The sequence below is a fragment of the Bradyrhizobium tropiciagri genome (assembly GCF_001189845.1).
Lineage (GTDB): Bacteria > Pseudomonadota > Alphaproteobacteria > Rhizobiales > Xanthobacteraceae > Bradyrhizobium > Bradyrhizobium tropiciagri.
In genome coordinates, this window is sequence record NZ_LFLZ01000014.1 from 1 (window position 1) to 57,671 (window position 57,671).

Annotated in this window: 39 protein-coding genes and 1 pseudogene (1 of these 40 running past the window's edge); 22 read left to right on the forward strand and 18 right to left on the reverse strand. The window is 59.2% G+C overall.

Annotation, left to right across the window (positions count from 1 at the left end; translation table 11 throughout):
• The coding region (locus AKN84_RS48945; RefSeq protein ID WP_244485084.1) for a hypothetical protein at positions 1-262 on the reverse strand (262 nt) is incomplete at its 3' end.
• 18 nt (positions 263-280) lie between these two features.
• On the opposite strand from AKN84_RS48945, the gene AKN84_RS13965 reads away from it, so the two are divergent.
• Entirely contained in the window at positions 281-6,175 is a 5,895-nt protein-coding gene (locus AKN84_RS13965; RefSeq protein WP_244485085.1) for a non-ribosomal peptide synthetase, read from the forward strand.
• Between the two features lie 230 nt (positions 6,176-6,405).
• Positions 6,406-7,053 carry a 4'-phosphopantetheinyl transferase family protein gene (locus tag AKN84_RS13970; RefSeq protein WP_050421284.1) on the forward strand — a complete coding sequence of 216 codons (648 nt, stop codon included), beginning with the start codon at positions 6,406-6,408 and terminating at the stop codon, positions 7,051-7,053.
• 1,083 nt (positions 7,054-8,136) lie between these two features.
• Here AKN84_RS13970 and AKN84_RS13980 read toward each other — a convergent pair.
• From AKN84_RS13980 to AKN84_RS49955, 4 genes are all read right to left on the reverse strand, one after another.
• Positions 8,137-8,664, reverse strand: a complete 528-nt coding sequence (locus AKN84_RS13980; protein ID WP_050421286.1) for a GNAT family N-acetyltransferase — start codon at positions 8,662-8,664, stop codon at positions 8,137-8,139.
• Between the two features lie 1,552 nt (positions 8,665-10,216).
• A complete protein-coding gene (locus AKN84_RS48950) occupies positions 10,217-11,032 on the reverse strand; it encodes an NEL domain-containing protein (RefSeq protein ID WP_244485086.1) in 816 nt (271 codons plus the stop codon).
• Entirely contained in the window at positions 10,960-11,649 is a 690-nt protein-coding gene (locus AKN84_RS48955) for a leucine-rich repeat domain-containing protein (RefSeq protein WP_244485087.1), read from the reverse strand. Before AKN84_RS48955 ends, AKN84_RS48950 begins: the two co-directional genes overlap by 73 nt.
• A 759-nt stretch (positions 11,650-12,408) precedes the next feature.
• The gene (locus AKN84_RS49955) at positions 12,409-12,537 is read right to left on the reverse strand and encodes a hypothetical protein (RefSeq protein ID WP_283805513.1); all 129 of its coding nucleotides are present in this window, start codon (positions 12,535-12,537) and stop codon (positions 12,409-12,411) included.
• 681 nt (positions 12,538-13,218) lie between these two features.
• Here AKN84_RS49955 and AKN84_RS14000 point away from each other — a divergent pair.
• The 3 genes from AKN84_RS14000 to AKN84_RS48025 all read left to right on the forward strand — a co-directional run bounded on the left by AKN84_RS14000 (position 13,219) and on the right by AKN84_RS48025 (position 15,314).
• Positions 13,219-14,424 carry a hypothetical protein gene (locus AKN84_RS14000; protein WP_050421288.1) on the forward strand — a complete coding sequence of 402 codons (1,206 nt, stop codon included), beginning with the start codon at positions 13,219-13,221 and terminating at the stop codon, positions 14,422-14,424.
• 306 nt (positions 14,425-14,730) lie between these two features.
• Positions 14,731-14,862, forward strand: coding sequence for a hypothetical protein (locus tag AKN84_RS49960; protein WP_283805514.1), 132 nt, complete (start codon positions 14,731-14,733; stop codon positions 14,860-14,862).
• Between the two features lie 275 nt (positions 14,863-15,137).
• A complete protein-coding gene (locus AKN84_RS48025) occupies positions 15,138-15,314 on the forward strand; it encodes a hypothetical protein (RefSeq protein ID WP_167351849.1) in 177 nt (58 codons plus the stop codon).
• 902 nt (positions 15,315-16,216) lie between these two features.
• Here the strand turns inward: AKN84_RS48025 and AKN84_RS14010 are convergent.
• The gene (locus AKN84_RS14010; RefSeq protein ID WP_050421290.1) at positions 16,217-16,444 is read right to left on the reverse strand and encodes a hypothetical protein; all 228 of its coding nucleotides are present in this window, start codon (positions 16,442-16,444) and stop codon (positions 16,217-16,219) included.
• Between the two features lie 470 nt (positions 16,445-16,914).
• Between AKN84_RS14010 and AKN84_RS14020 the strand changes: the two genes are divergently transcribed.
• The 4 genes from AKN84_RS14020 (at position 16,915) to AKN84_RS14030 (ending at position 18,682) form a co-directional block, all read left to right on the forward strand.
• A complete protein-coding gene (locus AKN84_RS14020) occupies positions 16,915-17,397 on the forward strand; it encodes a hypothetical protein (protein ID WP_050421292.1) in 483 nt (160 codons plus the stop codon).
• Positions 17,394-17,597, forward strand: coding sequence for a hypothetical protein (locus AKN84_RS48965; protein WP_244485088.1), 204 nt, complete (start codon positions 17,394-17,396; stop codon positions 17,595-17,597). Before AKN84_RS14020 ends, AKN84_RS48965 begins: the two co-directional genes overlap by 4 nt.
• On the forward strand, positions 17,594-18,382 hold the full coding sequence (locus AKN84_RS14025) for a nucleotidyl transferase AbiEii/AbiGii toxin family protein (protein WP_244485104.1): 789 nt from the start codon (positions 17,594-17,596) through the stop codon (positions 18,380-18,382). The genes AKN84_RS48965 and AKN84_RS14025 overlap by 4 nt, the downstream gene beginning before the upstream one ends.
• Before the next feature lie 102 nt (positions 18,383-18,484).
• Positions 18,485-18,682, forward strand: coding sequence for a hypothetical protein (locus AKN84_RS14030; RefSeq protein ID WP_050421293.1), 198 nt, complete (start codon positions 18,485-18,487; stop codon positions 18,680-18,682).
• 494 nt (positions 18,683-19,176) lie between these two features.
• On the opposite strand, the gene AKN84_RS14035 is transcribed toward AKN84_RS14030, so the two are convergent.
• The 3 genes from AKN84_RS14035 to AKN84_RS45235 form a co-directional block, all read right to left on the reverse strand.
• A complete protein-coding gene (locus AKN84_RS14035; RefSeq protein WP_128970775.1) occupies positions 19,177-21,348 on the reverse strand; it encodes a hypothetical protein in 2,172 nt (723 codons plus the stop codon).
• An 840-nt stretch (positions 21,349-22,188) separates the two neighbouring features.
• Positions 22,189-23,598, reverse strand: coding sequence for an MATE family efflux transporter (locus AKN84_RS14040; RefSeq protein WP_050421295.1), 1,410 nt, complete (start codon positions 23,596-23,598; stop codon positions 22,189-22,191).
• Positions 23,599-23,943: 345 nt separating this feature from the next.
• Positions 23,944-24,150 (reverse strand): hypothetical protein, encoded by a 207-nt coding sequence (locus tag AKN84_RS45235; RefSeq protein ID WP_128970777.1) that lies wholly within the window; start codon positions 24,148-24,150, stop codon positions 23,944-23,946.
• Positions 24,151-25,102: 952 nt separating this feature from the next.
• Between AKN84_RS45235 and AKN84_RS14050 the strand changes: the two genes are divergently transcribed.
• The 3 genes from AKN84_RS14050 (at position 25,103) to AKN84_RS14060 (ending at position 29,985) form a co-directional block, all read left to right on the forward strand.
• Entirely contained in the window at positions 25,103-26,935 is a 1,833-nt protein-coding gene (locus AKN84_RS14050; RefSeq protein WP_128970778.1) for a hypothetical protein, read from the forward strand.
• A 540-nt stretch (positions 26,936-27,475) separates the two neighbouring features.
• The gene (locus tag AKN84_RS14055; protein ID WP_050421297.1) at positions 27,476-28,774 is read left to right on the forward strand and encodes a glycoside hydrolase family 28 protein; all 1,299 of its coding nucleotides are present in this window, start codon (positions 27,476-27,478) and stop codon (positions 28,772-28,774) included.
• Positions 28,775-28,998: 224 nt separating this feature from the next.
• On the forward strand, positions 28,999-29,985 hold the full coding sequence (locus tag AKN84_RS14060) for a pectinesterase family protein (RefSeq protein ID WP_050421298.1): 987 nt from the start codon (positions 28,999-29,001) through the stop codon (positions 29,983-29,985).
• A gap of 131 nt (positions 29,986-30,116) precedes the next feature.
• On the opposite strand, the gene AKN84_RS14065 is transcribed toward AKN84_RS14060, so the two are convergent.
• Both AKN84_RS14065 and AKN84_RS14075 read right to left on the reverse strand, forming a co-directional pair.
• A complete protein-coding gene (locus AKN84_RS14065; RefSeq protein ID WP_050421299.1) occupies positions 30,117-31,937 on the reverse strand; it encodes an NEL-type E3 ubiquitin ligase domain-containing protein in 1,821 nt (606 codons plus the stop codon).
• A gap of 1,547 nt (positions 31,938-33,484) precedes the next feature.
• Positions 33,485-34,282, reverse strand: a complete 798-nt coding sequence (locus tag AKN84_RS14075) for a glycoside hydrolase family 12 protein (protein ID WP_050421367.1) — start codon at positions 34,280-34,282, stop codon at positions 33,485-33,487.
• Positions 34,283-34,501: 219 nt separating this feature from the next.
• Between AKN84_RS14075 and AKN84_RS47315 the strand changes: the two genes are divergently transcribed.
• From AKN84_RS47315 to AKN84_RS14090, 5 genes and pseudogenes are all read left to right on the forward strand, one after another.
• Positions 34,502-34,669 carry a hypothetical protein gene (locus AKN84_RS47315; protein WP_157863297.1) on the forward strand — a complete coding sequence of 56 codons (168 nt, stop codon included), beginning with the start codon at positions 34,502-34,504 and terminating at the stop codon, positions 34,667-34,669.
• A gap of 553 nt (positions 34,670-35,222) precedes the next feature.
• On the forward strand, positions 35,223-36,233 hold the full coding sequence (locus tag AKN84_RS48970) for a leucine-rich repeat domain-containing protein (protein WP_244485089.1): 1,011 nt from the start codon (positions 35,223-35,225) through the stop codon (positions 36,231-36,233).
• 29 nt (positions 36,234-36,262) lie between these two features.
• Positions 36,263-36,970, forward strand: coding sequence for an NEL-type E3 ubiquitin ligase domain-containing protein (locus AKN84_RS48975; protein WP_244485090.1), 708 nt, complete (start codon positions 36,263-36,265; stop codon positions 36,968-36,970).
• Between the two features lie 21 nt (positions 36,971-36,991).
• Positions 36,992-37,588 (forward strand): annotated as a pseudogene (locus AKN84_RS50675) (DUF6088 family protein).
• 1,074 nt (positions 37,589-38,662) lie between these two features.
• Complete coding sequence (locus tag AKN84_RS14090; protein ID WP_244485092.1) at positions 38,663-40,441, forward strand: hypothetical protein; 1,779 nt, start codon at positions 38,663-38,665, stop codon at positions 40,439-40,441.
• Positions 40,442-41,282: 841 nt separating this feature from the next.
• Here AKN84_RS14090 and AKN84_RS45255 read toward each other — a convergent pair.
• The gene (locus tag AKN84_RS45255) at positions 41,283-42,872 is read right to left on the reverse strand and encodes a carbohydrate porin (protein WP_128970779.1); all 1,590 of its coding nucleotides are present in this window, start codon (positions 42,870-42,872) and stop codon (positions 41,283-41,285) included.
• Between the two features lie 1,051 nt (positions 42,873-43,923).
• Here AKN84_RS45255 and AKN84_RS14105 point away from each other — a divergent pair.
• Complete coding sequence (locus tag AKN84_RS14105; protein WP_050421304.1) at positions 43,924-44,442, forward strand: hypothetical protein; 519 nt, start codon at positions 43,924-43,926, stop codon at positions 44,440-44,442.
• A gap of 612 nt (positions 44,443-45,054) precedes the next feature.
• Here the strand turns inward: AKN84_RS14105 and hemN are convergent.
• Complete coding sequence (hemN, locus tag AKN84_RS14115) at positions 45,055-46,389, reverse strand: oxygen-independent coproporphyrinogen III oxidase (RefSeq protein ID WP_050421306.1); 1,335 nt, start codon at positions 46,387-46,389, stop codon at positions 45,055-45,057.
• Positions 46,390-46,885: 496 nt separating this feature from the next.
• On the opposite strand from hemN, the gene AKN84_RS14120 reads away from it, so the two are divergent.
• Positions 46,886-48,199 carry a DUF2130 domain-containing protein gene (locus AKN84_RS14120; protein WP_050421307.1) on the forward strand — a complete coding sequence of 438 codons (1,314 nt, stop codon included), beginning with the start codon at positions 46,886-46,888 and terminating at the stop codon, positions 48,197-48,199.
• 961 nt (positions 48,200-49,160) lie between these two features.
• Here the strand turns inward: AKN84_RS14120 and AKN84_RS14125 are convergent.
• A complete protein-coding gene (locus tag AKN84_RS14125; protein WP_050421308.1) occupies positions 49,161-49,877 on the reverse strand; it encodes a sulfite exporter TauE/SafE family protein in 717 nt (238 codons plus the stop codon).
• A 1,107-nt stretch (positions 49,878-50,984) separates the two neighbouring features.
• Between AKN84_RS14125 and AKN84_RS49965 the strand changes: the two genes are divergently transcribed.
• Both AKN84_RS49965 and AKN84_RS14130 read left to right on the forward strand, forming a co-directional pair.
• Positions 50,985-51,119, forward strand: a complete 135-nt coding sequence (locus AKN84_RS49965) for a hypothetical protein (protein WP_283805515.1) — start codon at positions 50,985-50,987, stop codon at positions 51,117-51,119.
• Between the two features lie 118 nt (positions 51,120-51,237).
• Positions 51,238-51,963 (forward strand): LuxR family transcriptional regulator, encoded by a 726-nt coding sequence (locus AKN84_RS14130; protein WP_050421369.1) that lies wholly within the window; start codon positions 51,238-51,240, stop codon positions 51,961-51,963.
• 322 nt (positions 51,964-52,285) lie between these two features.
• Here the strand turns inward: AKN84_RS14130 and AKN84_RS14135 are convergent, their stop codons facing one another.
• From AKN84_RS14135 to AKN84_RS14145, 3 genes are all read right to left on the reverse strand, one after another.
• Positions 52,286-53,008, reverse strand: a complete 723-nt coding sequence (locus AKN84_RS14135) for an outer membrane protein (RefSeq protein WP_050421309.1) — start codon at positions 53,006-53,008, stop codon at positions 52,286-52,288.
• 871 nt (positions 53,009-53,879) lie between these two features.
• A complete protein-coding gene (locus AKN84_RS14140; protein ID WP_050421370.1) occupies positions 53,880-54,125 on the reverse strand; it encodes a hypothetical protein in 246 nt (81 codons plus the stop codon).
• A 997-nt stretch (positions 54,126-55,122) separates the two neighbouring features.
• Positions 55,123-55,470 carry a NolY gene (locus AKN84_RS14145; protein WP_244485093.1) on the reverse strand — a complete coding sequence of 116 codons (348 nt, stop codon included), beginning with the start codon at positions 55,468-55,470 and terminating at the stop codon, positions 55,123-55,125.
• Positions 55,471-55,944: 474 nt separating this feature from the next.
• Here AKN84_RS14145 and AKN84_RS14150 point away from each other — a divergent pair, with 474 nt between their 5' ends.
• The gene (locus AKN84_RS14150) at positions 55,945-56,268 is read left to right on the forward strand and encodes a hypothetical protein (protein WP_050421311.1); all 324 of its coding nucleotides are present in this window, start codon (positions 55,945-55,947) and stop codon (positions 56,266-56,268) included.
• Positions 56,269-56,698: 430 nt separating this feature from the next.
• On the opposite strand, the gene AKN84_RS14155 is transcribed toward AKN84_RS14150, so the two are convergent.
• Positions 56,699-57,671: the 3' portion of an LLM class flavin-dependent oxidoreductase gene (locus tag AKN84_RS14155; RefSeq protein ID WP_050421371.1), read on the reverse strand. 56 nt of this gene lie beyond the right edge of the window; only the last 973 of its 1,029 coding nucleotides appear in the window; its start codon lies beyond the right edge, outside the window — the gene reads right to left on this strand; the stop codon is at positions 56,699-56,701.

Below are 57,671 nucleotides of genomic sequence, written 5' to 3' on the forward strand. Positions count from 1 at the left end.
TCAGATCAAGTTCGATCTGGAGCTGAGCCTTGGCGAGCATGGCGAGGAGATCGCCGGAACGCTGGGTTATGTCACAGCGCTGTTTGATCAGGCGACGATCGAGCGGCAGCGTGGTTATCTGCTGGCGCTGCTGCGGGCGATGGCTGCCGATGCAGGCCAGGTGGTCGGCCGCATCGACATCCTGCCAGTCGACGAGCGCAGCTATCTCTTGGAGGAGTTGAACCGGACCGCGGCAGCTTATCCGTCGGAACGGTGCATCCATGAGCTGTTCGAGGCGCAGGTGCAAAAGGCGCCGGAGGCGGTGGCGCTAGTCTGCGAAAATGAGCGGCTGAGCTTTGGTGAGCTCAACGCACGGGCCAACCGGCTGGCGCATCATTTGATCGCACTTGGGGTCAAGCCGGACCAGCCGGTGGCGATCTGCCTGGAACGCAGCCTGGCGATGGTGGTCGGGCTTTTGGCGATCCTCAAGGCGGGCGGTGCCTATCTGCCGCTGGACCCGGCCTATCCCAGCGAACGGCTGCGGCAGGTTGTCGACGATGCCGCGCCGCGGCTGCTGCTTTGCGATGCCGCCGGCCGCGCAGCACTCGGCCGCGAGGTGCTGGATGCTGTGACGGTGGTCGATCTGGCGACGGCCACGCCGGCCTGGGCCGAACGGCCGGATTCGGATCCCGACCCGCGCACGCTCGGCCTCACATCCAGCCATCTCGCCTATGTGATCTACACCTCAGGCTCAACCGGAACGCCCAAGGGAGCGCAGAACGAGCATCGGGCCATTATCAATCGCCTGATCTGGATGCAAAAAGCCTACGCACTCAATGCGACTGACGTTGTCTTGCAGAAGACCTCATTTGGATTCGATGTCTCTGCCTGGGAATTCTTCTGGACGTTGCTTGAAGGGGCGAGCTTGGTGCTGGCACTTCCTGGTGCGCACAAAGACCCTGATGCGCTTGTCAACTTGATAGTCAGCCAACGCATCACCACAGCACATTTTGTACCATCCATGCTGATCGGCTTCATGGACGCGAAGGGTGTTGAACGCTGTAAATCGCTGAAGCGTCTCATCTGTAGTGGTGAGGCGCTGTCTGCCGGCCTTGCGCGGAAGGTTCGTTGCGTATTGCCTTGGACCGGGCTGCACAATCTATACGGTCCCACGGAAGCTGCTATCGACGTGACGGCCTGGACTTGCCCGGCTGATTTTGATGGGTCGGTGGTCCCGATCGGGCGTCCAATCGCCAACACGCGGGTGTACCTGCTGGACGGTCATGGCGCGCCCGTGCCGTTTGGTGCGGTGGGCGAGCTTTACATTGGCGGGGCGGGGGTGGCGCGCGGGTATTTGAACCGTCCTGAGCTGACAGCCGAGCGGTTCATCGCCAGTCCCTTTGTCGAGGGCGATCGGCTGTACCGGACCGGTGACCTCGGGCGTTATCTGCCGGACGGCAATATTGAGTTCCTGGGCCGCAACGACGACCAGGTGAAGATCCGCGGCTACCGCATCGAGCCGGGCGAGATCGTAGCAAAGCTGTGCGAGCACGCCTTTGTGCGCGAGGCGGTGGTGGTGGCGCGACAGAGCCGCGCCGGCGACAAGCATCTGATCGCCTATGTGGTCTGCGCGCCGGAGACCGGCGCCCCCGAGACCGGCTCGGACGAGGGCGATCGAGGCGGGCTTGCGGGCGCCTTGCGCGCGCACTTGAGTAGCCGGCTGCCGGACTACATGGTGCCGGCTGCGTTCGTGCCGATCGCAGCGCTGCCGCTGACGCCGAACGGCAAGCTCGATCGGAACGCGCTGCCAGCGCCGGCCGATGAAGCCTATGCGCTGGCGGCCTATGAGCCGCCGCAAGGCGCGGTCGAGATCGCGCTGGCGCGGATCTGGGCCGAGCTTCTCGGTGTCGAGCGCATCGGGCGCAACGACCACTTCTTCGAACTGGGCGGCCACTCGCTCTTGGCCGTGCAGGTCTTGGAGCGGCTGCGGCGGCTGTCGCTCGGGGTGGAGGCACGCACCTTGTTCGAAAGGCCGGTGCTGGCCGATCTTGCTGCCTGCCTTGGTAGCCATCACGAGGTGGCAGCCCCCATCAACCTGATCACCGAGCAGAGCACCGCCATCACGCCGCCGATGCTACCGCTTATTGAGCTGACGCAGGGCGAAATCGATCGGATCGTCGCCACAGTGCCTGGCGGCGTCAGCAACATCCAAGACATATATGGCCTGTCGTCGCTGCAAGACGGCATCCTGTTCCATCATCTGCTAGCCGGTCGGGGTGATCCCTACCTGATGGTATCGCAGGTGGCGTTTGCCGAGCGTGGCCTGTTGGAGCGTTATCTTGGTGCGGTTCAATACGTGGTGGATCGGCACGACATCCTGCGTACGGCGTTTGTTTGGGAGGGGCTGTCGAGCCCGGTCCAGGTCGTCTGGCGGCGCGCGCCGCTACATGTGAGCGAGGTCGAGCTGGACGGCTGTGAAAGCTCCGGTTCCGATGAGCTCCGGCGTCGGTTTGATCCGCGCCGGCAGCGCATCGAAATTGGCCAGGCGCCCTTGTTGCGGTTTGTGATCGCGCGCGAGCCCGGCAGCAGGCGCTGGCTGCTGCTGCAGCTGCAGCACCATTTGATCGGCGATCATACGACGCTGGAGGTGATGCACACCGAGGTGCGCGCCGTGCTGGAGGGGCGCGCGCATGAGTTGTCAGAGCCGCACCCGTTCCGCAATCTGGTCGTGCAAACGCGGCTGGGCGTGAGTGCACAAGCACACGAAGAATACTTCCGAAAGATGCTGGCCGACATCGACGAGCCGACCATGCCGTTCGGGCTAAGCGAGGTCTACGGCGACGGCAGCGGGTTCGACGAGGCGCATCGGATGCTGCCGCAGGCGCTCAACGAGCGGCTGCGCGAACAGGCGCAGCGGCTCGGGGTGAGCTTGGCCAGCCTGTGCCATTTGGCTTGGGGGCAGGTGGTGGCGCGCAGCAGCGGCCGAGAGCAGGTGGTGTTCGCCACGGTGCTGTTCGGCCGGATGCATGCGGGTGCGGGCGCCGATCGTACAATGGGCCTGTTCATCAATACGCTACCTGTGCGGCTTGCCCTGGACGAGACCGGGGTTGCGGCGAGCGTGCGCAGCACCCACGCGCAGCTTTCCGAGCTACTGGCGCACGAGCATGCTTCGCTGGCGCTGGCGCAACGCTGCAGCGGCGTTGCGGCGCCGATGCCGCTGTTCAGTGCGCTGTTGAACTACCGTCACAACAGGCCGGCGGCCACGCCCGGCTTCGGAGCGGATGATGTCTTGTCGGGCGTGGAATGGCTCGGCGGCGAGGAGCGCACCAACTATCCCGTAAACTTGTCGGTTGAGGATTATGGCGAAGCGCTCGGCCTGACGGCGCAGGTGGCGGAGCCTGTCTCTGCTGCTCGGGTCTGCGGCTACATGCAGCGGGCGCTCGAGCAACTGGCAGTGGCGCTGGAGCATGCCCCTAACATGCCGGTGCGCGAGCTCGACATCCTGCCGGCCGAGGAGCGCAGCTATCTGCTGGAGGATTTGAACCGGACGGCGGCAGCTTATCCGTCGGAACGGTGCATCCATGAGCTGTTCGAGGCGCAGGTGCAAAAGGCGCCGGAGGCGGTGGCGCTGGTCGGCGAAGATGAGCGGCTGAGCTATGGTGAGCTCAACGCACGGGCCAACCGGCTGGCGCATCATTTGATCGCCCTCGGGGTCAAGCCGGACCAGCCGGTGGCGATCTGCCTGGAGCGCAGCCTGGCGATGGTGGTCGGACTTTTGGCGATCCTCAAGGCGGGCGGTGCCTATCTGCCGCTGGACCCGGCCTATCCCAGCGAACGGCTGCGGCAGGTTGTCGACGATGCCGCGCCGCGGCTGCTGCTTTGCGATGCCGCCGGCCGCGCAGCACTCGGCCGCGAGGTGCTGGATGCTGTGACAGTGGTCGATCTGGCGACGGCCACGCCGGCCTGGGCCGACCGGCCGGATTCGGACCCCGACCCGCGCGCGCTTGGCCTCACATCCAGTCACCTTGCCTATGTGATCTACACCTCAGGCTCCACGGGGACCCCAAAGGGGGTCATGATCCAGCATCGGGGATTGGTCAATCTACTGTTTACTCAGCTCGGCCTTTTTCGCGCTTCTTCCAAGAGCCGAGTCGTGCAGTTCGCCTCCATGGGATTTGATGCAAGCGCTTGGGAGCTTGTTATGGCGTTTGGCTCCGGAGCCGCATTGCACTTGCCTGCGGACGAGATCCGTCAAGCGAGTAACAAGCTATCGGATTATCTCCGAAGCGAAGCTATCACCCATGCGACGTTACCCCCCGCGTTGCTACCGGCAAGCAAGAATCTGGGATGTTTGGCTTCGCAAGTCCTCATTCTTGCTGGCGAGCTGCCGAAGGCTGAACTCATCCGAAGTCTTGCCCCGGCATCAATTGTCAACGCTTATGGCCCGACCGAGACAACAGTTTGCGCGACGGTCTGGAATTGCCCCGCTGATTTTGATGGGTCAGTGGTCCCGATCGGTCGCCCGATCGCCAACACGCGGGTCTACCTGCTGGACGGTCATGGCGCGCCCGTGCCGTTTGGCGCGGTGGGGGAGCTTTACATCGGCGGGGCGGGGGTTGCGCGCGGGTATTTGAACCGCCCTGAACTGACAGCGGAGCGGTTCATCGCCAGTCCCTTTGTCGAGGGCGATCGGCTGTACCGGACCGGTGACCTCGGGCGTTATCTGCCGGACGGCAATATTGAGTTCCTGGGTCGCAACGACGACCAGGTGAAGATCCGCGGCTACCGCATCGAGCCGGGCGAGATCGTAGCAAAGCTGTGCGAGCACGCCTTTGTGCGCGAGGCGGTGGTGGTGGCGCGACAGAGCCGCGCCGGCGACAAGCATCTGATCGCCTATGTGGTCTGCGCGCCGGAGATCGGCGCCCCCGAGACCGGCTCGGACGAGGGCGATCGAGGCGGGCTTGCGGGCGCCTTGCGCGCGCACTTGAGTAGCCGGCTGCCGGACTACATGGTGCCGGCTGCGTTCGTGCCGATCGCGGCGCTGCCGCTGACGCCGAACGGCAAGCTCGATCGGAACGCGCTGCCGGCGGCGGCCGACGAGGCCTATGCGCTGGCGGCCTATGAGGCGCCGCAAGGCGCGGTCGAGACCGCGCTGGCGCGGATCTGGGCCGAGCTTCTCGGTGTCGAGCGCATCGGGCGCCATGACCACTTCTTTGAACTCGGCGGCCACTCGCTCTTGGCCGTGCAGATGCTCAGTCGAGCATTAAAACTTGGGCTGAGCTTTAGCGCTGCCGACCTCTTCCAAACCCCTGTTCTGAAGGAATTTGCGTCAAAGATTCATGTGGAGACACAGCCCAGTAGCCGGGGGGTAATTTCCGTTCGATCAACCGGATCGCAGGCACCGCTCTTCTTTGTCCCTACGGGGTTTGGAGATTGTTCGTATGTCCTCGGCTTGGTGGCGGAAATGGATTTAGATTGCCCCGTCTACGCTCTGCCGTGGCCGCCCTTCAATGACGTTTGTCCACCCACTCTTGAGGCGATGGCCGCAGAGGTGATCCGTACGATTAAAGAGATCCAACCACGAGGCCCATACCGCTTTGCCGGATACTCATCCGGTGCAATCCTGGCTTATGCAATTGCCGAGCAATTACTGAGCAACGACGAAGTCGTATCATTCATGGCGTTTATCGATGTTAGTTCACCTGCAGATTGTTCAAACGCATCACATATCAATTTGGCTCGAGAATTTGTTTTGGAGCGTTGTGGTATCTCGCGCGATGCATACGGCGAGGCTTTCGAAGGATGCACGGAGCAATGTTCCATTTCTGAGTTGCTCGAAAAGGCGCAACAAATAGGGGCGTTACCTCCAGAGCGCGATCTCCACAGCGATGTTTCGATGTATCAAAGGGCCGCGACATTTCACCGGGCGCTACACTCGTACCGAGTTCCGCCGCTCCCGATCGAGATACATCAGTTTTATGCCAGTGAGCCTCTTATCAGCACTGAGGTACAACCTGACGAACAACTGCATCGCAAGGCAAACTCACCAAAGAAGGGTTGGGACCTGGTTTTGGATGCAGCGGCCATTCATGCGGTACCGATGCCGGGCAACCACACGACAATGGTGAGCAATCCAGAAAACCGGCGCGTTATGGCTCGGGCCATTTCAAGGGCGCTAAGCGGGTCTCTTAAATAGACGGGGATTTTCTCTAGAAAGATTCGGGTTCGAAGGTCGCTCTCTCGAGCCCCAAATATCCCACAGGTCGGCAAGCGGCTCGGTGGTCCAGACTTCGGTTCGCTGCAATAGCTCCCGAGAATCTAACTGCCCCCCTGATCAAATTCAGGCGCTGGTCAGAAGCGATCCATAGGTGGCGGCCGCCGCGCGTCGCTCTGGTCGACACTTCGAAAAGCTGATTGAACCAAATAATGGAGATTGTCACAATTGATCAACGGAACATCATGGTCGGTATCCGTCCGATAGAACCCTGCGACGAATCCACCCTGTACGCTTCCGAAGTTATGTCTATGGGACGCGCCGTTGCCAAAGTCCGCCGCGAAAGCGGTGCCGCAAGAGCAGCCGCCCGAACACTTCTTGGGCAATTGGGATTTCCACCAATGGCGATTCCGAAGACGCGCTTTGGTGTTCCGATCTGGCCGACGGGTGTGGTCGGATCTTTGGCGCACCACGATACGGTCGCGGCCGCCGCTATTGCAAGAACAAAAAAGATTGCAGCTCTCGGCATCGATATTGAGCCGAATGAACCTCTGCCGGAAAACCTGATCGCATTGATTGCCACTCCCAGCGAGCGACGGATGTACGATCTACACACGCTCGAGCGGCGCGATCTCTTCGTTTTGAAAGAGGCGGTGTATAAGGCGTGTTTTCCAATGGATCGCCAGTTTCTTGAGTTCCAGGACGTGGAGATTGACATCTTTGCGCGATCAGGACACGTGTCCAAGGCAAATCGCACGTTTTCGCTCGAGTTACTTATTTCTAAGGACGTGATCGGGGTGGCGTATTCGCGGCCGAATGAAGTGGACGCGCCGCTCCAAAATCAGCGGTCGGCACCCTAAAGCAATCGATACTAGCTCCTTCGCGCGTTTCTTTTCGGTCGAAGGAAAGCCGCGCGGCTGTGCAGTGCAAGGTAACGCAGGCGACTAGCACTAGCTCCAGTGTGTGTAGCCCTTCGCTCCGGCTTCTCTCGTAGGTGTTTCTAGCCGTTCCGCTAAGTGTATCGCACCCACGATGTCCATTCTTTGAGCGAGCTTTCGATCGCTGTATCGCGGCTCGTGGCGTGCGTAGCCGTGTGCTCTCATAGAGCTGTTTGGCCCACAGGTTCTCCCGCATGGCGGATCAGAATGGCTGAATTTCCGCGGTCTGGGACCGGACATCATCCGCCTTGTTCTCCATCTTTTCGAGGAATCTGAGAGCCCGTTGGTATTCGATCTCGCACCACGCAAGCTCGAATGGCTCCATCAGTATCTCTATCCACATTTCGGCAAAGGCTGCCATCCAGACGAAAAATAGAATTCGCGACCTCCTATCAGCCATCAGTCGACGAAGCCGGCGAAGACGAATGAGTTGTCGCTGTAGCCAGCCGCACATGCAGCTAAGAGGATCGTGATCCACGGCTCAATCGAACCTTGGTAAAGATTCGGCACCTCAAGTGGAGCACCTAACGATACGAAAGTTTGTGGCGGACGTTCGCCTGGCTCGCACATTTGGTCCAACGGCTGCCCGAGCAGCAAAATAATCCGACGGCTTCGTAGAGGGCGTTCGCGTAGTGAGATTGCGGCGACATGCCCGCTATCTTGGCCTCAAGGTGAGGTCGTTAGGAGCGGGGGTCAGTATATCAAGCGCAATGATAGGGATTGCTTCAGGCTCCGAGGCCTTCGCGCTATGGACGTTGAACGAGATCGAGAGCGGAAAATCGAGGTCACTTTCCCGATCGTCGGCTCGCCATTGTGATGACAGGCCGTGCGGCAGTTGAATGATCCACCGTGATCCGCTTGGTTTCTTATCTTGAGAGCCAAAGCCGTCGTTGTTCACAAAACCATACAATACAGCGGTAATGTCAGTGATGTTCCCCCACGATATCAGGACGGGACCGGACAGATCTGTCGGTGAATAGCAAGCGCCAATTCAGCTACGCAGCATTAGAGATGCTTGTAAAAGAAGGTCGCCGAGCGATATGTTCCGTCAGGGGCGAGCACACACCCGGGTATGATACCCACCCGCTGCCATCCCTCGCTGGCGTAAAGACGCTCGGCAGCAGAACCTGTGGCAGTGCTGAGCGTCAACAACGTCTTTCCCTCCTTTCGTGCTAAGTCGCTGACAGCCGAGATGAGCCGGCGCCCGATGCCGCGGCGGCGTGCACTTCTGTCAACCAGGACTTTGACGACTCGGGCGCTATGCAATTGGTTCTCAGACGCGGCAGGTATCATCTGGGTTGTGCCAACAATCTGACCTGCGCCATCTTCCGCAGCTAGTAACACGTATCCATTGCAAATGACCGCGTCTGCGACGCTACGCCAGTACATCAGCGCACGTCGTCGAGTTAGCGGTGGCAGAAAGCTGACCGAGTCGCCGTGGGCGACGCAGTCAATGAGGATGTCGGCGAGACGCTCCAAACGCTTATCCACTTCGTGGGCGCCGATGCGGCGTACCTGGATATCGTCTGTCATCTGTCGGACAGAGCGAGCCGATCGCCCCCGGCTAAATCGGACGGTGAGTTCATTGCCGACGCATGGCATAGCGAGTTTCCACAGAGCGACATGCTCTTGAAGGCAAAAGGTGGTCACGTGCCGCGTCGCCCAAGCCAACCGAAGCTGGCAAAGGACTGTGGAGGACTACTCCGCCAAGCTACAACGCTCAGCTGGACCTGAGGCGCGCTCCGCATCACGATCCAAATTTAGCGCGGAGCTCCGCAGCACGAAACAAGTTCAGCGCGGAGATGAGAGCCTTGTCGTGCGGGAACAGCCTCCGAGCGGACTTGACCCGCGCGTCATGGTCCAGTCCAGATATCGTCTGGCCCTCTAAAAGAAGTGCCTCGGAGAATCTACGAAGAGCAGGGCGATACGGGTCAAGGGCGGCCTCGCTGCGCCCACTGGCACGAGTCATCATTTCAATGAAACTCTCGTCGTTTTCTGAGGGGCCTGGGTGGAGTCGCACGACGAGCGTCGGGCTCGCAGCAATCGCGAAGATTGCTCTAACGGCGCCTTCATCCTTCGGCTATTAGAATCCGTTGACGTGAGCGATAGGATTGCTGGTCGCGCAGATCAAACGCTCGAGGTCGAAAGCGGAGAACGTGCCCGCAATCGGCTAAGTTCGTTGGTATGCAGGCCTAATGTGCGCCTTTTAATGCGTCCGAGCCGCCGCATTATTCGTCGCGTCATCAATTCGGCATTCGTCGCGTCATCAATTCGGCGCCGGTCTTCTTCAGACTGATGAGGACATGTACCGCTGCCGGCTGGGAGCGTCGTCGCCAAGGACGGCTCAAACGCCTGGTGCCTCGCCGACCCTCTTGCTGCTCTTCCGAGGTGGCATGCTGCACCTGCGACCGAACTGTTACGTTGGATGGGTCACAATTGTGCGGGTCCACGTAGCCTCACGTCCAAGATCACCTGAACGGACATCCTACCAGAGCAAGCTTTCGAAAAGCTGACGAAGCCCCCTCGGCATGGTGTCGAGCCGAGCGCGCCTAAGTGACTTTGGATCATCGATATTCTGAAGGTGAGCCGCGTGACGCCTTCGGACGGTCAGCAGTGCCTGCCTTCCGGCCGGCTAGCAGTAGGTGGGCACCCTAGCTATCCCACTCGCAGACCTACGGCGAGGCGCTCTGTGCCGCGAAGCCGAGGCCAGACGATCGCGCTGGGCGTTGAGCTATGAAACCTTGCGCCGATGGGAACCGAGAATCATTGGCCGCGCTGCCGAAGTATCCTGCGCGTGGTCAAGTTCGACCCAATGCCAGTCGTGTCCTGGCAGAGCCTTGTATTCACACCCGTCGAACATGGTCTGCTCGTCGAAATCCAGCCGAGCAATGACTTTGGACTCTGGCATCGCCTACAAGTTGAGAATTGCGGGTTTCCTGGATACGGCCGGCGAGTGAACAACGCACCGAAGTGGTGGTCGGAGGCGGTCAGCAGACGGCAACTGCACGTGTCCATTCAACCTGAACAATCGCTCGTCCTGGAGCGATTAAGCGAGACTGCCTGATCCGGGGCACGGTCGCATCGATCAGGGCTCGAGGCCGTGCTCCCGGAGAACCTTATGCATCAGCTCGCCTTTGATCTCGTGAGCGATTTCGCTGAGGATCTGGGACCCGACCACCCGCTGGGCATCGACATCATCGGTCAGGCCATGCTCCGCGAGGCGCTCGTTCAAGCGCGCCGGAAACTCATTTTCGATCGCATCGGCGATCCGGTCCCGTACTGCGGCATGATGATCGGGGGCGATCCGCCTCACTGCAGTGTCCCAGGGCTCCCAGCGCGTTGCCAGAAAATCCGCAAAACCCGTCGCTTCCTGTTGCCGCACCGACGTCTCAACCCTGGCAACGTCGTCCGCCGTGACCTCGGCGAGATTCAAGAAGCGCATATCGGGGGCGATGTGGTGCAGTTCAAGCCGATCCCGTAGCTGGGTCTGATAGGCAAGATAGACCTCGATCTCGTCGATATCGGCCTCAGGGTCGGCACGACGCAGCGAGCTGACCGTCTCGCGTGCGATGTCGTCAAGCGCCCCCAAACGAAACATGACACGGCCGTGTTGCAGCAATTGGTCTAGCCGATTGTCATAGAGCCCGTCCTTGACATCAGCGTTTACGCGTGCGGTCTGCATGCCGTTCCAGGTCAAAGTGATGCGGTCCTCGCAGGATGCAGACGCTCCATTGGCCAGCTCGAAATACTGCTCGCGCAGCTCAGGCCTCATCGCCGCCTGTAGCAAATTCTCGGCCACTTGGTCGCGGAACGCCTGATGACCATAGTTCACGGTGCCCGTGAGTCTTTCGAGAAACAGTGCGAAGTCCTGCGCACCCGGCTCTTCGGCGAAGCCTGCCACGTGTCCACTGCGCCGGGCGCGTCCGCAAGCCAATCCGCGACAACCTCGTGCAGGAGCCGCGGCTGATGTTCCACCGATTGTAGCGGCATCGACAGCAAGACCTGCGGGCCGGCATAATCCGCACCACGCGTGGCTGACGCCAAATCGGCCAGCACCGGGGCCGGTATCGGATTAGACCGCAGGTCGATGCTGGACGCGCTGCCGAGCTGCGTCAGTACGGTCGCGGGCAGGCCGGTCAGCTGGTTATTGCTGGCGCCGAGCATTTCAAGGCTGACCGGGAGCGTCTCGGGCAGATTGGTCAGCTGATTTTCGCTGACGTCCAGGTATCCAAGTCTAGCCGGAATCTCGGGCAGGCTTGTCAGCTGGTTGTCGCTTGCGTCCAGGTAGCGCAGTCTGGCTGGAAGGTCGGGCAGGCTCGTGAGCTGATTTTCGCTGACGTCCAGGCGGCGGAGCCTGGCTGGAAGGTCGGGCAGACTGGTCAACTGGTTATTGCAGGCGGAGAACTCCTCGATCGTGGCGGGAAGGGCGGGCAGATCGGTCAGCTGATTGCCATCGACCATCAAGCTGCGGAGTCTGGATGGCAGCTCTGCCGGCAGGCTCGTCAGATCGTTGGCCATCAGGTGGAGGTTCCGCAGCCTGCTCGGAAGCGCGGGCAGGCTAGTCAGCCGGTTGTCAGAGGCGTAGAGGTCGCGGAGTCGGCCCGGAAGCTGGGCCGGCAGGCTGCTCAACTGGTTACCGATGACGATGACGGTTCGGAGCCTGGGCGGGAGTGAGGCTGGCAAGGTGGTCAGGGACAATGACGACAAATTCAGCTCATCTCTGACATTACCCTCGTCCCGCCATGCCCTCGTCCGGTTGACCCCCTCTTGCCGATTCTCGTTTTGGCCCTGCCCCTCTTCTGCTGCCCAACTCGCCAGGGCGCTGTCCTGCGACGAGACGAGGTCGGCGGCGGCCGCTCCCGTGACCCACCGAGTCAAGGCTGACGCCCACTGGGTCAGGCATGAGGGGGGGTGCCCGGCGGCCCCAGACGTTGGCTCGGTGCTTTCGGATTCGGAAGCTATGCCAACGCGAGGCTGGGCCCGTTCTGTATTCATTGAACTCCACGACGTGTTTGGACTCAGCCGATGATGCGGCACTATCGGCTGGATCGAGACGTTCGCATGCTAGGAAGCTCAGCTGTCGATAAGCTGACGAGCGTCAGGTCATCCGCCATGAAGCTGTTGACAAGCCACTCTTCGTTCGCTCGGTGGGGATCCTGCGCTGTCGCGCAGCTGCGCAAATATTTCATTTCGAAAATTCGCAGCTTCGGACTCGAGAATGCTGCTCAGGCGGGACCATAACTCCGTCCGACGAAATACTCAGAAGGCAGGTCACCTTCAACCGTTTTGCTGGTTGGAAGCTGACTGCTCCTTTTGATGTCCGTCTATGACGCTTTCTGAGACGCTCTCTGTTTCGACCACTTGCGAGCGAGTGGTCAGCGCGTCGGCGTTGTCGGCCGTGTCCATCGCCTTACTCCTTGCTTGCGCGGTCTTCCGTTCGGCCCGGAGTTGCTGTCCATATGCATTCACTATGCTTCCATCTGCGAACGGTATTTCCACTCGATCGTGGCACGGACTAGAACCGCTCAAACAGTTAATCTTGGGTTCCGGCGTGCTGGAAAGCGGAGCTTCACTCGTCCAGCAATAGAACATGGCTCCAAACGCAACCGGGTCGCGGCATCTCCGGAGTCCACACAAGCCGACATGTCGGTTTTCTTTTCGTTCTTCCAGGACCCCTCGGCATGTGAACCGAAGCTTCTATTCGCAACCGCTGACGCCGGATTGGAGGACCGAGGTAACTTCCCCGCCGCCGCGTGGATCCCGCGAAGACTTGGTCTCGGAGATCATCGGTCCGTACTATGCGCACTTGCCGACGTTTCTGAGCGCCAGCGCCGGAGCAGAGGCACTCGAAACGGCGATCGCCGCCGTATGGTCGCAACAATGGCCACGCTTGCGGATGGAGTTTTCGTTCCGAACCGCCCAGCTTGGAGCTCGTCCTCGGCGCAGTGCAAGGTACGACGTTCAAGTCGCGTTTCCTGAAACTGGTGAGGGGGCGCTAGGCCCGAATGGGTCGACGCTGCTACCGACGACGCGAGTGCTGGCGAGGTTACTCCTCTTCGTCGATTCCTGTGGCGCTATGGGCGCGACATGAAGAATCCGCGGGATCGTTTTCAACTGCTCGTCGAGACCTTCCTAGTTTTGGGGAGGGGGCAGGCACTCCCAATGGCGGCTGCGGTCAAGGTCTTCGATGAAGTGCCCGAAGAGACCGATGGAGCGATATTGAAGAATGACATCTTAGGCTTCGACACGAACTCGCTGTCGATCTGTCCGCCGGTATCGTTCCTCGACATGCTTCGTCTGCTCGACATGAAGGGTTCGGATTCCGCAGTCGACGTCTCCGAAATCGAGCAGCGCTTCGGACGGCTTTCGGCCGCCGAAGTGGCGGAGGTCGTCAACTTCGCGGCGGCAGATGGCAATCGCCTCGATCGATTGCGCGATCCGATCGTCGGGTGGACCGTCGCTCGCGCCGACGGTGAGATCGTCAATTCTGTCGCCACGACTCCCCTTCGGATGAGAATACTCATCGCGCGTCCCGATCTAATAACCGCGCGCGCCGTTGCCGATCTTCCGGGGCCAGACCTCTCTCGCTTGTTCGCCGTCAGCCGAACCTCCGAAGCAATGGCGACGATGACGTCGCCATGCGCCGCGACCTCGGCGAGGGGGGCCGTCGAGATCTTGAAGCGGGCACCGGAATTCGCCATACGATCCGTGATCGACGCTGCTCGCGAAGGTGAGCTTCACCAGTCGTGGCGTCGACCAGTCGCCAATTCCCGGAACGCACTTTTGGATCTCGACCTGCTCCAACACGCGGCAGGCCTTGCCGACGTGCTGACGATCGCACGATTGAGCAATCTCGAGCACAGCATCTTCACGCTTGGAAGATCATCGGAAAATTGGTCGACGCGATGGAATTCGCTGCAGCGGGACGTCCCGGAACAGGGTGTCCTCGACATCAAATCCGACCTCCTCGTTCACGCGCTCGAGGAGGCTAGTCAGGCGAGTTGGAATCTAATTGGGGCGATACTTCCCGAACTGCTCGCGACGATCAACGCCGGGCCGCTCGGCGGCAACGCGCGACAGACCCTCGACAGATCGCTGCCGAGCATCGGCTATGACAACTGGGATCTCAATAGACGGATATTGCTCGCTCTCCACGCGCTTCAAAAGCGGACCATCGTCAACAGGCCGATGTTGTCGAGCGCCGGCCTAGTCGATATCGAAGCAGATTTCGTCTTCACAGGACCGAGGGAAGAACCGAAGCGTCGAACAGGCTTCTTCTGGTGGCTCGACTGACGGGAGCGGGCGATTTGCCGGTGCGGTTCCGGCGCCTTGGGTGCAGTTTAGTTCTAGGGACAGCCTCCGGATCGAACGCTGAAGTCTGTCGAACTCGCAAGTTTGGCGGTCCGCCTTCAGTCCTAGCTAGGCGTCCCCTTCCGCCGCTTGAGATATTCTCGCGCGGTGTCCTCCATCATTTTGTGATGGCGGGCGCCTTGATGTCGGGGGTGATCTCGTTTTCCAGCTTCATGGCGGAGATCGGGTTTTCGCGCGATCTTGGGACGAAGTTGCTTCAGCGGAACCGGAACATGGGCGACGAGGGGAATGATCGCGATCGGCGTGATCGCGATCGCCGCAGTGCGATGCGCCAACATGATTGGCACCGGAATGATCAGCGTCGGCCATGCCAGTGTCGGGATCGGGGACGCTGGCCTGCTTCAACCCCTAGTGGCCTAATTTGAATTTTGGAGTGGCCTGTTCTGGTTTAAGCGAATGGAAAGCATGGCTTAGCTGACGTTCTCGGTAGGACTACCGAGTGGCGATCACGGAATGTTCTCACCATCTCCGGGCCTTATGCCGCTATAAAATTCAATATGCAGTTTGTGCCAGTTCTCGCCCCGGGGTTCTCCGTGGGTGAACGGAGCTCCTATCTCAATTGGGCGCATGAGATTGACGGCTGCCGCGAGCTCTCCGCAAAATGGGGGTTCCGTCAGGGCAGTCGGGGATCGTCAATGAAGGACATGAAGGCGCACTTGGAGAAGCTTCGGCTTGAGGCTGAGGAGTGCGAACTAATCAGCAAGCTCGCGACCAACGCGACCAAGAAAGAGCTGTTCGCCAAACTGGCGGCTCACCACCGCGCGCTGGCCGACGAGGTTGAACGGGCGATCAGCTCTAGCCCCATTGGCTAATGCGCTCGTAGGAACCTTGCATTTCCCTGACAATTAGATTCCCCGTTCCGGGCAGGGAACCGAACGAGGGAAAGGGAGCAATGGGTTCGAAACGTCGCCGTGTGAAGCAGACAAATTCACTTGAAGAAAGACTTTTAGAGCGCGCTCGACAGCTACACCAACAGGCCGCAGCGCTCTCCCCAGGTATCGAGAAAGAAGCGCTGCTGAAGCTTGCCCGACAAGCTGAAGCTGGCGCGAGCATGACCGAATGGCTCCGCGCTCCCGAGGTCCTATCGTCGACCTAGAAGGGATTTCGAGTGAAGGGATTATTGATCGCCGCTGGCATTATTTTTGTTCTGTACGTCATCGACCAGCACTTCAATCACGGCCAATACACCAATGCCGTCCAGCGCATGGCGGCTCAGATGAGGCATTCGTTTGGATTGTAGGCCGCCTCAGTTGGCGGCCTCTTTGTTTGGTGGCACTGGACAGGGCGGCGGATTCCTGTGTCCAACTCCAAATCCGTTGTTGGCGCAAATCGCTCTAATCCGTTGTTCATACGTAGCCAATCACCGTAGTTTCCCGGAATCCAACAATGTTGTTGAAAACTCTAATGTCCCTCTTGCCGGGGCTAGATTTCAGCACGGACCGATATTCAAACCGGCAAGGGGCCGCTCGCGTGAGGCGGCCCCTTTCGATTCCGGTGGCCTGTTTTGTTCCCGCGAGTGGCCTATTTCGGCCAGTACCGGATAGGGCATGCTGCCGGTGCTGCCGAGCAGCAGCATCAGCACGCCGATCGGGACAAGAGGGCACCGCAGCGGGCGAGCGGGCCTCGTCGACATGTCGACGAAGCCGCTATCACGGCTTCGGTTGACGCACGCAAGAAGACCATTGTCTGCCAGGTCGCCGTTGAGTTGGCCGCTTCAGCCGACGGCATTCGCGTGAGGCGGCAGCGAACCATTTGGTCCGGAGCGTTCGCCGATCATCGGTAGCAGCAGCAGCACTGAGAAGACCGCTGTGATCATGATCAGCATCGTGCCGCCGAAGTAGAGCAGCACCGGCACAGGGTAATGCCGATGGTGCATCACGGTCCCGGTTCCGTCTTCCGGCTGCGGCTCATCGGACGGCGGACTGCAGTCGGGCTCGACCATCCGCCTCAACAGTTTTCATTTGTTGCTGCTTTTAGGGTATTATATACCCCAATTTATGTACTGAAGTGTTTTCGAATTGCATAATGCAGAATTTGGGGTACTGTATACCCCAAGGAGCACACCGAGATGATAGGGCAAAAAGGCAAAGTTGAGAGGTTCCTATCCGCGCACCCGGTCTTCACTCGGACCGAGTTCCGCGAAACCGTGTCTCCGGGCCAGCCGCTTTCGTCCTCGGACTCGCTGCTCAGATACCATGCCGCCTCTGGACGGATACGCCATGTCGCGCCGGGTGTGTACGCCTTCGTGCCGCCGCACCTTGACCCGGCGAACTTCCATCCCGACCGGATACTGGTCGCATCGCGCATACGCGCCGATGGCGTCGTCGCCTACCACACCGCTCTCGAACTGCACGGACTCGCCTATTCGGAAACCTCTCAGACCCAACTCCTCAGCGGAGGTCGCCGGGCGAGGTGAAGACGCTCGTCGGTCCCGTCCGGTTCGTCGCGCAGCCCGCCTCGCTGCGCCGTCGCTCCGAGGAAATGTCCGGCACGGTCACGATGGACCGCCGTGGCCTCGACGTTCTCGCGACCGGCGTCGAGCGGACGCTCGTCGACTGCATCGAGCGACCGGACCTGACCGGTGGCGTCGAGGAACTCGCAAACGCGCTCCACAGCGTCAAAGCGTTCGACGTCGGCAAATTCGCTGAGTTCGCGCTCGGTCGCGACAACCAGACGCTCGTCGGCGTGTGCGGCGCCTGGCTCGAGAGCCGGAAAGACGATCTCTTCGTCGACAAGCAGGTACTAGGCGAACTGAAGCGCGCAGCCCCGCCGGTGCCGCGACCCGCTCTGGGAAGCGATGGCAAAGGCCAAGCGAAGGAAGGCTGGAACGTCGTCCTGCCTTCGGATTTCCTGAATCCGTCCTTTGAAGGGATGTCGCCGGAGATGATGCCATGATCTCGGTCGAACGCCTCGAAAAGATCGCGACCGACGTCAAATTCCAACCGGCCTCGGTCGAGCGCGTCATCCGGTTGATCGACGTGCTCGACCAGATCGCGAACGACCGCGAGCTAGGCAAGCTGCTCGCACTCAAAGGGGCACCGCGCTCAACCTGTTCTATCTCGCACTCGACCGGCTTTCCGTCGACATCGATCTGAACTACATCGGCGCCGCGGATAGGGAAGCCATGCTGCGGGATTCCAAGATCATCAACGCGCGACTTCCTGCGCTCCTGCAGAGCAAGGGGTACGAAATCGCCCGCGATCCTTCCGGCGAACACGCCGGCGGCAAGTGGCGCTTCAGGTACGTCTCGGCCTATCGGCGTCCAGGTACGCTGGAAGTGGACGTGAACTATCTCTTCCGGACACCGTTCTTTGGCTGGGAGAGGATGGAATCCGCGAAGCTCGGCGACTACTTCGCTAAGAACGTCGGCGTTGTCGATCTCCACGAAATCGCCGCCGGCAAGATCGTCGCCCTGGTGGCCCGGCGGGCATCGCGCGACCTGTACGACGCATGGAGGCTGCTGCAGAACGAAGAGATAGACTGGGCGCAAGTGAAGGTCGGAGCGCTTGCAATCGGCGCCGCCTCCAGGGACCTGGATTGGCGAACGGTGTCGCTGAAGGACTACAAATACGATCTCAACGACCTGAACAACAAGCTGCTGTCCGTGGTCAAGAACGGCATGTTCGACGCGGACGGCGGCCCGAAGAAATGGTGCGACCGGATCCTGGCGGAATGTCAGGAAAAACTGGCGCCGCTCTTCAAGTATGATGACGGAGAGTTGGCGTTCCTCGACGCGCTTTACGACCGCGGAAGCATCGAAGTCGATACGCTTCCCACGGACGACGACGTGAAGAAGCGCATCGAAGCCTTTCCCGCACTGCGGTGGAAATCGCAACATGTCGCCCAGCACCTGGGCCGGACGCCCGGCGGGCGCGTCTAGACGCGAACATCAACATAGCACATTCTGAATCATGTGGTTGAGCACCGTCAACTCGGTCCCGAGGGCCCAGCTGCGTCGTCATTTCGAACCGAGTTTTCTCACATGCCCTCCAAGCCCATTCAACTGACCAACGACGCGACGTTCCTGATGTTGCGAAGGGCAATTGCAAACGTGGATGCAGGGATCGGTATTCAGTTGGGCGCGGCCGACATCGTGTCCGCCGCCAAACTGATCGAGGCGGAATACGCCGCCGTCCGCAACAAGGATGATCAGATCGAGCTTCGCGCGAGGCCGGCCTGAGTCAAATACATGAAGATGATCGATGACCTGTTGGAAGTCGCGCGTTAGTACCGAGCTTTCTTGATTCTTGGATTATCATCAATCGGCCGACGGTTTGTTTGCCTATTCATCGTTAGTTGCTCGCCGGAGATCGGTTTATGAGCAGCTTCTTTCGGAAGCCCTTTTTGCTCTTGTTGCGCTTTCAATGCTCAATGCGTTATGAGGGAGTTTATGCCCGGCGCTGCAACCATGCACCGGCGTCAGAACATGGCCGAATTCATCTGACGAAACCCAGCGGGTATGCGATGCGACTTCAAGCGTCGGGCTCGATTCACCCGTTGAGCTATGGCGAGGGCATTGAGACGTTGCGCTGGGCGAACTCCCTGGGAGCGCGGCCCCAGTCCACATGCTGCCCATGATATTCGTCAATATACGTGCGCCAGCGAGCCGCCTCTCGGAAGGGGAGGCCGTGCAATCTTATGAAGGCGCCATGCATAGCTGCTCTGACCGACTTGTCAGGCTCTGCGAAGAAACACCTCCTGCTCCAGGCCTGGCGGTCCAATGCTGGCTATGTAGTCCAATCCGCGGATGGTCAATGTTGTCTCCGGCCGAATTTCGTTCGGGAGCACACCATGCAGCCGCATTCCTTCCTTGAAGTCTTCGCTCGCCCACTGCTCACCATGCTCCCATCCTTGCGGAAGATACAACTCGAGTGCTGGCACCATAGGTTGCGATTGCGCCGGCTGGAACGCCGCGTCGGCCGTTGAATTCTCAAGATCCCATGATGACATCGAACTTGGCTGATTGACGCTGTCCGCCGGCGAATGGCCAGCGAACGCGAACATCTGCAGAAGCTCGGCAGTATCCAGGCTTTGGGTCGGCAGCCGCCCGGCTTGCTCGGCCTCGAGCCAAATGCTGTCGGGATCGACGTTCTGGTGCAGCGAGGGAACGGTCGCGCCGGGCTGATTGACGCTGTCCGTCGGCGAATGGCCGCCTGAAGCGATCATCTCCAGGAGCTTCGCCGTATCCAGACTCTCAGTGGGCAACAAGCCAGCCTGCTCCGCGCCCGACCAGATGTCCCCAGGATCGACAGCGTCCGACAGCCGGGGACCAACCGGATCCGGCTGAGTGACTTCGTCTTCTGGCGAATGGCCGGGAGAAGCGAGCATCCCCATAAGCTCCGCGGTATCGAGACTTTCGGTTGGCAGCTGATCAACCGGAGCCATATCGTCCTGACGCTCCGCCAAATTGTCGATCGTCTGCGAGAATGTCGGTTCGTCATCCAGGAGCCGCCGAAGCTCCTCCGGGTCGACACTTAAGATCGGCGAGCAGGCCAGAACATCATCTGCCAGCGCAGCTCCGTCCGCACCGGAAGTGCGCTCGGCGTTGCGGTATTCACGGATCATGCCGAGCCCGCGGATGAGGCTCTTATTGCTGGGAAACAGCTTATTTGCAAGCTCGAGGAGTGCGATGTGGCCTAGCTGATCAATCTCGAGGCTGCGGGCGGCGAGGGCCCCTGCAAACTTGAGGAGATTCTTGACGGAGGCTTCGACGGCTTTCCTGGGGCGTTTACTGACGGCAGCCGCGTCCTCGATGAGACTCTTGTCTTTCGCGGAGGGAGGATAATCGAGTGGGGTGCGCCTTTCCAGGATAGCTGGGTCACGATACTCGAGAAGCACCTCAAGCGCGGAGCTTATCTGCTCGTCGCCCTCGTGTGCTGCCTTGGCATGCGCAAGAAGCGCATGATGATCCAGCGCTGCAATTGTCAGTCCGCGGGCTTTTAGAGATTTCGCCAGCCTGTGAAAAGCCCTGTAATATGTCTCGATTCTGTTGGGTATCCACGTCCGACGCGCGGCAGCTGCCTGGACGGCGCCGTCGATCAGGCTTTCATCCTCTTCGGAGAGAAAGTATTGCCGCACTTGATCAGGCTCACGATACTTTCGCAGCGCGCTCAATGCCGAAAGCAAATGCGCGGGCTCACCAAGAGACACTCTCGCGTGCGAGACCAAGGCCTCGTGATCGAGCCCGCCAATTGTCTTGCCCTGAGTGCCGAGATCATTTCCCAGGATACGAAGCGATCGGCCGTATTCGTAGATGGTACTTTTCTGCAGACCACCGCCGACAAAGCGGGTGAAGTTGTCGATGAGAGTACGGTCAGTCTCGGACAGGTGCGGATAGATATCCGCCGAAGGCACGGCGGCGTTGACGGGAGAAGGCTCTTTTACGGAGGGAACAACATAGCGCCGGCGCGGGCCGTCAGGTGCATTGGGATTGCGATACCTATGAAGCGCTGTTAACGCAGGACCCATTGCTTTGTCACGCGCCATGAACTTGGCAGCGTGCGCTACCAGAGCGTCGTGGTCCAGTGCAGCAATCGTTTTGCCACGAGACCTCAGATCTTTTTGCAGTCTGAAAAGTACCTCAGTATATCCCCGCGCAGTGCGTTGGCTTAGATTCCGGCGCGTCCGCTCTGCCTGGACCGCGCGCTCGATGACGCTTTGGATATTCGCAGGCGGCTCGGGAGGCGGGGTCTGGCGTACAGCCTCGGTCGCCTCGTGAGGCTCGCCGGCGTTTGCCAATTGCCGCTCGAAGGCCTCCTGCGACGCCTCGCCTGCCTCACGATGTTCCGCGGCGGCCCGTTGCACCTGCATCAAAGCTGCCGGACTGGATGGGAAAGGATTGTCCACGCTCACCTCACTCCGCAGATGGTGGCAGAACAGCTACGCCGGCAAGCTTGCGAGAAGCTGACGGAGCCTTCCGCCCGGCCACAAAAAGTGGCGTACCGATCCTTGTATTTGGTTTTCGTGGACGGGGTGCTGCAATCACCCGCGCCAGCACATTAGATCGCGCGATGTGCAGCCCGGGTGTCCTCAATGCCGCGGAGGCAGCGGCGCATCGCATTCGCCGCGGATGGATTTTCGTCGACCGCAAGCGCCTGCTGAGAAACCCACTATCTGCTTTGCTGCACGCGAACCGTTGTAGAGTTATCGCAACTAAACTTAGGTTGGCATGGTAAAAGTGTCGTGGGAAGTTATCTTGCTCGAAGATCCGCAGAGCTACGACGCTTGAAACGATGAGCGCCTCAGTGAATAAAAAGCGAAATCATGTGAGGCAAACAATATCGCTGCAGGACCGCCTGGCTGCGTTTGCAAGGGATCTTGTGGAAATGGCGGCGAGCATGCCAGAAGGCGCGGAGCGGGATAGTCTGCTGAGGCGAGCCCGCACCGCGGAAATTGCAGCTGACATTGACGATTGGGTCTCCTCGGCTGAGGCTTCAGCCGCCGACGCCATAAGGTCCGGAGCCTCTCCTCCATCGAGGGCCTCGAGGGCCCCCGTATCCAGCTCGGGCTCCTCTACGTTCAGGAGCAAGGTTTGCCGGGCTCTGATCCCTTAAGCCAACTTGACCACAGGGCAGGGTAAGAGTCAGCTGCCCGTATCCGATGAGAATGAGGAACCGCCCCATGGCGCTCCCCAGATTGCAGAGCCTGTTCTTAACGCGCATTTTCTGGTTGCGCTGGAGCTTCGGCTCATGGTTGGCCCACCGCTCGAGCTGAAGCCTGGCTCATGGCTGCTACGGGAGGTCTGTTCGCCAAAAGACGCAAACGTATCACGAGGAGGGCTGCGTAAACGGCTTTGCCGACGGACAAGCCGATCCAGATACCAATGGCACCGAGGCCAGTTTTCAAGCCGAGCACGTAGCTGACGGAAAGACCGATCAGCCAGTAAGCGATGCCTGCGAAAAACAGCGGCACGCGCGTGTCCCCTAAGCCGCGCAGGCCACCGGCTGCAATGCTCTGAAGTGCATCAGTAATGAAGAAGCTCGCTCCGACAAGGATGAGAGCTGCAGTCAGCTTGATCGTGGCGTCCGCATTGCTGGCCGACTGGTCGACGAACAGCTCGGCGACTTCAAAGCGCGTGCCGACCACCGCAATCGTAGCGATCGCCGCGATCAGGACTCCAAGCAGCATGGCGGCAAAACCAGCCTGTCTGATACCTGATACATCGTTGCGGCCGAGTGCGTGTCCGATGCGCACGCTCACCGCCATTCCGATGCAAAACGGGATCATGAACAGGGCGGCTGCAACTTGGAATGCGATCTGATGGGCGGCAACCGCTGTAGTGCCGATCGCACCCATCAGGAGCGCCGTCGCAGAGAAAAGACCCGATTCCATGAAAATCGCGACCGAAATCGGCGTGCCGACCACGAGGAACTCCCGCATCAATGGCCAATCGAACCGCCAAAGATATCGGAGCACCTGGTAGTCGCGAAAAGGACGACAGCATGTAACGAACCAAATACCGGCCAGAAAGGTCCCACTGTTCACCAGGCTCGTCGCAAGGCCGGCTCCGAACAAGTCAAGCTGCGGCAAGCCGAATTTGCCGGTGATCAACAGATAGGCCAGCAGTGCGTTGGTCGGAATGGCCGCGAGCGTGATCCACAAGGCCGGCGCCGGGCGATCGACCGCTGCCATGAAACTGCGGATCGCCAAAAACCACAGCGCCGGCAAGATACCCCAGGTGAGCCCAAGCAGATATTGCTGAGCTAAGCGCGCGATAGCTGGCTCGTGGCCAAGCGCAAGCACGATTTGTTCGCCTCGCACCGGCAAAATCATGATCGGCGCCCATAGAACGAGTGCAATCCATAGCCCCATGCGCAGCGAGCTCCGTACCAGGGCTGGGTTTGCGCCGCCACGTGCTTGCGCCGCGAGCGGCCCTACTGCCGAGATCACGCCGGCTGCGAAGGTCAGGCCAACCGATAAGATCATACCGGCGAGCGCGGCGGCCGCGAGGGCCTCGGTGCCGATGTGGCCGATCCAGGCCAGATCCGTCGCCATCATCGCGATCTGTGCGAGCTGCGTGAGTGCGATCGGGGTCGCGAGTGTCGCTGTTGCGGCGAGTTCGCCACTGAGGTGGTGGCAAGCCCCCCATTTGGCCAATCGGTGAGGCCAGGATGATCGGTGCGTGGCGTCCCCAGTCTTTCTCATCGAATGCCGCCGCTCCGGATTGCGCACTTCAGCCAATTGACCCGCTGATGCGAAATTCGCGCGATCACGGTCGCGTCATCGGCACTCTCATTGCTGATAGCATATTCTCAATCGATGACGCCCCGCTCAAAAATGGTGAGAGCGTTTTGGCCGGCAAGGAAAGCAGTCGCTGTTATGAGCGTTGTGCTTGCGACGTCGGCTGTCTCGCTTCAGACGCCGCTTGTCTCAACCGCAACGACAGAACGTTTGCAGCGAGTGAATGCCGCGAGAGGCGCATCATTCCCCAATAGAAAACTTTCAAGCGGATTTGGCATGTTGGTTGCTTGAAAGATGCGAGAAGATGATGCGGCCATGATGTTTCTCGAGCAACACATTCGGGTTTTCAGATGAAGCTTTCCGGATTCGGCCAATGTCAGAAGTCTCTGCAGGTGCGCTCCACAGCGCGCGCTCCTGCATGGCGACGTTTGTTACCTTCAGGTCGCGTTTCGAACGGTCACCATCCAATCCCTCCAATGAGCACGGCTTGAGCTCTTCTATCGGTCATCTCGGGCGAGCAGCCGTTCACTTGAAGCTGAGCGACAACGACGCATCGGGGCTTGCGCTGGCAGATGATTGAGCTGATGCAGGATGATTGGGATCCTGAGCAATTATTCAGGCAACGGGACGAGCTCAGGATCAAGTTGCTTCGTGCCCAATCGGTCATAGCCGAATGTACGGCAGAATTGGCGGAGCTTGAGCGGAGGCTTGACTGTCTATCAGTGTCGGCGCCAACCGATGAACGCCAGCAGAAATCTGCGGCAGACACTGCGGCGCGTAAGGCGCGGCCGCGCAAATCTTAGAGCGTCAATGATCCTGTCGACCCGCTGGCTGCCACGTTCACGAGTCAATCCTGGGACCGCTAAATGCAACGGACGTTCGTGAACCCGGAGGCTCAAAGCCTTCAATATCTATCGTGTTGCGAACCGACTGCCGAATGGATGTCAAGATGCGGCTCTTCTATCGGCTTCGTTTTTTGTTGTTCGCGGTGCTTTGGCCGGCGGACGCGCTTTTGATTGGTCACGCTGACAGAGGACGTATCGTCCGCGGTTCCGACGGGACACCATGTTTCCGGATAGGGCGCTCACGCGGAGGTGTTCAATCTCTTTGTCAGAGAGCTAAGCCAGAGTGCTTAATCGGCCGTGATCGCTCGCCAAGATCAAGGCACGTCACGCCCGCGTGATCGGGGAAGCTGACCAGCCTCATTTGGCTCCCCCTGGATGTTGATGAGAGTTGCTTGACTATGTTCCTCAGGGGCCTCGAGCAGGGGCTGATAATGGCAATCAACCTGAGCTCGCGGATGCTAAAAAGATGGTTCGAGGAACGTCGAAAGCCATATGCGGACAGCGATTTCGTCAGCTTCTCGAAAGCTTGTACGAATACGAACTAACGTGGATAGGCTTCGAGGTGAGGTTTGTGCGTGGACTCGCATGATTTCGACGCGTCTGGTTCTGCAGTTTCAGCACCGGTGCAGAACGCCGATCTGGAAGAGCAGCAAGCTCGCGCCGAACAAGACGCGTTTGAGCAACAGCTAGATGCAGCGCGGATGGCCGATAGCGGCCGCCTTCAGCGGCATCCCGGCCGCAAACCGCCGGCCAATGTGTCTGGTACGGATCGCGATTACATTCGGGCCATGATGGAGGGCGTCAGCAAGCGCCGAAAGCTGTCACACGCGTCGACTGAGAAGTATACTCAGATGCTCTTCAAGGTGGCAGCTTACCTGGGCGAGAGGGGCCAATCGCTCGAAGGAAGTGATAACAAGACGTTGAGTGAGCTTTCTGAGAGGGTGTTCAAGAAGAACAAGCATGTAGGTATTGCAGTGCAGGCTCTCCAGGAGCAGCGTGGCGGGGTTGGAAAGCGTAAACGTGGCGCGCCTGCTGGGCGCATACGTCGCGCGTCTTCGGCGACCGCCGGGCGTAGACCTGTTGCCCCAACCGAGGCTGATGCTCCGCTTATCGAAAGCATTATAGAAGAAGGTGTCAATACAAAGCATTGGGCGCCGCCTACCGTCCAGCACCATCGCACGACGCTTCGCAAACTGTCGAACAGTCTGGGGGCCCGCGGCGAGACCATTGCTGGAACGAGCGATGCTGCCTTGCCCAAATTTATTGAACAAGTCTTTCCGAAGAACTGGAAGAGAATGACCGGTTCGCTCTGTGCGCTCCGCGAGCATCGAGGAGGGGGAGAAGCTCTCAAGGGCGGGTCTTCCGCATTGGACGGCGTTGAGCGGGCCGAAAGCATGGCCGCCGCCGGCTCGTCAAGCTCCGATGTCATCCCCGAGAAACTTTATCAGCTGCTGGATAATGATGTCGACGAGTGGTCCCTCGTAGCCGAGGCTCCCGAACTTCTGAGGATGGAGCAGGAGCTGCGCGAGCATATTGCGGGCGGACCCGACGATGAATCGACCTCGCTGCCGCTTCCCGTCCGGGGCGAAGAATTGACATCCGATCCAGAGGATCCCACCGCGCGGCTGGCAAAGCGAAGACGCGTGCCGAATGCTCAATTCCCGCACTCGCCGATCACCGTTGACGCAGGGCGGTTCACCCCGAGCCTCCCGCAGTTGGTTCCGGCGGAGCGCTCGCAACTGGATGAGCCGGTTCAGTTCGATCCGGATCCGTTCGCCGACGACGCCGCAGGCCCAATAGATCCGGCGGCGTTTATTTTCGCGCCCCTTCCGCTTTCACCGGGAGAGCTGTCGCGACTGTTAGATGGTGAACCCATGCCGCCACAGCCAAATCAACTCGCCGACGAGCGAGCAGGCGCCGTCGATACAGAAGCTTCTGTCATCGCTCGACCGCCGCTTTCTCCTGGCGAGCTCTGGCGTCTGCTGGGCGATGACCCGATGCCGTCTGTACCGGATCAATTCGCAGTCCCGATCGATCCAGATGTCTTCAATTTCCCTTCCCTGCCGCGTTCTCCGGACGAACTTGGTCGACTGCTCGATGATGCGCCCGCAGCCAGCAGAGCAGACCAGTTCACCGGCCGGTCGCCGAACCTTGTCGCCGGCTCCGACAGTATCGACTTCGAATACATGCCGTTCTCACCAGGCGAGCTCCGCGGGCTGCTGGATGATGACCCCGCGTCGATTGGTATAAATCGCTCAGTCGGCAATTTGCCGGTCCCGGCGGATCCAGATAGGTTCATATTCAACGAAGAGCAGATACCACCAGGAGAGCTTCGGCGATTGCTTGACGATGAGCCGGCATCCCCAGCCATGCATCAACCGCCTCGCCGCTTGCCAAGCGACTATTAGACCAAACGAGGGATCGCCGCAGAGCCCTGAGTTTGCTCTGGCGGCCGATTTAATTTGCGGCGACCCACGGCACGTCTAGCCGTTATCGAGCGTATCACCTTGGCTTTCAGCCCGCTTTGCTTCGATCGCCATGGCTCAACTGGATTGCTTTTTGCGCACAGTACTCCTGGAGCTTTAGTTGAAGATGCATTTGTAGCGCAGAGTATGTTCCCTGTCGGCACGTGATCAGCTCTCAGTTCATGACTGAAGACGTCGATGGCGGATTGCAGGCTGATTTTGTAAGTCTTCCTACCTAAGCCGCAGGTGTGACCCGCGCGCAAGCCTCTCTCAGCTATGAGCTGATCGGCGAGATCGCGTGCCCCTTGCAGGGCCGTTCATCGCCCCTTGCAGCAATGCTGCTGCGCGCGCGTAAAACTCTATGCAGCCTCTGCGTCTTATAAATGTCATCTTGCGCGGCGAGTGAGGCGAGCCGCGGCGGATCGGTTCGCGTGCGCAAGACAGTTAGGCCGCATCGATCCACGCGGCAAAGAGACGAGGTCGATGACACAGCCTTTTCGAGCATGCAGTCTGTTATCCATCATTGCCTGCATCATTCTCTGTCCGGCCGCCAACGCGCAAGATCGTCGCATCGTTACCGAACCTATTGCACCACAGACAGTGTGCGACAGGCCCGTGCCGTCCGGCAAGCAAGATACGGCCACCTTGCAAGATGCCATCGACCAATGTCCGTCGGGGGCCGCCGTATATTTAGGGCGGGGCGAGTTCCGGTCGGGTCCGCTCGAAATGAAATCGGGCGTGACGTTATGGATTGGACGAGGCGCCACGCTCATCGCCATCCCCCAACCAGCTGCTTACGATAAGGGCCGCGGACAGTGTGGTCGCATCTCCGGCAAGGGCGATGGTTGCCGGCCGTTCATCAGCTTTTCCAAAACCCGTGGCGGCGGTATCTACGGGGACGGCATCATCGATGGTCAGGGCGGTGCAGCCATGGTCGGGAGCGCCGAAAGCTGGTGGCAACTGGCCCGCCGCGCCCAAGTCGAGGGCGGCAACCAAAACGCCCCGCGCTTGATCCAGATCGATCATGCGCAAGACATCACGTTCACGGGTGTCAACTTGCGCAATGCACCCAATTTTCATATCGCGATGAACCGGGTCGAAGGTGCCACTTTTTGGGGCCTCACGATCGATGCCCCAGCGGACGCCCGCAATACCGACGGTATCGACCCTGGCGCGAGCCAGGATGTGACCATCACCCGCAGCTTCATCCGAACGGGAGACGACAACGTCGCTATCAAGGCCGGCGATAATGGCTCAAGCAGCCATATCTCCATCATTGATAACTATTTCGGCTGGGGGCACGGCATGTCGATCGGCAGCGAGGTGAATTCCGGGGCCAGCGACATACTGGTGCGTAATCTGACGCTGGATGGAACGACGTCTGGTCTGCGCATCAAGAGCGATGTCAGTCGAGGTGGCCTGGTCGAGCGCGTGACTTATGAAAACGTGTGCCTGAGGGGCAACCGCTGGCCGCTGGCGTTCGATGCGAAATACGATCCGCGCGCGCAGGGCTCGAGGATTCCGGTCTATCGGCAGATTGTTCTGCGCCATGTGCGGGGCGACGATGGCGCACTGGTGATGCGCGGCGTAGACGAGCGGCATGTCCTTGACGTGAAACTCGAGGATGTCCGATTTGCCAGTTCCGCGATCTGGCAGCTCGAACATGCAAAGGTGACCGCCGATCACTCTGACGTGTCGCCGCCGCTGCCGGGGCAAGCTGCAGAGACGTTGTCGCGCGGATCGGACACTTGTTCTAGGGCATTCCGAGACACTAACCGCTAGGCGCTACGACTCCGGCGTCGGCAGGGGAGAGCCCGCATCGATAGGCTTGAACTGGCGAGATTGCGGAAGGTGAGCCTGATGGCCCGCGCCCGTTGCGCGATTGGTTTGCAAGGGCTGACATCGCGAGAGCTACGCTCAGGTTCTGGTTCGGCGAGGAAGGGCGCGGCGGCGCGTTACATCGACCGCATCGGACGCGCCGCAAACGCCACCAAGGGGAAGATCAAATGCGAATGTTCCTGACGTCCGCCGCGCTTCTGGCTGGATGTTTCTGCATCCCGGCAGCATACGCCGAGGCAATATCGGTGTCGCATGCCGCAAACGCGGACTATCGCTCCGTGCAGGAAGCCGTCGACGCGTTGCCGGCGCAAGGCGGGGAAATTCGGATCGCGCCGGGGACCTATCGCGAGAAGGTCAAAACCTCCAAATCCGGTATTCATATCGTAGGGACTGGCGGCAAACCGGAGGATACGGTCATTGTGTATGGCGACGGCGCAATCAATGCGGGAGGAACCGCGCGTTCGGCTACACTGAATGCCGCTGGCGATGACGTCCGGATCGAAAATCTGACCATCCAGAACGACTACGCGCTCAATCCAACCAATCCCCCATCGCAAGGAGTAGCGCTGTCCGTTACGGGAGACAGGGACGTCATTACGCGCGTCCGCCTGCTCGGCGCCCAGGACACGCTGTTTGCCGGCAAGGAGCCGAACGGCCGAATGTCACGACAATACTTCTCGGAGTGCTACATCGAGGGGCATGTCGATTTCATATTCGGCAACGCCAAGGCCTACTTCCGGAACTGTGAGTTGCATGGCATCGCCAATCAGGCCGTCGTGTATACTGCCCAGAGCAAAGAGACGCCGGAGGAGGACAGTGCTTACGTCTTCGATCATTGTAGGCTGACTGCCGAGCCCGCTGCGCGCTACGTTGCGCTTGGCCGGCCTTGGCGTCCGTATGCCACTGTGGTTTTCCTGTCGACGAAGATAGATGTACCCATCATCGCGGAAGGCTGGCGTGAATGGGATCCGGGCAAGACCAACGCGTTGAGGACGAGCTATTATGCTGAATACAAATCCTCAGGAATCGGGGCCAATCCCTCTGGCCGCGAGCCTCACTCCCATCAACTGACGGATCGCGAAGCTGTGAGATGGTCATTGAAGGTGTTCTTCGGGGGTGCCACAAATTGGCTGCCGAGCGAGCCGTCGGAATGAAACAGGAGTCGAGCAACGCCGAAATCTGGATCGGCGCTCCGCCGTCTGGTTCTACGCTTGCCGCGCAAGGCTCTCGGCCGATGACCGACGCCATCAGGCAGGAATTAAGCCTCCTGCAGCCAAAGCCCGCTTCACAGCTTCAGGCCGTGGTCGTTGAGCACCTTGTCTCTCAGGGCGCCCTTGATCTCGCGGGCAATTTCCTTGCGAACCGCGGCACCCAACTCTCGCTTCGCGTCCTCGACAAGGTCAGATCCGACCCCGATCAAACCTTTGTCGGTGAGCTGTTGCTGCAGCCGGCTGGCGAACTCCGTCCCCATTGCAGCAATGAGCTCGTCGTGCGCCGTGGCATGGTCTTTGGGTACGATGTGACGCACAACGTCGTCCCAAGGTTGCCAGTCCACCGCCAAATAGTCGGCGAATTCCGCCGCCTCCTTGTCCCGCACGGATGTCTCTGCGCTATCAACGTCAGCGTCGGTGACGCCGGAGACTTCAAAGAAGCGCATGTCCGGCGCGACGTGTTGCAATCCCAGCCGCTCGCGGAGTTTATTTTGATAAGCAAGAAAGACCTCAATGGCGTCGATGCCTTCGACGTTGTTGCCCGAACTTAGCGAGCGAACCTTCTCGCGCGCAATTTTCTCCAGCGCGTCCAGGCGGAACATGACCCGCCCCAGATCAATGAGATCGGGAAGCCGGGCCTTGTTGTTATAGGCGCCATTCTCGACGTCTGCGATGAGGCGTGCGGTCTGCATGCCGTTCCAAGTCAAAGTTCTGCGATCCTCGCAGCTCTGGTTGGCGTCCAGGGCCAGTTGAAAGTAGCGCTTGCACAATTGCGGGTCTTTCGCCGCCTGCCTCAGATCATTGGCGACCGACTGGCGGAATTCTTCATTACCAGAGTTCACGGAGTCGGACAGTTTGCCAAGGAAGAGCGCGTATTCCCGGGCGCCCGGCTCTTCAGCCAGGCTCTGCCAAGTTGCCAGCACCTCTCGATCAGCCTCCTGTGGATTGCCGCGGAGCCAGTCTGCTACCTTTTCGATGAGAGCATCGGCCCGCTCATCGTCCGTCCCGGACGACTCACTCTCGTCATCGCGCGAAAGGTAGACGGTCGGACCGACATAGCCGTTGGCGCTAAGGACTGTATCCAGATTCGCGAGCACCTGCTCGGGCAAGGGATTTTCAGTCAGAATTATCCCGCCATCAGCGCCAATCTGCGTCAGCAGGTCCTCGGGCAAACTCGTCAACTGGTTTTGGCTGGCATCGAGAAACTCCAGTGAAGCAGGGAGGACCTCCGGCAAACGCGTGAGTTGGTTTCCGCTGACGTCGAGATACTCGAGCGTGGCTGGAAGGACCTCCGGCAGATTCGTCAACTGATTGTGGCTGGCGTAGAGAAACCGGAGCGAAGCAGGGAGGACCTCGGGCAAATCTAACAATTGATTGTGGCTGAGGTCGAAAAACTCCAGCGCAGCCGGTAGGACCTCAGGCAAGCTCGTCAGCCGGTTGGAGCTCGCGTTGAGGCCTCTGAGCTCGGTTGGAAGCGCAGGCAGGCTGGTCAGTTGATTGGCACTGACGTTTAGACGTCGGAGCGAAGCAGGGAGGTTATCGGGCAGACTCGTAAGCCGGTTGAAGGGAATATCGAGCACGACGATATCATCCGGAAGCCTGGGCAAACCAGTCAGGAAAAGCGATTCGAGATCCAGTGTGGGGGCCTCACCCCGAGCATTCACTCGCCTGACCGCTTCTTCGCGATCCTCAAGCGGGCCCACCTCCGGTTCAGCAGCCCAATTCTCAAGCGCCTGATCCTCGTTAGCCTCCGCATGATCTGAATCTGCAGCTGCATAGCCCGCCGCTATTCCCTGCCACTGCGCCGCGGCCTCGTTTTGCCGGCCCTCTTGTTCGGAAGATGCGGAAGGCATGCCGCCGTGGCGTTGAATCTGTCCTGCCTCAAAAGGATCCATCCTACTCCCCCTAAGGACTGAGCAGACTCAGTCCACGACTACGCATTTTAGAGCCTAAGGCATTTAGCTTTCGATAAGCTGACAGAGCCTGTCGACGGTGATAACGATGGCAACGCAGCTGTCGGCACCATCGTCGCTACAACGATTGGAACGGTGGCGGATAAGCAAGGCGGTAGCGGCTTCGCTATAGAGCGCAACGACGACCAGCAGAGCCTTTTCGGTCGAGTAGCGAGAAATGAAGGGCGGCGGGCGATCCGAAGGGCCGAGTTCACGCCGACATTCTCAGATGCCTAGGCTGTGCTGCCGAACTGGTCATTGCGAAGCTTGAGCGGTTCACACGTAAGCTGGATTGCTTTGCTCACCCCGTGGCAAACGAGCGACCCTGAGGGTTGCAGCGATACCCGTCAGCTAATCGACAGGTAAGCCTGCTAACGGCAGAACGTTGCCCGTAAACGGTCCTGCCGGACTTATCTGGTCAACGAAATGGCCGCAAAACTCGCAGCAGTATCGATCGATTTGCCGCGCTAGAGTTTCGGCCAATCGTCATGGCCGAAAAGCGATCGGAGGCAGAGCCCAATGAGCGATCGGATGTCTCGCGCTGACAGTTATCGATCCGCAATCCTGACGTAGCGTGAGATTTGCATTTCGCATTGGTTCTGTTAGGTGGGACAGGTCGGGGGGCCACCTAAGGGAACCATGATCGAATGAAAAAATTGGTGTTTGTGACTGCCGTCGTGCTCGCAGCGGCGGTGCCGACTTTCGTCGCTGAGGCCGCCGGACCGGCGGACATCAATGAGCAGGTCGTGAATGACTCAGATATTTGCAGCGCTAGCCCGGCGATGGCTTGGGTCTGCCGAATCTTTGATTGCTTAACCACCCCCGGGTGCAGATTGAACTAACAATAAACAGAAAATGAGGTCAATTTCCCAGTACGCTGCTTGAGGGCCACAGCAGTCCCATTCTCTTCGCGTAGAGATACACTGTCAGATGATGCGGGCGCGCCATTTTCAGTGTCTGCTCATCGTCGGTTCCGCTCGAGCGATTCAGGGCGTCGCTGACGAAGGGCGTGAGGGTAGATTTTGGGCAAGCATCAAGTTCCGAATGCGGCCCTCACCCCATGCGTAGAATTCTGCGCCCATCCGGATGCTTTCGACAACCATGTGCGCGTTGTCATCCGCGAAATGGCGGAATAACGTCTGATTGCGCCTTGCTGGCAACCCAACGCGGACGCTGGCCAATGACCATCGCGTAGCCGATGGCCTCAAACTCAGCGGCCGTGAAGAAAGGCGTCTTAAAGGTGAGAGGGCCCTATCCTGCCGATGTCGGAGGCCGTGATGGAGTGCCTACCGGTGCCGGCGGCCCTCTCGCTCTTCAGTGTGAAAGCCGGAGCAGCTTATTCCGAGCGGAACTAGAAATTCGGCTCGAAGCGCTCGGATACGCTGTCGACCATGAGGCAGAGCATCCGCGCAGGCTTATGTTCCACAAAATGGCGTTCGAGCCGTTAGCGGCTGGTGCCCTTCAGATCTCGCGTCCCAGGAGGCGGATATTCATTTCGAGGTCACGGTCCAGTTGTTGAAATTGAAATTCATCCCCCCGGGAGAGGAGGTGATCTCGACGCCGTATTGCACGCTACCGACGTTTATGTCGCCGAAATAGCCCGTCGACTTGATCCACTGCAGGATACTCTTGATGTCCACTGTCCCGCTGTTGGTCTTCGAAGTGCACAGGAGTGAGATGACTTTGTGACCATTGAAGCCTTCAAACACGTTCCAAGTCGCCCCGCCTGCATTGATATTGCGGTAAACCGGGATCGCCGCCCCGGAAGAGTCATAGTGATATGAAATCGGCTTTACGTTGCCGCTGCCGTCTGGGTTTCCGGTGTAGTTTGTCCAGAGCATAATCTCCTGCTGTTTTGAGCTGTCCCAGATATCGTAGGCGACGTCCCAAGCGCCACCAGCAGGAACAACCTGGTTGAAGCTTGAGCTTAGAGTGTTGATTGAACTGAGCGGTTTCCCGATATTGAACGACTCGTGCGGATAGCTCTTGATGCCTTTCGAATTAGGCTGGTTCGACCACACGCTCCACCGGTTGGCTTCATGCACTGAAATCGTCTGTGGCCCAGCGCCATCCCCCCATACGTCGTTGTTCCAGGAATATCCATTGCGTGAGAAGTTCCCGTACGGAGCATTCGAACTCCAAATCGGAGTCTTTGCCGATACAGGCGCGGCGGACGATGACCTGACTTGATTCACAGTCTGGCTAAATAATTCATGATTTTCCTGTGTGCTGACGTCCCAATTTTGGGACCCGTGCGAGAAGGCACCGTTTATCCGATTGGAATCCATGGGGCTCTCCTTGCTCTTGTAAGCGACAAAGCCTCTTGCCGATCGGCTCATCGCCTACCTAGGTTCGCGACCAAGCTCAGTTATGGCCAGCATTTGCGTCTGCAGACCACGTTCGAATGTAGGAAGGTTAGCTTTCGAGAAGCTGACGAGAAGCGCGGCACTGAGGTTTTGAATCGTTGAAATCGGCCTGATTTGGCTGAGGGGCTTGGATACCGGCGTATGTCGACGCTGAACGAGCTCGCACCGACGTCCTGGCGGCCGGTGCTGAAGCGGGCGCGCGGGCATTTGTTCAGCGGTGAGGTCGGCGGGGAGAGCATCTCCTGGTCGATTGGCACCAAGGGATTGGACGATAGAGACGCAAAGTCGGTAAGGCGACAAGCCCTGTGACATTGCTTTGTCCTCGTCCATCGCGGTAGCTATCGAACTCACCCGAGCCATCCGGCTGAATGCTCTCCTGGGCGCGCGTGCTCGGCATGGAGGCATGTGGCCGCACTCGCAAGAATAGCGCGGTGTCGGTGTTGGCCATCAGCGGTAACGAATAGGAGATTGCGCGCTCCGCTAGCCGAAGCTAGACTAGGCTATCACCAAGCACCACTGAGCCTCGATAAGCCAAGTGACCTTCTAGTCGATCTGAACGCGATACCCATCAGTCCCTTTCCTCGTCAGAGGCGAAGGTCGATCACATATGCATGTCAGCGCGATTGTATCCGGAGTCTTACGGGGCATTAAATGCTAATTTTCTCTCGAAATTTGCGCACAATCGATAGGCCAGGATTTTGCGCACCCTTCTTGGGGCTAGGGCTTGTGTGAACCCGTGCCTACTTAAGTCGGACGGGGACGCAGCGCACGTATAGCGGTTATCGAGTGACATTCGCGCTGTGCAACCGCCTGCTTCGCAAGCTTGAGAAGCAGGCGGTATTCTTGATTCTGGAATGGAGAAATGATGGACGCGGGGCAGGCACAGTGGAATGCAGGTTCTTCCTCGGGGCTTTCCGAAGGGGCGGACCAGGAAAGCTACCTCGGCGGCTTCAACCGCGCCGTGGCGAATTTGGTCGAAACCGTGACGGGCTATCGGACCGCGGCTTCCGCGCGCGCGCAGATGCTGGACAATTGGGTTGTCGAAGAGGGGCAGGGCGAAGCTGAGAATCGGCGGCAGGGGCGCACACGAATCAGGAATACGGAGAACACAGGCTCGCGCTCGCTCGACTTATCGTGGCTCTCGCTGACCACTCTGCCCAGCGCCCTGCCGCCAAGGTTGCTGGAACTGCGCGCCAGGCACAACGAGCTAAGCAGCCTGCCCGCCATGTTCCCACCCGCCCTCCAGCGTCTTCTCATCAGCCATAACCGCTTGACCAGTTTGCCGGACGATCTTCCGGCGACCCTCTCTGAGCTGGAGGTCGCCGACAATAGATTGACCAGCCTGCCGGTAAATCTTCCGGTCGGACTCGAGATCCTGAACGCGAACGACAACCAGCTAACCAGCCTGCCGGACGCTCTCCCGAGCGGGCTCACCTCGCTCGCGCTCGGTGGCAATCAGTTGACCGATCTGCCCGAGTCCCTCCCGTCGCGGCTCATTGAACTCAATGTGAGCAGCAATCAATTGGCCAACCTGCCTGAACCACTTCCGAGCACACTCCAATCGCTCAATGTCAGCGGTAACCGGCTGACCAGCCTGCCTGAAGGTCTTCTAGAGGCTCTTATACCGATGAATAGCCTCTACTACCCGCATATGGAGAGCCTCGAGTTCGGGGATAACCCGCTGCCGGACGCCGTTCTCGCTTATCTGGCGGCGGCTGAAGCGCTACCGCAGCTTGCACAGCATTCCCTGCATGAGGCTGCCGCACACTGGCTCGCAGACGATCCGGTCGCGCTGGCCGAATGGCAGCACTTCGCGGATGAGCCCGGCGCCCAGGACTACGCACAGTTCCTGGAGAGGCTACGAGCACTGTAAACTACGGCAATGACGCGTTTCGGCAGCAAGTGGCTGATGATCTGCGGCAGGCGGCCGCCAATGCGGGATTGCGCGAGCAGTACTTTGCACAGGCTTCCGAGGCTAACACCAGCTGCGAGGATCGTGTTACGTTGCACTGGAACGGTACGCAGACGGCGCGCATCACCGCTGACGTTAAGACCGGGCTATATGACAACCGGCTTGGCGAGCTGATCCAGTGCGGCCGTCTCGCGTTTCGCGTGGAGGCGCTGGACGACATCGCGCGCGACAGGGTCAAATCGCTTGCTAGCGGCAACCCGAACGTAGACGACGTCGAAGTCTACCTGGCCTATCAACATCGGCTGCGCGAGCCGTTGGAGCTTAGTCACGTCGCCCCTGACATGCGCTTCTTGGCGGTCTCTCACGTAAGCGAGGATGATGCGACGAAGGCGCTGGACCTGGTCCGGAAGCGCGAAGCAAGCGAGTTCACCGACTTCATGGCAAGCCGCTGGCAACCCTGGGAGACGGTGCTCAAGCGCATCGCTCCGGACGAACATGCCGCGATGCAAGACCGGGTGCTCGAAGCCATGGGCCAGGAGTTTCAAAGCCGCCTCGGTCAGCGACTGGCCGAGCATGGTCTGCTGGGCGACGCGGATGCCGAGCGGGTGCTCGGAGCGCAAGTCCGAAACGAGATCGCAGGCGAGATCAAACGCGAGGTCATGGACCGTGTGCTCGCACAGCGTGGCTTCGAACTATGAGGCTCCCAACCCGCCGCAGAGCTGTTTATCATTGCTCTGCGGCGGTACGTAAGGATCGATCGTGAAGCCTCGCCCATCGCTGCGGACGTGCTTTTGCACCTTGGAAAGTGCGCTGCCGTCGATCTTGGCCCTTCGGTCTTGCCGAGCGGCAAAAATTCCGCGCGCGAGGCGAGAGTGTATCTAGGTCCGGCCGAAATCCGCTATGGGACGAGAGCTCCGTCGGTCGAAAAGCTGTTGAGGAGACCAAGGCGCGCAGCGGTGAAATCATCAGTTCCGAAGACGCTGCCGCAGCCAACAAGCTCGGTTTGACGAGGCAGCTAACTGTTCGGCTGGTCTATTTGACTTCGGGTGCTTGCGAGCTCCATCTTGGCAAGCAAGTCGTGGAGTTCAAGCATGCACCGCGTCGGCAGCTTACGATGGCCAAGCCGTCGTGCAGGTGAGGTCGTCCGGGCGCGCTCCAGTGGGGCGGTCTCGGTACTGCACGGGAAGCCTTACGGTTCCTCAGGCAAAAACTGGGCCCGATTGAAGTGAGCGAAGTCTACCGAATCTTCATTGCCGACTTGGCTTGCAAGGCCTAATCCGCGAACTGTGGGCTGGATAAATCTTAAACCTATCTGATCCCGAGAGGAGCTCGGCGTTACTGTTGCGAGGACGGCCTGCATATCCTCTGGAGAAAAATATTTGGATCGTTTGAACCTGAACGCACTCGTTGCCACTGGCGATAGCATCTCGTCTTCAAGGGCGGAACGTCCCCTTCGAAGGGCATTCGGCGAAGTCCGCCGTTTTCCGGACGACGTGGATCTCACATACAGCATTCGAACAATGGCTCCGGACTGGTGAAACAGGCTAGGATGATTCGGTCCCTCAGAATCGCAGTGAAGCAAAGTGGAACTTCAACGCGCGAGAATGCCTCCCGGTCTGCGTCGAGGAAAAGACGTTGTGCGTCATCAATGAGCGCCTGCAACAGGACAAGCTCAGCGCCAAAGTTGATGCCAAGGACGACAAGATACTCGTCACGTATTATCTGTCGGAGACTGGTAGAGGCTGTGTGAGCCCGGCCGTGATGTTTGAATTCGGCGCACGATCGACAGGCGATCATTGTTATATCCGTCGACCAATTCTCGGCCGGCGAAGAGGTTCGGCAAAACTGGAGCGACCCCGTCCTGTCGTCAGGCGGGTGACGATACGAAGCCGGTGTTGCGCGCAGCAATATCCTGATCTCGTCAGCTTTTGGAAAGGTTGCGGCTACAACAATCAGATAATCTGACCCTTGCTGAACGAACTGCTAGCTGGCCGTAATCCAGGAAGTGCGGATCGTTGCAGGGTCCATGCAAACATGAGGAGAGCAGGATGGATCCGGTCGACCCATTCTTCGATTCAGGAGCCTGGATGCGCGAGTACGCCGCCCTTCAGGGGCGGACTGGGCAGCGAGCGGGTAGCCCAAGCGAGCAGGGTGACTTTGAAGGGCGGCTGCAGGACTTGACCCTCGTTCCGTCTGATCAAAGGAATTCGACTTCGCCTGATCGGCCTCCCGCAGCAGGTGGTCGAGCAGTGCGGAGGGACGATTTCGGCGGTTCGATGCGGGCGCCGCCGCGCTCCACTTCTAGGGAGAGTGCGCTAGGCGGCACGCGCCGGAGCGTAGACATTCCCAGCTTTCAGCTTCCCGCTTCGTCGCAAGTGCCGCAGTCTAGTTTGCGAGATGATCTGTTCAACAGCACACGTTACAGCTTTCCGGACGCAGAGTCTGCCGCGTCGGCCAAGAGCGGAAAAAGCCGCGGATTATGGTCACGCTTCAAGTCGGGACTTGGCAAGGCCCTTGGCGGGAGCAGCAGCGGAAAGTCGTCGCGAGACGCGGGGCAATCTGACGTCATTTCGACGAATCTACGAATTGATCACGCCAGGCAGCCGGGCCGGACGCGTGGGGTCTCTCGGGCCGATGAGGAGCTCATTGAGGATTTCCGAAACAGGGCGGCGGGTAATCTCAGCGACGGCACGATCAAGAACGCGGCAGCCGATTTGCGCCATTTGAGCGCGCGCCTGAGCGACGCCGGCAGGCCCTCGATTGCCGATCGAATTCGCCGCGAACTGGAGAATGCGCAGCTGGAAAATCCCGATGTGGAAAACCACCAGCTGGAAGCGGAGCTCGACGAGGACGTCGACGCCTACGCAAAGGACCGCGGCAGGCGCATCAAGGCGGCCCTGAAGAAGCTTCGTGAAGTCGGCGCCGGAAACACCTTGGCGGCCGATGTCCGCCGACTGGCCCCTCGTGCTGAGGACGCAAGCTTCATCCGCATGTGGGCGGCGGCGGAAAAGGCAACCGGCAGGATCGATCCCAAGACGATCGATAGGCAAACTCGCCGCATGTTCAGACTGAGTGAGTGGCTGCAGACGCACGACAGACAGCCGATCGCTGACCGACTGTCTACCCCTGGGCTCGCTCAAGACGTCGAGGAATACAAGCAAGAAACCAAGGACAGCAAGATCAACGCTGATCTGCTCAGGCTTGGACTCTACCAGCAAATCCTCGAGGCGAACAGGGCATTGGGATTGCCGCCTCCTGAGGACCTAGGTCAACCTTCTGCGGAAGCTGCTCGGCAGGCCCATTCGCCACAGGAGCTTCCCGCAACGCCAGCCACGCCGAGCGCTGGGGCCTGGGGGTGGCTTGGTGAGCAGATCCACGGGCCCGCCTCACCAATGCCAGCGCCGCACTGGGCCGCGCAGGCTCATCCGCCATTCGAGCTTCCTGCCACCCCGAGCCAGGGAGCTTGGGCATGGCTTGGGCAACAGATGCAAGAACCTGCATCGCCTTCGTCCGTGAGGCCTCGATCGTCAAACATCTACGGCGGTCTCGAGTCCTTCGTTGATCTGGATCCACCCACACCGCACGACTTGCGCGACGATGCGCGCTCTGCGCCAGCACCTGAATTAGCGGCCGCTTCGTCGTTCGCGGGCCCACCGGGGGCCCCTTCGGAGCCGCGGGATATAGGAGCGATCGTTGGGGTGGATTGGCGCCACGGTTCCCAGGCGGCGTCAGACGTGTTGATCGATGTGTTGGGCAACATCAATCTGCTGCCAAACCAGTTCGGGCCAAGTCAATTTGCGATTAATGGGGAGCGCTATTCGGCGACATTTGGACCGGGCGGTCGCAGGGATATTCGCCTGATCCATCACCCGCGGGTTGGCGGGATGAACGAAGCCGGGCCATCCCGGCCGCTGCATCGCCCACCGCCAATCGTAAGCGCAAGACGACCCGGGGAAGGCGCAGTCGATCTTGGCTATCTGATCCGGGGCGGCTGGGAGCATAGGGAGCGGTTCCTGCCGGCTTACCTCGTGCGCGTTTTGGAAGGCGAGCGCATCATGCCCGGTCCCCGCCGGCCGACCTATTTCGAGATCCGCGGGATGCCTTACAGGGGCGAGCTGGTGGAAAGCGAAGGACGCCAGCGCGTTCGCGTCTATCCCGAACCTCGGTGAAGAAACAAGTTGGCTGCAATTCCAGATGCTCGTCGGGCAGCTCGCGCAAGGCGTTCCATCACGCGGCGATTGACCGGCCATGCGCCCAATTGATGCAGATCGCAGAGGTGAGGCGTGAGTACGCCTGTCTTCATGAGGGCGTCTTTCGGAAAGTAAGTATCTAGGTGAATAACCAGAGACTGGTGGTTCCTTAGGTCAGTCGTTTGGCCACGGCGGCGGAGATCATTCGCCAGTCGACAAAGTGCCTGAGTATAAAGCTTGACCGTGTTCGGTTGTAGTCCTTCTGAGCCTTATATTGAGCAATAGCCCTGTCGATAAGGTCGCGGTCTTCAGCAGATAGATGGGGATAGGAGCCTCCAGCGCCGACGGACGCAGGTTCGGACTGCCTTGTCTCAGCCAAGTGCTGCTCAAAGCCTTCTTGTCCGGCTTGGCTCGTCTGCGGCTCTTGCGAGACGTCGTGCTGCACCTGCGGCCAAGCGGTTAGACGGGGCAAAATCTTGCGGGTCCACGCTAACCTCTCCTCCATGATCACCTGAGCAGGTCTGCCTGGTCGGGCAAGCTTTCGAAAACCTGACGTGGTTAAGGTTCCGTGGTGGGCAGTTATTCGCGCGGACAAGCTCGCAAATGACGGCGTTCGGTATCGGCCTCTTCTCGATAATCCCCTCGATCGTCCCTACAGACCTAACGACGTCCATTTTGCGTGATCACTTACAGCTGGTGTCCGCTTTACATCCGGTGTAACCGGCTCATCAAACGCAGATGCAGGACCGATCCTGCAAGCAGATCGCAGAGTTCCGGCCCAGGGGCACGCGAAGTTACAGCAGAACGACGCTTGCCATAATCAGAAGAATACCAGCGTAGACACCAGCAGATTGAGGGCGTGCTCCGTCTGAAGCGTATGCGTGACGCTTGTCGGGTTGTGGATGTATGACAGTCCGGCGCTTGCATAGATACCCGGAGCGAGATGGGCAGTATATGTGCCCGTGATCGCTAGGGTATCGCGATGCGCAAGCTGACCTTTAGCCAAGGCCGCATCCACGGCGAATTTGCTCCAGGTCGTGTTGCTGGCGACAAGTGCAATCAGATCCTGGGGGCGACAATCAAACGGCCCTTTCGTGTAAAGACGAAGCTCGTAATACTGGCTGATCCTGTTGAGGTCAGGCGGAGCTCCCATGATAGAGAATCCGCCATAGAGTCCGCGAGACGGCGACCTGACGGCATCAGTTTGCCAGAATTGCCGGTCCGCAGCGATGTAATGGAAATTGTTGCCGCTCACTCGCTGTTGATCCGGGTCCGCCAAATTCTTGTAGCGGCTGGTGTTGAAACCAGCGCCGGCCCGCAGCCATGTGTCGGGCGATCCAGGAGCGGCCTTGCTCCTGTAGCCGATTTCATCGATGAGAAGCGTGCCCGCATTGGCCGTGCTCCAGTCCACGCCTGCGGGATTCTCCCTTATCTCGGCATAGGGACCATCCGGGCTGATCGAACGCTGCACTGAAATCTTGTTGTAAAAACGATCATCAAAATTGTACTTCAGGTTGACCGCCGGCGTGGGCGCAGCATTGGTGCTTACCCCTGCCTGGATCAAGGCGAACATGTTCGATCCGGTCATCCCTCCGAACAATGTGCCGGTAAACTCATTCTGGTTTCTCAGGTAACCAAATTTGAGTTCGAGCTTCCTGTCGAGAAAAGTCTGGTAATAGGCGAGCGTGTTGAGCCCCACTCTGTCAGGCCCCGGGCGATCCCACGTCCAGTATTGCTGCTCGGCTCCGACGACAATCTGGCCATCGGGAATGCCAAATCGGCTGATATCGTACGTGACGATCAAGAAGTTCGCCGAAGCGAAGGTCGGGTTCTGGCCCATGTAAAGCTGGTTTGCGATTGGACTTCTCGCTGCATTTGGCAGCTGATTGTCTACAAACGTGTTGTGTGTCCAGCCGATATAACCAATGCCGACATCAGCCAGCGCGGACCTAACGCCGCCATTCTCCTGATCAATCGTATCTGCAGGACCAGGTATCGCGAGCCACAATCCTTTTTCACGCAGATTGTCGTACCTGGCGAAGGGAGCGATTGGTTTTTGCGTTCGCGTATGAGCAGATCTATCCACATAGTTGCGCCTTTCGGCAGGCATGTCGGCACGTGCCGCTGACCGTGGATGCGGAGGCTGGACTACTTGACGTATCACACCGGTCCGCGACTTTGTCGCCGGAATGGAAGCTTGTCTTCTTTTGCTGGCCTGATCCACAGTGTCGTTTCCGGAATCGAACTCGTCACCGGTTTGTGCCAGCGCGGAGTTGCCGAACAGGCAAGCCGCCAGCGAAACTGCGACAGCACGTCTATATCGTTTGCCGGTAGGCCGAAACGTGAAAGCAGATGCCAAGGCGGCCGAAGACGTTCGAAACGATGTCGCCGCAAGAAACCAATCACGCATGCGCTCTTCAGATCCGTGTCAGCCAGTCATGATTGCTAAGAACTCCGGCCTGATTGGCCGAGAGTGGCATCTCAACATTTTCGCTCCCGAGGAGGGAGCAGATGAGCTGCTCCGCGATTCACTTGCGCATCAGGCCGGGGCGCCGAAAAAGAGCAGCGCGCCTTGGTGTGGCGAAAGGCTGAGACCCTCGGTCTCACCTTCTGACAATAGCCTCGCTGCTCGCCGTGCGACAGAGTGGGCTGGCGTTGGGGGGCCTTGCTGGAAGAATCCTTCACTGACGATGTGGCAGGCGCCAGCAAGTAAATCTCGTGAGCCACGACGCATGGGCTCATGGCGTTTTGTGATGTCGTTGGGCCAGACAATCGACAGGATATGGGACCCGCCGGCTCTGGAATGTATGCGCTCGCAGATCGCACGACGACGCCCGTCATGGACGTCCCAGGTGAATGGACGAAACAACCTTCGAACCACTTTGGTGGCGGCGGGCGAGCAACTAGCTCCATTGAAATAGTTGGGGCGTCCAAATCTGTCTTGCATTGCGGGTCCTTCACTTGCGCGGCCTTCGTTGGTCCCGCTTGGCATGTGCCCGTGATCTCGATCAACCTGCTGAGATTGGTAGTTGATCATGCGCAATAACTGCCCTCCGAATGAGGGATTGCGGCTCAGCCGTCGCTCTTAAGCGGCCCGTCTTGAGTAAAGCTGCGCGTCAGGCGGCTCTAGTCAAGCACGCTTGAGGAAACGAGTTGCGGTTTGCATTCGGGAGGCACCAAGAAAGGGAGATCAGAAAGGTTGTTATGAATGAGGGCAAAATACTGCACGATCGGCTGCGAAGACGAGAACCGATGTTCGCCGCCAGCGCTATGATACAGGAGCCCGGCACAAGGCCACTCGATTGGGCACACGGGCGCTTCGCAGGGAGCAGATGGGCGAGCGGCCGAGAAGGTCCGCGAAGTATGACATTATCGGCAGTCGAGATCGCTGGAGCGCGCGAACACCGCAAGCGCTCGGATCGACGAAGCGAGCCGGCCGAAAGAAGAATGCTGGAGGGGCGATGTTGATGATTGACGATGCGGTCGCTTCGGATTTCCAACCGCTGTTGCGAGGGCGGTCTCGACGCATTGTCCGGGTTTTGGTGCTTCTCCTTGTCCTCGTCGGTTCCAGTGCTGCTGGCGCCTGGTTTTGGGCTGACCTCGGGGAGTTTGTCGTGACGCCGGAAACTCACCAAGTCGCTTCAATCATGAGGTCGTCACTTGATGACAAAGCTTCCTTGTCCGAGATAAAGTGGGCACAGCTGAAGGCTAGCGATGAGATCGCAGAACTGAACCGCAGGATCGATGCCGCGCGGAACGACCTCAAGGGGATCCTGGATCAGATCAGCGTGCTGACTGCGCAGATCGAGTCGCTGCGGAATTCAATGCCTGTCGCTTCTACGCCCTCCATTTCTGCCCCACCATCGGCCCAAGCGGCTTCGAGCCGAGCCAAGAAACGGCTTGGGCAATCCACACCACAAGGACCTGTTTCCGTTGGAGGCGCGCCAGTGATCGCAGCACCTACGGCAAGCGCACCTTGATGTCTCGATCGGCTACAGGCTTGGCCATAACCCCAACCGCGCCCACGGTTTGCACCCGCATTTGCGATGCCGCTTGCAGACCTAAGGGCCGCGACGGCGCCGGGCTTTCCGGAGGCCAGGTTCGCTTCCTCGCCAACGACATTTAAAGGTATTATTGCCAGGTGGGCAGAGTGCGTTTCGCGTACCGGTCCTGAACGGCAAATCCGCGGGACAAGTGATTGTAATCAGATCATTGCCAGTTGACGCACTGTCTGAAGTGATGGTCATCGCGCTCGGATGCCTCTTCGAGATCCGCACAAGATGAGGCCGATGTATTACTGAAGGGCTCCGCAGAACCGCGCAATCTGCGTCTCTCGTCAACACGGGGTGCCGCTTCCAGTAGGCCTAGACAGGAGCCGTGAAGCTCCACAACAGGACCATTTCTCTAGGAAGAATATCATACTCGTCGCTTGAGGTAGTGCCGACAAGGGGGCGACTCCAGTTTGCGGCCTCAGTTTGGAATTGATTGCTACGCCTCATAATGACTATCTCGCCTGGCTGCCACAGGCGCTCCGCCGATTGCTCCTTGGCCATTCGCGTTGATATTGTGGATCTGCTCACATGCGTCGCTTGTTAATAGGGTGTGCGGTCGAGGTGAGCGTCGAACGCGGCAGCAACAGCGCGAATGACAAAACGGTGCTTCTGCTTGACCCGGATAAAACCCTGTTGGATGTCCAGTATCCCGTCTTCGGCAAGCGTTTCCAGACGGTCGGCTGAATCAAGAAAAGGAATTGGATCAAATCCGTGGGCGGCGCAGATTGCCGCCACATCAGCCTGCAAGTCGCACATCAGCCGCTCGATGATTGCGGCCCGAAGGCGATCTTCGGCGGTGAGGCAGTGGCCCTTTGAGGTTGCCAGATGGCCAGCACTAATCCGTCGGGTATAGGAACTGGTTGCCGTCTCGTTCTGCACGTAACCATCGCGCAGACGGCCGATGGCTGACGGACCAAAGCCGATCACTGTGTTACACGTATCGGCCGAATAGCCCAGCGAGTTGCGGCGCAGCCGGCCGGTTTTCTGCGCGTGCGCGAGTTCGTCGTCCGGGAGGGCGAAATGGTCGAGCCCGATTTGGCGATATCCGGCGGAGACCAGCGTATCTGCCATGGCTACAGCTTGCTCGGCGCGCGCAACATTGTCGGGCAGCGCCGCCTCGTCGATCTGGCGCTGACGTTTCATGTAGGAGGGAACATGGGCATAGCCGAACACCGCAAGGCGGTCGGGCCGCATGGTCAAAGCCGTCTGCGTTGAGTTCACGCAGGATTGCACGGTCTGATGCGGCAATCCGAAGAGCAGGTCGAAATTGATACGGCTTATTCCATGCTGGCGAAGGCGTTCGACGACAAAGGCGACCTGCGCTTCGCTTTGGAGACGGTTGACCGCCCTTTGAACTACGGGATCGAAGCTTTGTACGCCGACGCTCGCGCGGCTGACGCCCGCTACTCCCAAGGTTTCCGCCATCTCGGCCGTGAACGCGCGGGGGTCGATCTCGACGGCGAGCGCGGTCGATTTGCTGAACGCGAAGCAGCGGCGCAAAAGCTCCATCAGAGCCAAGAAATCGGCCGGTGGGATGGTAGTCGGCGTGCCGCCGCCAAAATGCAGGTCGCTCACTGGAAGACCGTGAGGCGTTTGCTCTGTGACCAGACGAATTTCCTCACATACCGTCAGCAGGTAATTGCGAATCGGCCGCTCGCTGTGAGTGAGGCTTGTTGGGAAGCCGCAATACCAGCAGATCGACCGGCAGAACGGAACGTGAAGGTAGAGCGATACGGATTCGTCTGGCGGCAGCCGCCGCAACCACGCCTCACAGGTCGTGGCGCCGACCGCAGCAGAGAAATCCGCTACCGTTGGGTAGATGGTGTACCAGGGCAGGCGAGCATCGCAATACTTGTTCAGGAGTGAGGTCTGCAACGCTTACCTTTCCGCGCTGATACGCTATCAGGCTGATGGATATCCTCTGCTCTGTCTTTGCGTTAAGTCAAAAAGCACTGCCCTGATCCTGAAGCTCGAGACCCTTCTTCGATGTAGCTGCCAGGACAGCCTGCGAACTGGGAGCGGTGAGAAAGTCAGGCTCCAGCCATCATTTGCACCCGGTAAGAGAACAAATGGCTCACATGAGCTCGGCCGCCCGAGCTCGATCCGCCCAATCATTGCGCGCAGGAACAATCATTCATCGGAGCGCACATTGCGTCTGCATTCTCCAACGCAGGGGCTCTTGCGACAAAGACAGGATCCAAGGCGTTGCCGGCGGCGAACCAGTCGGCCTCAGCCTTTCAAGGTGTTTTCGGTGGAAAAGCTGATGTGGATGCCCCAGGCGTTCGATCGAGTCAGGAAATCACGCTAAATCCGATTGGTAGTCCGCGCCACGCTGGGCCGGCAGCACAGGGCCAATCGGCCAGGAGGGCTCATGAACCTGAAAGCACCCGCGGCGGGCGCCGCGCATCAGCCTATTCTCCATTGCCCGAACTGCAATCATGAGATTCACCTCACCGAATCTCTTGCTGCTCCCCTGATCGAGGAAACTCGCCGACGTTTTCAACGACAATTGGCGGACAAGGATGCCGAGGTCGCCCGCAAGGCCGAGGCCTTGCGCCATGAGCAGGAGCAACTGGCGAGACAACGCGAACAGATCGAGGATCAGGTGGCCGCGCGCCTGGCGGCCGAGCGCACCGAACTCGTCGCCATGGAAGCGAAGAAGGCTCGGCAGGCCGCGGCGGCCGAGCTGCTGGCAAAAGCTGCCGAAGCGGCCGAGCTTCGTCAAAGCCTGGAGGCCAACAATGCCAAACTTGCTGAGGCGCAGCAGGCGCAGGCCGAACTGATCCGCAGGCAACGTGCCCTTGACGAAGAGAAACGTGAACTCGATCTGACCATCGAAAAGCGCGTGCAGGCCTCAATCGCGGAGATCCGGGCCAAAGCCAGGCAGGAAGCGGACGAAGCCGCCCGCTTTCGAGTGCTCGAGAAGGATCAAACGATCGAATCCATGGCGCGGACGATCGAAGAGTTGAAGCGCAAGGCTGAGCAGGGCTCGCAGCAATCCCAGGGCGAAGTGCTTGAGCTCGAGCTCGAAGAGCTGCTTCGCAGCCGTTTTCCCACTGATACAATCGAGCCGATCGGCAAGGGAGAGCTGGGTGCGGACGTCGTCCAGCAGGTCAACGGTTCAATCGGTCATCCTGCGGGCCTCATCCTTTGGGAATCCAAGCGTACGAAGGCATGGAGCGACGGCTGGCTCGGGAAACTGCGCGACGACCAAAGGCGGTGTGGCGCAGATGTGGCCCTCATCATTTCACAGGCGCTGCCGAAGCACGTCGAATTTTTCGATCTGATCGACGGAATATGGGTTGCTCATCCCCGCTGTGCTGTTGCGGTCGCGATCGCGCTCCGTCAGGGGCTGATTGATTTGAGCAGTTCGCGCCTGGTGCAGCAAGGCCAGCAAACCAAAATGGAGCAGGTGTACCGGTATCTGACCGGCACCAGGTTCCGCCAGCGGGTAGAAGCTGTCGTTGAAAAATTCAACGACATGCGAGAAGATCTCGACAAGGAGCGCAAGTTCATGGGCCGACAATGGGCCAAGCGCGAGACGCAGATCCTCTCTGTCATCGAATCTACCGTTGGCATGGTCGGTGACCTTCAGGCGATCGCCGGCAAGGCGATGCCGGAAATCCCGAGCCTCGATGCGCCGCTGCTGGAATGCTCGGCCCAACCGGAGCGCAAAGCTTCATAATCAAAAGCGACGCGGAGTTGAGCTTCTTTCAGCTTGATTTCCCGCACCCCGTTCGAACTGACAGGTGGGCGTGCTACCGCCGCTGGGCTTGCGCAATAGCTCCTTTGCCACATGCTTGCACGTAATGGTAGAGAAAGCGCCAACGGGTCTCGGCGTCGATGTTGTTTTCTTGCGGCAGAAGGGCTCGTCGAGGAGCGATAGTCGCCGCTTCTCGCCGCGGTCATGCCTGCGATTGAAGCTACACAATCTGCCGCATCCTTGTCAGTCACGCCTGTTCAACTTGCGCAGACGGGATTTGAGCCCATTTGCCATGGTTTCCGCGACTTGGGAGGGAATTACTTTCGGATGCGATACAGTGTTCCGAGTTGCCTAGTCGTGCAGGATAGAATGGTACGCGCGAACGAGGACCGGGAAAGAATTTGGCGCGGTGCCTCCGCGAAGATGCATCGAGCAGAAAGCTCTTCTGGCTGGGATTTTCAGACAAGGAGTCCCGGTTGATGAAACTCAGGGTGCGAGATCGTACAACGTGACGCAGCGTGAGTTTCAATAGCCGTCGAACCGGCGTGAAAAACATTTTGCACTCCACGTCATAAGTGTGGATGAGCCTCAATTCCGCCACGCCGCTTGTCTCATTGCGCCAAGCATCGTCACGGATGTACTGATGATGTTGGGGCTGCCCCGGCGCACTTCCAACCCCGGCAGGTGCGTCGGGGCGCTTTAATTCGGTCCCGCCATTGTGAGCGCTGCGAGTTCACCAATTCCCAACCAGGCTGCAGGCTGTGCCGGAATCGCAAAGAGCGGGCATTGTCACCCTCCGCGCTCGCTGGCACGTCCAGGTCCGACGATACGCATCTGTTCTGCTTCAGGGCATTAGGTCGTTCGTTTTGGAACCGTTCCGGCTGTTGTCATGAGCCCTGATGATCGCAACGAAAGCCCCCAGCAAAGGCAGATCGAACAGCATTTAGGTGCGAACCAACTGCACGCCGGCAATGAGAAGAACCGCCACGAGCATCAACCTGATAGCTGTTTGGCTCAGCCATTTCAGGCCGACAACCGTTCCTGCGACGGCTCCTCCTAGTGCAGCGATTGCGTAAATGGCCGAATCCGAACACGGAAGCTGGCCTGTGAAAAGAACTCCGACGAAGCCCACTGTGGAGTTCGCTAGGATGAACGGAGGCGACAGCAGGGTGACTTGCCTGGCTGACGCCCAGTTCAATGTCATGAGCGCGGGCGCCAGGAATACTCCGCCGCCCACGCCGGTCAGACCAGAAACCAACCCGATGACCGCCCCAATGCTTACGCTCCCCCAGAGCGGAGTTTCGCAAACACGATGGGCAACGCTCCCACGCCGAACAATCATCACAGCGCTCGCCAAAAGGAGGACAAGACCGGTCAACGTCCTGTAAACGTGCTCCCCGAGCACCAGCAAGCTGCCGGCAAGTGCTGCCGGCATTGATGACAATAGAAGCGGCCGGAGCGTTATCCAGTCGATGACTTTGTTGCGGTTTAAGAACCACGTGGAATAACTCGCGACAACAATGTTGAGGCCAAGCGCCGTCGGGCGCATCTCTGTAGAAGGCAAGCCGGAAAACGCCATGAGAGCTAGGAACGCGGTTCCACCCGCCTGACCAACCATTGCATAGAGCAGCGAAATAATCGCGAAGAACAGAGAAAGCATACTTCATCTACCCTGCGAAAAGTCCTTCGCCTGCCTTGCGCCTAGCTCCACGGAGTTCGAATTTGTCTTTCCACGAGGGAAGAAGTCCAAGCGAGCGCTTAATCGGAGGCCGCGCGCCGCACTTGGCACCGGCTAAGGTTGCTAGACGATTGCCATTTGTGGGTCGGCTTCTTCAATTGCCAGCCTTGGTACTTGACCAGGATGTGAAAGTGGTACGCCAGCGCCTGGCTGTTTGAAAGGCGCTTTGGGCGGCGGCGCGCCGAGCGGCACTCTTTCCAGGCCGCGGGAGCGTTGCGCAAGTGGCGCTGTCGCGTTTCCTCCAGATGTCGCCATTGCTCCAAGCGCGCGTGCGCCGAACCGGGCTCTTGTCTTGAATTTCTTGTTTCGAGGATTGATTCGGAGAAGTCCCCTGTTGGTACAACACTTGCTGATCCGCTGCTGGGTCCTCTCCCTTATGGAGATGCGCATGCAAGGCGTCCTCTGCAGCCGGCAGGTCTCGTTTCGACGCGTATCTCCCGTTGCGCGCCTGGCACGCGGATCATCTGTGCCTTCAATTCAGGTGCGCTGGACCTCTCTAAAGCCCCTGATCAGGCGAGGGGCCGTTATATCACGCGGTCACCTGCTGGCTCGGCTCTTCCGTTTTGGTCGCCGATCGCGTTTCCGACGCCGTCGAAGGACGGAGGATCCGCGAAGAATCCGCGACAGCAATTCGCAGGATGGCGAAGAAAATATGACCCTTCCGTCAGGAGGAAGCAGAAAGCCGATGTCGGAACTGCGTAGGTCGATCCCGACGCCGTCAAGTTGGCCAACGTGCTCCATTTCGCGCGAATCGCGAAGCTCAACGTTCAAGATATCATCGTGCTCGATCTTGAGGCAAAGCCAGGCGTCTTTCGGGCAGCACAGTCGCTCCTTGGCGAGAGACGATCTTGTCATTCATAGCTGGTTGGTTCGCCAGCTGGATATCAAGGGTCATCGGGTTTGCCATGGCCGCCCTATCAAACGCGATTCAGCATTGGGGCAGCATCGAGGGCACAGACCATCGACACGAACGACAATGCGGTAATCGCCTGCTTGGCCTGCTGGTCATCGGCGAGCGAAATCAATCGGATGGAATTCGACGACGCTTCGGTCGTGGCGTGCCGTCCGGTGTCCGACGAGGATAGCGGCCGGGCCCCGGCGCATGACAGGACAATTATCGCGCCGCAGTTGGCGGAAGGCGACAAATTCGGGAATGGCGTCTGACGCAGCGCGCGCTCCAGCCTCGCGAGTTAAGCTCATGGAACGGAATTTGGATCCGCCTGAAACGAACGCAAGCGAACGCAGCGATGGCGAGCCGGACCGGCGTGCCGAAGCGCCCATTGTGGATCTTTTTAGCTTCACCGAGTGCGCAAACAAGACGCATTCGCTGAGAGCGTTGTTCGATCTTCTTGTAAACCGTGCCACCGAGGAAGGATTCAGTGAAGTTGCATACGGAGCCCTCAACTTCGTCGAGCCGCTTCGGTTGGCTGAGTATCCACCGCCGACTGTCGCTTTGAATTGGCCGCCAGCCTGGTGCGATCGATACTTCAAACGCAAGTACCACACCATCGATCCGGTGGTCCGGCGGACGCCGATGCATTCGCGTCCGTTTCTGTGGGACCAACTCGCTGACCATTATCAGCTTCGACCGGACGAGAGACGCGTATTGGATGAGGCTAGGGAGGCCGGGCTGAAGCATGGCATGAGCGTGCCTCTATTTGGCCCGTTGGGCCAAGTATCTGTGGTGTCCTTTGCATCTCCGTCCGACGATGCTGATCCTCAGAATCGCATCGGTCATCTCAGTGCCCTGGCTTCGCTCTTTCACAGCGCCTATGGCGAGATTGCTCGACCCTCTAGTGGCGGCTGCGGGAAACAAATTGCATTGTCGCAACGGGAGATCAGTTGCATGCGGTGGGTGGCAGAGGGGAAATCGTCCTGGGAAATTGGGAAGATCCTAGGAATCAGCGTTAATACGGTCAATTTTCATATCAAGAATGCGATGCGAAAGCTGGGTGCGACCACCCGGATCCAGGCGACAGCTATCGCCATTCGCCTCAATATTCTTTGAGTGAGGTACTCACTGCAAGGATGTGACGGACTGATCGGCTAAGCCATTGACGCCAAGCTCTGGCAGGCTCATGCCATTCTTCAAGCAGTACTTGGTTGAGACAGGCGACGGCCAATCTAAAGTTGCGTGAGGTTCTGGAGTTCGGTGGCGCATGTCACGCCGACTGGCTAGGTGACCACGGATGGCGCCTGGGTTTGCTCCGCCAGCGAGTGATCTAAGCTTAAACGAGCTCGAGCCGGTGCCGCCGCCGGCTGGTGCGTTTTGAGAAAGAGCCCCGACCGTTGGTCGGGGCTCTCGATTAACGCGACGCGCGCGGGGGTCGCTATTTTGCCCACGTCGGACCGAACCTGTAGTTGAGCCGCGCCGTGACAAGATCGATGTCCTGGTGAACGCGATCGAAGCCAACGGCCGTGGGGAAGCTTACGTTGCTGCCCTGCATGAACAAGTGATCATACTCGAGGCCAACCGACCAGTTCGGCGTCAGGCTGACTTCGGCGCCAGCGCCGAGCGCGCCACCCCAGCGCACATCGTTATTCCTGCCAAGCTCGGTGCCATTGGCCGCTGAGTTGACGTGATAGGTGTTGCTGGTCACCGCCGCACCGCCCTTGGCGTAAAGCAGCACGGCATTGAACGCGTAGCCGACGTGGCCCGTGAGCAATCCAAATGCATCTGTCTTGGTGCCAATGGTGTCCGCTGGGAAGGCACTGCTGACATTGGAGCCGCTGAAGTCGGCCCAGTTTCCCTGACCTTCGATGCCGTACACCGTTTTGAAGATTTGCCAGCGATAGCCGATCTGGCCGCCGACGGTGCCGCCGGTCGAATTATGGCAGCCCTCGGAAGTACCGCCGTTGAAATCCCAGCAATTGTGACTCGATCCCCAGCCGCCATTGAGACCGATATAGTAGCCGCTCCAGTCGTTGATCGGGGCTACGACCGGAAATGGGGGGGCCTTGATGTTGACAGGCTGCCCGGCGAGGTCCGCGCCGAATGCGGGAGCTGCAGCGCCGAGTGCGATGCTTGCGGTCAGAATCAGCAAATTCTTCATTCCAGTGTCATTCCTTTTGATGCCCCCCGGCGCCGTGCGTCTTAACAACATGATTGCGAATTGCTGTAACCGAGCCACAACATTCCTCCGCAAGAAATGGGTCGAAACGCACGGTGCGTCAGGTTGTGAAGCGCCTAACTTGCGACGCCTCGACGAAAAATGCAGCGACATTGATAGGGCGCCTCGTGGCGCCTTTACCTCAAGGCGATGCGATCGTGATGGCACTGTGCGACGCAATGCTGCGAGCGCATGGCTGAAGCACCGCCACAACCAGCTTCCTGGCGATACATCCGGCTGCGCGTCGTTCAGCGGGTTTCGTCATGAGCCGCACAGATGAAGGCGTCCTTATCGGGATGAGAGTTGAATTTATCTTGAGTCAGGAGTCGTGTGGCGACTTAAGATTGTGGTAACGTCGGAAATGACCCATCAGAGGCATTGATCGATCGAAATTCGGCCATCCTGAAGATCCGGAGCGGTGTCTGGCGCGCTGTAACTGCTCTTGCCGCGACAGGAAAGCCAATCGAGCTGGTGCGCCGCCAAGATCATCTGCCGCAGAATGTTGGTCACCGCGCCGGATGAAGCCCGCATCGAAATTGCCGAGAGGCATGCCAAGCTGCCAGATACGGTGCGCATTGTGTCACGTCGGGACAGCGCGTGCTTGTCGCGCCTTCGTTGCCGGTGTGCTCCCGTTTCTATCCTACTGGTGTGGGGACCACGAGAGCTGCACAAGCAGGGCTCCCGGACGCAGTCGTCGGTGTAAAAGATGAGCAGAGAAAACTAAGATCGACCACAACCTGCCCCTTCGGGAGTTGACGATACCGTCCTGTTCCTGCCGATAACAAGGGTACCGGCCAGCTGGAGGGACGAACCTCTACTGTTTGCTCGGCGACGCCAGCTCCGCTCGTAAATTGCGTATCGCTTCGTTTGCCAGATGCAGAGTATTCCGTTCGCCGGTCCTGATCGAGCACTCCAGTAATGCTCGCAAGCGGTGGTGAAGGAACGTCTTGAGATGATGCGCCAGAACTGGGTCCTTCTCGACAAAGCGCCACGCTTTTTCAAATGCGATGCTTACGATAGCCTCTGGCGGTTGCACCTGGCCGGATATGACCTGATCCATCTCAAAACTCCTCGACTCCTGGCGCAAGGTAAAAGTTCGTCCGAAGCGTGCCGACGAGCTGCCGCCTGTCTTGAGCGGCAAGAAGTCGGAGCCACAGCCAAAATGTGTGTCGATCTGCTCGCGGATACAGCGACCTTTATAGTGCCGTTTGTTGAAGTCCGGATGACCGAATGTCGAAGTGCCAGCGCAAGTCGCACGATTCTGAATTGGCTGAAGAGACCCTGCGTTGACATTTGCCTCTTTGCGCCGCGCATCTTGTTGCCCGCCGTTCGCCCTTCGCCGTTCGCCGGGCCCACACTCCCAAGAGTCAGTCGAACTACAGCCGTCTTACGGTGCAGGCCATTCGCTAGCTTCCAAACTGTCAAGGCTAAGAAGTGTTCTGGGTTATGTCGTATGCGCTCTTTATGTCGCGTCCAGCTGTGTGGCTCGTTCTCGACAATCCGTTCGCGTGCTTCCCGACATGCGTCAACAGCCTGGCCGCATCCGCGGGTTCCTGCGCACGCCACCTCGTTTGCGATACGATTCTAATCCGGATGGGGCGCACCAAAGAAACGAGACAAGCTATCGCGACAATTGCGTTGGTCTGCCAGGAGCTCGTTCTGGCGACGAAATATCAGGTGGCCCGCAACGTTAGAACAATGCGGCCGCGATCAGGGAGCTAGCTTATGCTGCCAAGATCCGAATATCGGAAGGCGCGCTCAACCGTGCGGTGCCTCGCACAAATATCTCGGATCGTGCGTCCCCCTATCTGCCCTGGAGTAAACTGCGAACGTGTAACATACCATGATCAAACGTTTGAGGTGCCGTCCTGCGGAAATCGGATGAATGTCTCGCTCCTCGAAGCGAAATGATCAGCACGTGGAAGCGGCTCACTCACCTAGCGGTGAGCCGCGGTCTCGAAGCGGCCTTATCCGTGGACAGGAGAGCACAGCCACGGTCAGCCCAGCGATGAAGCTTTCACTGAGCGGCCGTCAATCGCAGAGGAGCAAAGCGGCCCTCAGCCCGCCGCACGTGCCAGAATCAATCTGGCAATCCGCATCTGGTTGGCCGGAGTGCGCAGTGCAGGCGGTAAGGCGGCCACTGCCTGATCGAGAAGGCGCCCCAAGATTTGAAGCTCTTCTGGATTGTAAACGCCATGGTCCCGTCTCATTCGCGCTGCTCGCCCGCCGCCAGGATGGCCACCGGTGCTCGTATCGCCGAGCTGGCCGAGCTCCAGTTCCGCTGATATCATTTCGTTCGTGAGTGCGTTGAGCAGCTGGACTGCCTCGAGCTCGTTGCTTCCTTCGCGTACGAGAGTTGCCACGATATCGAGTTGTAGGTCGATGCGATCCTCAAGGTCCTGCATGCGTGAATTCGAAGGGTCAAGTTCCACAGTGTTGCTCCAGATTAATTAGACGAGATTGACATGTAGTTTTTGTGTGCGTTCCGGTTTGCGAGGCAGCCGATGCGGTGCGTGACGGAATTTCCGCTGCACAAGACGACTCGCGCATGTGCAACCAAAGAAAGGGACAGGCTGGTCTCGCAGAAAGACCTGAACGAGGTATAGTCGCTATAGAGCGCTGTGCGCTGCGTGGTAGAACGCCCGTCTTTGATTGAGCTATCGAGCCGGCGTACTCCAAGCTAGCGGACCTCGCAGGAACGCCGTTGGCATAGGCGGAACCCACCAAACAGCGTGGAGCGGATGGGCGGCATGAGAACCCCGCGATCAAAGGGCGTAAGTGGGCGGCTAGTGTTGTCGCATGGCCTTTGGCGTCGCCGAAATCGACGTCAGTACGCGCCGCTGATACCAGCGCGTCCTTTTTGTGTTTAAGGAGGTCAGATGGCTGACGTCGCATTGCTTGAGAATCGCAACATCGCGAAAGTAACGGGGTTGTCCACCTGGTCAGGCCGACAAGCCTTGCCGAGGCTGGCGCAAGAGCCGGTGCGGCTGCCTGGCTTCTATGCGACGCACGCATGCAACCCGGCCAATGCGCGTGAGAAGCACCTAATCTTCGGGGACGCCTTCAGGATGACGAAATTGCTGTCGGCTACTTCGAATGAGGGCCATACGGTTCGGCGAGCCATCCGGCTGAAGCTGGACCGCTGGTGGCGCGGTTTCAAAGGTCGAGGGATATCGTTGGTGATGTTGGCGCGAAAGGCTTGAGCCGGCCTGCGACTTGGCAGAAAGCAAAGGGGGTCCATGGTCACACGAGCTTCGTCAAAGGTGCTTTCCGGAAATCGGTGAGCGACTATGGTGCATTTGGCTGAAATCCGTAAAATCGAAAGTTTTGATGGGATGCATCCAGTCCACGGATAGCGCTCGCGACTATCCTTGACCTGCTCTGGACGACGCATAAGACAAGCCCGCGGGTTGAGCCACTTTGTCATGCCAACGCTATTCAACATGTCATGTCGCTGCCGACGACATCGGCTGCGCGGCCCGCAAAGTGATGCTTGAGGTCGCGCCTATATCCTTATGAGTGTGGGATCTCCCGTCGAGCAAGAAAGAACGCCTTGATCGTATGCCAATGGGCACGTACGGCATGCCAAGAAGGGGCCGGGCATCCCGCAGTAGCGAAGTTGAATAGACATTGTCAGCCAAAGCTATCGATGACTTCGGCTCTGATCGCGCTCGCGGTGTATAGTGAAATGTCGAGCGGAAGGCTCCCGAATGCAAGCTGGCAGAGTAGGTAGTTGGTACCTGCCTCTTCCATCTGGTTAAGAAGCTGCTGTCGGGCGGAAGCTGGCGTTCCGACGACGCACAATTGGCTCTCCAGCGCTGCATCGAACGACAGCGGCAGGGTCGGCGGTGTCGGAGTGGCGTTTAGCTCGTAAAGGAACTTAAAGCTATCCAACCATTGTCCATAAGCGGTTTCGGCAGCCGCATGAGCGTCTCCGTCAGATCTCGCAATCACGATCATACGAGCCAACCCCAGGAATGGCTCTCGATCGTCCGCGGCTGTGCAGCGCGCTCGACGGCAACGAAAAGCATCCGTAATGCTTCGGACAGCAGAGGCGGGGCCGACACACGCCAGATTTGCACCATTTGCCGCGGCCCATTCCGCTGATTCGGTCCGATTGCTGGCGATCCAGGTCGGTGGATAAGGTCGCTGATGAGGCCTCAAAGTTAAGGGTACACTGTTCAGCTCAAAATGGCTTCCTTGGTAGGATAACGTATCGCCCTTCAGCGCAACATTTAAGATTTCGCTGGCTTCCATATAGCGGCTTGGCGCCGCGCCTGCGCTGATGCCGAAATAGCCCCATTCGATCGGCTGGGAGCCGCGACCGATACCGAGTTCGAGCCTGCCGCCGCTCAATTGATCAAGCATGCAGATCTCTTCGAACACGCGCAATGGATGATAGAGGTTGAGCAACAGAACAAGCGGACCAAAGCGAAGCCTGCGGGTGCGCTGCGCAAGACTTGCTAGAAACAGGTTCGGCGAGGGCCCTCTGCCATGAGGGGTGCAGTGGTGCTCCGCCAGGTGATAAGCGTAAAAGCCCAGAGAATCACACGCCTCCGCCAGCTTGAGACGATCTTCATACTGTCGCGCAATATCGCGACCGTCG

Coding starts and splice junctions, on each gene's coding strand:
- AKN84_RS48025 (WP_167351849.1), top strand. CDS start 15,138: ATGAAGGACATGAAGGCGCACTTGGAGAAGCTTCGGCTTGAGGCTGAG.
- AKN84_RS14140 (WP_050421370.1), bottom strand. CDS start 54,125: ATGGATCAGGTCATATCCGGCCAGGTGCAACCGCCAGAGGCTATCGTA.
- AKN84_RS13980 (WP_050421286.1), bottom strand. CDS start 8,664: ATGACAGACGATATCCAGGTACGCCGCATCGGCGCCCACGAAGTGGAT.
- AKN84_RS48970 (WP_244485089.1), top strand. CDS start 35,223: ATGATGGACGCGGGGCAGGCACAGTGGAATGCAGGTTCTTCCTCGGGG.
- AKN84_RS14150 (WP_050421311.1), top strand. CDS start 55,945: ATGGCTGACGTCGCATTGCTTGAGAATCGCAACATCGCGAAAGTAACG.
- AKN84_RS45255 (WP_128970779.1), bottom strand. CDS start 42,872: ATGCGTGATTGGTTTCTTGCGGCGACATCGTTTCGAACGTCTTCGGCC.
- AKN84_RS14010 (WP_050421290.1), bottom strand. CDS start 16,444: ATGGTCGAGCCCGACTGCAGTCCGCCGTCCGATGAGCCGCAGCCGGAA.
- AKN84_RS49960 (WP_283805514.1), top strand. CDS start 14,731: ATGATCGCGATCGGCGTGATCGCGATCGCCGCAGTGCGATGCGCCAAC.
- AKN84_RS48955 (WP_244485087.1), bottom strand. CDS start 11,649: ATGGCCAACGATCTGACGAGCCTGCCGGCAGAGCTGCCATCCAGACTC.
- AKN84_RS14060 (WP_050421298.1), top strand. CDS start 28,999: ATGCGAATGTTCCTGACGTCCGCCGCGCTTCTGGCTGGATGTTTCTGC.
- AKN84_RS14055 (WP_050421297.1), top strand. CDS start 27,476: ATGACACAGCCTTTTCGAGCATGCAGTCTGTTATCCATCATTGCCTGC.
- AKN84_RS14030 (WP_050421293.1), top strand. CDS start 18,485: ATGCCCTCCAAGCCCATTCAACTGACCAACGACGCGACGTTCCTGATG.
- AKN84_RS13970 (WP_050421284.1), top strand. CDS start 6,406: ATGGAGATTGTCACAATTGATCAACGGAACATCATGGTCGGTATCCGT.
- AKN84_RS49955 (WP_283805513.1), bottom strand. CDS start 12,537: ATGGACACGGCCGACAACGCCGACGCGCTGACCACTCGCTCGCAAGTG.
- AKN84_RS14125 (WP_050421308.1), bottom strand. CDS start 49,877: ATGCTTTCTCTGTTCTTCGCGATTATTTCGCTGCTCTATGCAATGGTT.
- AKN84_RS14065 (WP_050421299.1), bottom strand. CDS start 31,937: ATGGATCCTTTTGAGGCAGGACAGATTCAACGCCACGGCGGCATGCCT.
- AKN84_RS14000 (WP_050421288.1), top strand. CDS start 13,219: ATGAAGAATCCGCGGGATCGTTTTCAACTGCTCGTCGAGACCTTCCTA.
- AKN84_RS14105 (WP_050421304.1), top strand. CDS start 43,924: ATGTTGATGATTGACGATGCGGTCGCTTCGGATTTCCAACCGCTGTTG.
- AKN84_RS47315 (WP_157863297.1), top strand. CDS start 34,502: ATGTCGACGCTGAACGAGCTCGCACCGACGTCCTGGCGGCCGGTGCTG.
- AKN84_RS14120 (WP_050421307.1), top strand. CDS start 46,886: ATGAACCTGAAAGCACCCGCGGCGGGCGCCGCGCATCAGCCTATTCTC.
- AKN84_RS14145 (WP_244485093.1), bottom strand. CDS start 55,470: ATGCAGGACCTTGAGGATCGCATCGACCTACAACTCGATATCGTGGCA.
- AKN84_RS14075 (WP_050421367.1), bottom strand. CDS start 34,282: ATGGATTCCAATCGGATAAACGGTGCCTTCTCGCACGGGTCCCAAAAT.
- AKN84_RS49965 (WP_283805515.1), top strand. CDS start 50,985: ATGGAATTCGACGACGCTTCGGTCGTGGCGTGCCGTCCGGTGTCCGAC.
- AKN84_RS48965 (WP_244485088.1), top strand. CDS start 17,394: ATGATCTCGGTCGAACGCCTCGAAAAGATCGCGACCGACGTCAAATTC.
- AKN84_RS14135 (WP_050421309.1), bottom strand. CDS start 53,008: ATGAAGAATTTGCTGATTCTGACCGCAAGCATCGCACTCGGCGCTGCA.